Source organism: Lacrimispora sp., from assembly GCF_036758025.1.
Lineage (GTDB): Bacteria > Bacillota > Clostridia > Lachnospirales > Lachnospiraceae > Lacrimispora.
Window position 1 is genome coordinate 57,672 of sequence record NZ_DAIOXM010000001.1, and the last position, 57,671, is coordinate 115,342.

General features: G+C 47.1%; 40 protein-coding genes (2 of these 40 cut by a window edge). 36 read left to right on the top strand and 4 right to left on the bottom strand.

Translation table 11 applies throughout. The annotated features are described in order from the left end of the window. The 13 genes from V7M78_RS00290 to prfA form a co-directional block, all read left to right on the top strand. On the top strand, positions 1-740 hold the 3' portion of the coding sequence (locus V7M78_RS00290) for an ABC transporter substrate-binding protein (RefSeq protein ID WP_333645452.1). 451 nt of this gene lie to the left of the window's left edge; 740 of the gene's 1,191 nt are visible here — the last part of the coding sequence; the start codon falls outside the window, past its left edge; it ends in the stop codon at positions 738-740. A gap of 8 nt (positions 741-748) precedes the next feature. Then, positions 749-1,765 (top strand): ATP-binding cassette domain-containing protein, encoded by a 1,017-nt coding sequence (locus V7M78_RS00295; protein WP_333645453.1) that lies wholly within the window; start codon positions 749-751, stop codon positions 1,763-1,765. Between the two features lie 14 nt (positions 1,766-1,779). Beyond that, positions 1,780-3,009 carry an ABC transporter substrate-binding protein gene (locus V7M78_RS00300; RefSeq protein ID WP_333645454.1) on the top strand — a complete coding sequence of 410 codons (1,230 nt, stop codon included), beginning with the start codon at positions 1,780-1,782 and terminating at the stop codon, positions 3,007-3,009. Beyond that, positions 3,000-3,692 carry a GTP-binding protein gene (locus V7M78_RS00305; RefSeq protein WP_333645455.1) on the top strand — a complete coding sequence of 231 codons (693 nt, stop codon included), beginning with the start codon at positions 3,000-3,002 and terminating at the stop codon, positions 3,690-3,692. The genes V7M78_RS00300 and V7M78_RS00305 overlap by 10 nt, the downstream gene beginning before the upstream one ends. 6 nt (positions 3,693-3,698) lie before the next feature. Next, positions 3,699-4,709: a FecCD family ABC transporter permease gene (locus V7M78_RS00310; protein WP_333645456.1), complete on the top strand. Its 1,011-nt coding sequence runs from the start codon at positions 3,699-3,701 to the stop codon at positions 4,707-4,709. Between the two features lie 5 nt (positions 4,710-4,714). Beyond that, a complete protein-coding gene (locus V7M78_RS00315) occupies positions 4,715-5,485 on the top strand; it encodes an ABC transporter ATP-binding protein (RefSeq protein WP_333646029.1) in 771 nt (256 codons plus the stop codon). A gap of 165 nt (positions 5,486-5,650) precedes the next feature. Then, on the top strand, positions 5,651-6,625 hold the full coding sequence (locus tag V7M78_RS00320) for a Gfo/Idh/MocA family protein (protein WP_333645457.1): 975 nt from the start codon (positions 5,651-5,653) through the stop codon (positions 6,623-6,625). A gap of 28 nt (positions 6,626-6,653) precedes the next feature. Beyond that, the gene (locus V7M78_RS00325; protein ID WP_333645458.1) at positions 6,654-7,973 is read left to right on the top strand and encodes a replication-associated recombination protein A; all 1,320 of its coding nucleotides are present in this window, start codon (positions 6,654-6,656) and stop codon (positions 7,971-7,973) included. 193 nt (positions 7,974-8,166) lie between these two features. Next, complete coding sequence (gene rho / locus V7M78_RS00330) at positions 8,167-9,696, top strand: transcription termination factor Rho (RefSeq protein WP_333645459.1); 1,530 nt, start codon at positions 8,167-8,169, stop codon at positions 9,694-9,696. A gap of 159 nt (positions 9,697-9,855) precedes the next feature. Then, entirely contained in the window at positions 9,856-10,065 is a 210-nt protein-coding gene (rpmE, locus tag V7M78_RS00335) for a 50S ribosomal protein L31 (protein ID WP_158377515.1), read from the top strand. Positions 10,066-10,330: 265 nt separating this feature from the next. Next, the gene (locus V7M78_RS00340) at positions 10,331-11,275 is read left to right on the top strand and encodes a DUF1385 domain-containing protein (RefSeq protein WP_333645460.1); all 945 of its coding nucleotides are present in this window, start codon (positions 10,331-10,333) and stop codon (positions 11,273-11,275) included. Beyond that, positions 11,272-12,135 carry a peptide chain release factor N(5)-glutamine methyltransferase gene (prmC, locus tag V7M78_RS00345; RefSeq protein ID WP_442914603.1) on the top strand — a complete coding sequence of 288 codons (864 nt, stop codon included), beginning with the start codon at positions 11,272-11,274 and terminating at the stop codon, positions 12,133-12,135. Before V7M78_RS00340 ends, prmC begins: the two co-directional genes overlap by 4 nt. Before the next feature lie 123 nt (positions 12,136-12,258). Continuing rightward, the gene (gene prfA, locus V7M78_RS00350) at positions 12,259-13,335 is read left to right on the top strand and encodes a peptide chain release factor 1 (protein ID WP_333645461.1); all 1,077 of its coding nucleotides are present in this window, start codon (positions 12,259-12,261) and stop codon (positions 13,333-13,335) included. A 173-nt stretch (positions 13,336-13,508) separates the two neighbouring features. On the opposite strand, the gene V7M78_RS00355 is transcribed toward prfA, so the two are convergent. Next, positions 13,509-14,783, bottom strand: a complete 1,275-nt coding sequence (locus V7M78_RS00355; RefSeq protein ID WP_333645462.1) for an L-cysteine desulfidase family protein — start codon at positions 14,781-14,783, stop codon at positions 13,509-13,511. A gap of 166 nt (positions 14,784-14,949) precedes the next feature. Between V7M78_RS00355 and V7M78_RS00360 the strand changes: the two genes are divergently transcribed. The 15 genes from V7M78_RS00360 to V7M78_RS00430 all read left to right on the top strand — a co-directional run bounded on the left by V7M78_RS00360 (position 14,950) and on the right by V7M78_RS00430 (position 43,368). Next, entirely contained in the window at positions 14,950-15,849 is a 900-nt protein-coding gene (locus V7M78_RS00360) for a LysR family transcriptional regulator (RefSeq protein WP_333645463.1), read from the top strand. Positions 15,850-16,235: 386 nt separating this feature from the next. Then, entirely contained in the window at positions 16,236-17,216 is a 981-nt protein-coding gene (locus tag V7M78_RS00365) for a hypothetical protein (RefSeq protein ID WP_333645464.1), read from the top strand. Beyond that, complete coding sequence (locus V7M78_RS00370) at positions 17,213-19,486, top strand: DUF6273 domain-containing protein (protein WP_333645465.1); 2,274 nt, start codon at positions 17,213-17,215, stop codon at positions 19,484-19,486. Before V7M78_RS00365 ends, V7M78_RS00370 begins: the two co-directional genes overlap by 4 nt. A gap of 31 nt (positions 19,487-19,517) precedes the next feature. Then, the gene (locus V7M78_RS00375) at positions 19,518-19,679 is read left to right on the top strand and encodes a hypothetical protein (RefSeq protein WP_333645466.1); all 162 of its coding nucleotides are present in this window, start codon (positions 19,518-19,520) and stop codon (positions 19,677-19,679) included. A gap of 15 nt (positions 19,680-19,694) precedes the next feature. Further along, a complete protein-coding gene (locus tag V7M78_RS00380) occupies positions 19,695-23,855 on the top strand; it encodes a hypothetical protein (RefSeq protein WP_333645467.1) in 4,161 nt (1,386 codons plus the stop codon). Further along, a complete protein-coding gene (locus V7M78_RS00385) occupies positions 23,852-24,070 on the top strand; it encodes a hypothetical protein (protein WP_333645468.1) in 219 nt (72 codons plus the stop codon). Before V7M78_RS00380 ends, V7M78_RS00385 begins: the two co-directional genes overlap by 4 nt. 55 nt (positions 24,071-24,125) lie before the next feature. Next, positions 24,126-24,572, top strand: coding sequence for a single-stranded DNA-binding protein (locus tag V7M78_RS00390; RefSeq protein ID WP_333645469.1), 447 nt, complete (start codon positions 24,126-24,128; stop codon positions 24,570-24,572). Positions 24,573-24,743: 171 nt separating this feature from the next. Next, a complete protein-coding gene (locus V7M78_RS00395) occupies positions 24,744-24,866 on the top strand; it encodes a type II toxin-antitoxin system HicA family toxin (protein ID WP_442914613.1) in 123 nt (40 codons plus the stop codon). Positions 24,867-24,912: 46 nt separating this feature from the next. Continuing rightward, positions 24,913-25,320: a type II toxin-antitoxin system HicB family antitoxin gene (locus V7M78_RS00400; RefSeq protein WP_333645470.1), complete on the top strand. Its 408-nt coding sequence runs from the start codon at positions 24,913-24,915 to the stop codon at positions 25,318-25,320. Between the two features lie 95 nt (positions 25,321-25,415). Further along, the gene (locus V7M78_RS00405; RefSeq protein ID WP_333645471.1) at positions 25,416-26,258 is read left to right on the top strand and encodes a Fic family protein; all 843 of its coding nucleotides are present in this window, start codon (positions 25,416-25,418) and stop codon (positions 26,256-26,258) included. A gap of 94 nt (positions 26,259-26,352) precedes the next feature. Continuing rightward, complete coding sequence (locus tag V7M78_RS00410) at positions 26,353-26,454, top strand: putative holin-like toxin (RefSeq protein ID WP_333645472.1); 102 nt, start codon at positions 26,353-26,355, stop codon at positions 26,452-26,454. Positions 26,455-26,618: 164 nt separating this feature from the next. Next, positions 26,619-27,344, top strand: a complete 726-nt coding sequence (locus V7M78_RS00415; protein WP_333645473.1) for a hypothetical protein — start codon at positions 26,619-26,621, stop codon at positions 27,342-27,344. Positions 27,345-27,439: 95 nt separating this feature from the next. Then, the gene (locus V7M78_RS00420) at positions 27,440-41,341 is read left to right on the top strand and encodes a SpaA isopeptide-forming pilin-related protein (RefSeq protein ID WP_333645474.1); all 13,902 of its coding nucleotides are present in this window, start codon (positions 27,440-27,442) and stop codon (positions 41,339-41,341) included. A gap of 261 nt (positions 41,342-41,602) precedes the next feature. Then, positions 41,603-42,355: a class B sortase gene (gene srtB, locus V7M78_RS00425; protein ID WP_333645475.1), complete on the top strand. Its 753-nt coding sequence runs from the start codon at positions 41,603-41,605 to the stop codon at positions 42,353-42,355. A gap of 32 nt (positions 42,356-42,387) precedes the next feature. After that, positions 42,388-43,368 (top strand): Gfo/Idh/MocA family protein, encoded by a 981-nt coding sequence (locus tag V7M78_RS00430; RefSeq protein WP_333645476.1) that lies wholly within the window; start codon positions 42,388-42,390, stop codon positions 43,366-43,368. An 87-nt stretch (positions 43,369-43,455) separates the two neighbouring features. Here the strand turns inward: V7M78_RS00430 and V7M78_RS00435 are convergent, their stop codons facing one another. Next, positions 43,456-45,258 carry a sigma-54-dependent transcriptional regulator gene (locus V7M78_RS00435; RefSeq protein ID WP_333645477.1) on the bottom strand — a complete coding sequence of 601 codons (1,803 nt, stop codon included), beginning with the start codon at positions 45,256-45,258 and terminating at the stop codon, positions 43,456-43,458. Between the two features lie 251 nt (positions 45,259-45,509). Between V7M78_RS00435 and V7M78_RS00440 the strand changes: the two genes are divergently transcribed. The 8 genes from V7M78_RS00440 (at position 45,510) to clpB (ending at position 56,113) form a co-directional block, all read left to right on the top strand. After that, positions 45,510-46,763: a four-carbon acid sugar kinase family protein gene (locus V7M78_RS00440; RefSeq protein WP_333645478.1), complete on the top strand. Its 1,254-nt coding sequence runs from the start codon at positions 45,510-45,512 to the stop codon at positions 46,761-46,763. A gap of 45 nt (positions 46,764-46,808) precedes the next feature. After that, entirely contained in the window at positions 46,809-47,969 is a 1,161-nt protein-coding gene (locus V7M78_RS00445) for a sialidase family protein (RefSeq protein WP_333645479.1), read from the top strand. A 63-nt stretch (positions 47,970-48,032) separates the two neighbouring features. Further along, positions 48,033-49,196, top strand: coding sequence for an iron-containing alcohol dehydrogenase (locus V7M78_RS00450; protein ID WP_333645480.1), 1,164 nt, complete (start codon positions 48,033-48,035; stop codon positions 49,194-49,196). A 30-nt stretch (positions 49,197-49,226) separates the two neighbouring features. After that, complete coding sequence (dapA, locus tag V7M78_RS00455) at positions 49,227-50,135, top strand: 4-hydroxy-tetrahydrodipicolinate synthase (protein WP_333645481.1); 909 nt, start codon at positions 49,227-49,229, stop codon at positions 50,133-50,135. Between the two features lie 18 nt (positions 50,136-50,153). Continuing rightward, on the top strand, positions 50,154-51,227 hold the full coding sequence (pdxA, locus tag V7M78_RS00460; RefSeq protein ID WP_333645482.1) for a 4-hydroxythreonine-4-phosphate dehydrogenase PdxA: 1,074 nt from the start codon (positions 50,154-50,156) through the stop codon (positions 51,225-51,227). 336 nt (positions 51,228-51,563) lie between these two features. Beyond that, a complete protein-coding gene (locus V7M78_RS00465; protein WP_333645483.1) occupies positions 51,564-52,841 on the top strand; it encodes an SLC13 family permease in 1,278 nt (425 codons plus the stop codon). Between the two features lie 139 nt (positions 52,842-52,980). Further along, positions 52,981-53,334 carry a VOC family protein gene (locus tag V7M78_RS00470; protein WP_333645484.1) on the top strand — a complete coding sequence of 118 codons (354 nt, stop codon included), beginning with the start codon at positions 52,981-52,983 and terminating at the stop codon, positions 53,332-53,334. A 190-nt stretch (positions 53,335-53,524) separates the two neighbouring features. Further along, the gene (gene clpB, locus V7M78_RS00475) at positions 53,525-56,113 is read left to right on the top strand and encodes an ATP-dependent chaperone ClpB (protein WP_333645485.1); all 2,589 of its coding nucleotides are present in this window, start codon (positions 53,525-53,527) and stop codon (positions 56,111-56,113) included. 108 nt (positions 56,114-56,221) lie between these two features. Here clpB and V7M78_RS00480 read toward each other — a convergent pair whose 3' ends face one another. Further along, the gene (locus V7M78_RS00480) at positions 56,222-57,403 is read right to left on the bottom strand and encodes a glycine C-acetyltransferase (RefSeq protein WP_333645486.1); all 1,182 of its coding nucleotides are present in this window, start codon (positions 57,401-57,403) and stop codon (positions 56,222-56,224) included. Positions 57,404-57,481: 78 nt separating this feature from the next. Beyond that, positions 57,482-57,671 carry the 3' portion of an L-threonine 3-dehydrogenase gene (tdh, locus tag V7M78_RS00485; protein ID WP_333645487.1) on the bottom strand. The gene runs 857 nt beyond the window's last position, so 190 of the gene's 1,047 nt are visible here — the last part of the coding sequence; the start codon falls outside the window, past its right edge; the stop codon is at positions 57,482-57,484.

The window sequence follows — 57,671 nt, forward strand, 5'->3', positions numbered from 1 at the left end:
CTCCTGATGTTGTCTTATCCAGCGGAACGGACCAGGGCAGCATTGACCAGGCGGAACAACTGCAGAAACAGCTTGGCATACCGGTGATACTGGTAAAAAGTGACTTGCAGGATCTGCCGGAAACCTACCGTTTCTTAGGCAGGCTTTTTAACAGGAAAGACCGTGGAGAAGAGCTGGCATCTTATACAGAGGCCACTTTGGATCACGCGGAAGAAATCACAGCTAAGATTCCGGAAGATAAGAAAATCCGGGTTTATTATGCAGAAGAGCAGGACGGCCTCCATACCGATCCCTCAGGTTCCTCTCATTCTCAATTAATTGACATATGCGGCGGAATTAATGTGGCTGATTGTGAAATTACGCCGGGGTACGGACGTACCGCTGTTTCCATTGAGCAGGTTATGCAATGGGCTCCTGAACTGATTATCTGCAGTGTGGACAACGGCTTTGCAGATTCCAGCAGTTATAACACTGTTACTACCGACAGCAAATGGTCCACCATTCCAGCAGTGAAAAGCGGGCTGGTATTTGAAACGCCTATGCAGCCTCAGAACTGGTTTGACAGGCCGCCTTCTGTCAACACCATCATCGGAATCAAGTGGGTTCATTCTATTTTGTATCCGGAATATGTGGATTATGATATCAAAGAGGAAACAAAGGAATTCTATAAGCTGTTTTACCATGTGGAATTAAGTGATGAGGATGTTAAAATCATTACAAAGAACGCTCTGCGAAAGTGAATGAAGCCATGATAACAAATGAATTATTGAAAGATGATATAGCCAGTGTTTCAAATACATATCCCTATGCCGGTGACTTTTTTTCAGCCTCCGGCATAGAGGGCTTTTTGGACCGGCCTCAATTAACAGTAAGGCAGTATATTGAGGAGATTCCGGAATCTCTGCTGGAGGATATCGGAGCCTCCTATTCTCAGCTGGCGGAGCATTTTATCCTGTTTTTAAACCGGATGGAAGCTTTGAGGCAGAAAAAGAAGAGTGTGGAGAAGATCACCATTATCGGAGGGCAGAATAAGCTGGGAGAACCGGAAAGCCTCACTTTTTCCATTGAAAAGGGTGAAATCATCACTGTCATGGGGCCTACGGGTTCCGGAAAAAGCTGTCTGCTGGCAGATATTGAGTGTCTGGCTCAGGGGGATACCCAGACAAAACGGAAGATTCTCATTGACGGCCGCGTTCCCAGTGAAAGGGAACGCTTTCAAATTGAAAATAAGCTCATCGCCCAATTGTCCCAGAACATGAATTTTGTTATGGATTTGCGGGTCTTTGACTTTCTGCGCCTCCATGGGGAGAGCCGGATGATAGAAGACCTTGATCAGGTGGTTGAGAAAATTTTTGATGCTGCCAATGATCTGGCTGGAGAATGTTTTTCCAAAGAAACTCCTTTGACGGAGTTAAGCGGCGGCCAGTCCCGGGCTCTCATGATTGCGGATACCGCCTTTTTAAGCACTTCCCCCATTGTGCTCATTGACGAAATTGAAAATGCGGGGGTGGACCGGAAAAAGGCGTTGCATTTGCTGGCTCAGGAGCAGAAAATTGTGCTCATGTCCACTCATGATCCCATTCTTGCCCTTATGGGGGATAAGCGCATTATCATTGAAAACGGCGGCATGAAGGCGGTGCTGGAAACCAGTACCATGGAAAAGCAGAATTTAAAGGATTTAGAAGATATGGACAGAAAAACAACAAAGCTGTTACAGATGCTCCGCGCAGGAGAGCGGGCGGAGACATCGGTATCAATGCTTTAGCCAGGAGGTTAGGTGTGATAACAGGAACGATGAAGTTAAAGGAAATTCTGGAGCATTACCCGGAAAGCTTTGAAGTGTTCCGCTCTAATGGATTTGATTATGAACAGCCCGAGGATTTTCTGAAGGTGGCTGGCCCGGATACCATGCTGAGAACCTTGCTTTATGTGCGGGGAATTAATCAGGAGCTTTTTTTGTATTATCTGGACAATGCGGTTTTAAAGGCAGAGGCAGAGCGGCAGCATCTGTTGGAGGATTTTGTGCCGGGAGAAAAGCTGGATTTTTACGGAAATACCATCTGTCCCTTGAAATTCACCTTCCGGGATGCTTTGGAAGAGATTGAGCGGGAACATAAAAAACAGCACGGATTTTCCAGAAAGTGTTATCTGGAGTTCGGGAAAATGACCGATGATACCTGCGGGGAAGCCTGGGATCACGGAGATCCGGAGAAGTTTCCAGGGGTGTTCTTTTCTAAGGAATTCAATGAATACCTGAGCCTGGATTTTCAGAAAAAAATGGAGGGGAGGTTTACCGGAGATTTCTATGAGAAGGTAAATCCCGTCTTAAAAGAAGCCGGTTTGTATGATCCTGAGAATATTTACAATGTTTACGGAGTGATGGCGGAAACCTTTCTGATTGATAAAAAACGTTTGGGTGATCTTCCGGTTCCCAGGACTTTGGAGGCCCTGCTTGATCCCATGTATGAGAATAACATCATTATCTTCGGAAAAGACCGGGAAACCATTTCCAATGCTTTGTTTTTATACATATATAAAGCCTATGGAGAGGAAGGGATCAGGAAATTTGCCGGAAATGTAAAGCACGCCCTCCATGGAAGCGTCATGTCCAAGACAGCAGCCAGCAGCCGGTCCGAAGGCGGGGCAATTTATCTGGTTTCCTGGTTTTTCGCCCAGACCTGTGTGCGGGAGGGTGTGGAAATTGTCTGGCCTGATGACGGAGCCATTACCCTTCCCATGTACATGCTTGTGAGAAAGGATGATGCAGAACGGGTAAAGGATATTACCGATTATATTACCGGAAAGGATTTTGCAGAGGCCTGTACCAAAGCCTATACACCGCCTATGAATGGGGAGGTGAATGCCAATCTGCCCCCCGGAGCAGCTTTTCAGTGGCTGGGCTGGGATTTTATCCGCAGCCATGATATTCCTACCCTGGCAGAGCATTGTCTGGAAGTTTTCTGGCAGGAATGGCAGAGGCTTCATCCTGGGGGTGTGTTATGCCCATGAAATTAATTACGGTTTCCGGACCTCCTTCTGCGGGAAAGACCTCTGTTTTAATCCGCATTATTGAACAGCTTGGGAAGGACAAGGCTGGAGTGGCCAAGTTTGACTGTTTGTCCAGCTCTGATGCAGAGCGGTTTGAGGAACACCAGATCCGCTCTATCGTAGGGCTTTCGGGAAATCTATGCCCGGATCACTTCTTTGTCAGCAACATTGAGGAGTGCGTGGAGTGGGGATTTAAAAATAATTTTGAATATCTTGTGATCGAAAGTGCCGGGCTGTGCAACCGGTGTTCTCCCCATTTGCGGGAGTTTTTAGGGGTGTGCGTCATTGATAATTTATCAGGCATTAACACGCCTCATAAGATCGGGCCCATGCTTCGTTATGCGGACCTGGTTATGATTACAAAGGGGGATATTGTATCCCAGGCGGAGCGGGAGGTATTTGCTTTTAAGGTGAAAATGGCTAATCCAAAGGCAGATGTTTTGTTCCTCAACGGAATTACCGGACAGGGCTCCTTTGACGGGGCGGAATATTTCCGGAAGGGGAAAGGTCTTGATTCAGACCGGCTTGAGGACTGCCGTCTGAGGTTTGCCATGCCTGCGGCCCTCTGTTCCTATTGTCTTGGGGAAACCCGGGTAGGGGAGAGCTTCCAAAAAGGAAATATTAAGAAAATGAAGATAGGATGATGGAGCTTGGAGCAAACAAAAAATAAAATACTGCCTGGGCAGATGATGTGGATGCTGGTGCTTTTTTTGATGGCTTCTGTGCTTCTATCTTTGCTGGCCGGACGTTATCCAATATCCCTGGCAAGTGTTGTAAATGCGCTTTTAGGGCGTTCTGAGGATGAGCAGATTATCCATATTATTTATCAGGTGCGTATGCCGCGGATATTTGCCGCCATTCTGGTGGGGGGAGCTCTGTCGGTCAGCGGAGCGGCGTACCAGGGGATGTTTAAAAATCCCCTGGTATCCCCTGACTTACTGGGAGCTTCTTCAGGAGCTTCTTTTGGTGCGGTATTGGGTATTGTTTTGTCCGTGGGTATTGGGGGAACTAAGATGATGGCTTTTTTATTCGGCCTTCTGGCCGTTATGCTGACCTGGTTTATTGCGGCCCGGATTGGAAAGGGAAACAACACGGTGTTTTTGCTGGTGCTTGGAGGAATTTTAGTCAGCGGTTTGTTTCAGTCCCTGATTACTCTGATGAAATATACGGCGGATACGGATAATAAACTGCCGGAAATCACGTTTTGGCTTATGGGAAGCTTGAATAAGGCCACTTACCGTGATGTTCTGGGCATGGTGGTACCCTTTTCCATGTGCATTGGCGTTCTGGTGATTTGCAGCAATAAAATCAACATTCTTTCCCTGGGAGAGGATGAGGCAAAGGCTTTGGGGGTAAATACCAGGCTGCTGCAAGCTGTTATTACTATTTCAGCCACTGTTTTGACATCCTATTCCATCTCAATAACCGGAACAATCGGATGGATCGGGCTCATTGTACCTCATTTGACGAGAATGATCATGGGCCCTAATTTTAAGCATGTGATCCCGGGCTCCCTGCTTTTAGGGGCTGTTTATCTTTTGCTCATGGATGATTTATGCCGCAGTCTGATAACCATAGAAATTCCTCTGGGAATCACCACATCCCTGGTTGGAATTCCTTTTCTTATATTTTTAATGAGCAGGAGAGAAAGCAGTTGGTGAAGCAAATGAAAATGGAAATGAAACATTTAAGCTGCGGTTATAACGGCCATGCGGTGATTGAAGATATCAATATTACCATCGGCTCAAAAGAAATGTGGTGTGTTTTGGGAGCCAATGGGGTGGGGAAGACCACATTTTTTAAGTCCGCCCTCCGTCTGCTGAATCCGGTAAAGGGAGATATCATATTAAATGATATTTCCATTGATAAATGGAACCGGAAGGAGCTGGCAAAGCAGATTGCCTATGTCCCTCAAAACCACGTTCCGCCCTTTGCCTTTACGGTGAAGGAAGTCATTGCCATGGGAAGAAACCCCCATCAGCAGGGCATGGGAAGGCTCAGCCCGGAAGATAAGCGGGCGGTGGAAGAGGCCGTAGAACTGCTGGGAATCGGAGACCTCAGCAATAAAGATTATATGAGGATCAGCGGCGGGGAGAGGCAGCTCACCTTGATTGCCAGAGCTATTGCCCAGCAGACGCCCATATTGGTCCTGGATGAGCCTGTTTCCAATTTAGACTTTGGAAACCAGGCCAGGATTATTTCCCATATCTGCAGCCTGGTTAAGAAGCTTGGAAGAACTGTCATCATGACCACCCATTTCCCGGATCATGGATTTTTAGAGGATTCCAATGTGCTGTTGCTTTATAAAGACAAAAAGCATTGTGTGGGAAAAGGAAAGGACATTATTACGGAACAGGCTATTAAGGAATTATACAATATTGAAAACAGAATTATATATTTGGAATCCTGCAATAAGACAGTCTGTGTCTCATTGTAAGATTGGGAAAAAAACCGGAACGAGGGTGTAAAGCTGTTCCGGTTTTTGCATTTTAGCCGGGGGCTGAAGAGAAGGCAGCAGGGACTCCGCTTGACAAAAGGACAAGTTATGTTCATAATGAATCTATGAGAAAGTTTTGACACCAGCCATAGAGGAGGGGGAGCAATGAAAGAATACCGATGGGCAACGCTGGGGTGCGGTGAGATCGCAAAACAGCTGGCAGAAAACATGAAGAAACAGGGAAGGGTCCTGTATGGAGTGGGAAACAGAACCCATGAAAAGGCAGTCAGCTTTGCAAAGACAAATGGTGTGACCAAGGTTTATGACCAGATTCAGGATATGTTTTCCGATGAAGATCTGGATATTATCTATATTTCCACACCTCATAATACTCATATTCCATATATCAAAGAGGCTTTAACGAGTGGAAAGCATGTGCTGTGTGAAAAATCTATTACCTTAAATTCCATGGAACTGGAAGAAGCGGTTCAGACAGCAAGGGAAAATAACGTGGTGTTCGGAGAGGCCATGACGATTTATCACATGCCTCTTTATAAGAAGCTTCAGGATATTGTAAGAAGCGGCAGACTGGGGCCTTTGCGGCTGATTCAGATGAATTTTGGAAGCTATAAAGAATACAATGAGGAAAACCGCTTCTTTAATCGTAATCTTGCGGGAGGAGCCCTGCTGGATATCGGTGTCTATGCACTTTCCTTCGTGAGATGGTTTATGACAGAGGCTCCGGACCAGATCACTTCCCAGGTGAAATTCGCTCCAACGGGCGTTGATGAACAGGCAGGAATCCTTTTGATGAATAACCATGAGGAAATGGCTTCCATTTCCCTTTCTCTCAGGGCCAAGCAGCCTAAGCGGGGAATGGTGGCTTTTGATAAAGGGTATATTGAAGTTTACGAATATCCCAGGGCTTATCAGGCTGTGATCACTTATACGGAGGACAACAGCCGGGAAGTGATTGAGGAAGGAAGTACGGACGATGCCCTGTTATATGAGATTCTGGACATGGAGCGGGCAGTTTCCGGGGAAGCGGATGAAATGTATCTCCAATACTCCCAGGACGTGATGAGGATTATGACGAAAATCCGGAATGACTGGAATTTAAAGTATCCGGAGGAAGTATAAAGGATTTCAGAATTACAGGAGAGAGAACATGGATTTATTTGATTATATGAGGGAAAATACCATGGAAAAGGAATCCCCTCTGGCCTCCAGGCTTCGGCCCTCCACTCTTGATGAGGTGGTGGGGCAGCAGCATATCATTGGAAAGGATAAGCTGCTTTACCGGGCCATTAAGGCGGATAAGCTGGGCTCGGTGATCTTTTACGGGCCTCCGGGAACGGGAAAGACCACTTTAGCCAGGGTCATTGCCAATACCACAAGCGCAGACTTTAAGCAGTTAAATGCTACTGTGGCCGGAAAAAAGGACATGGAAGAGATTATAAAGGAAGCCAAGGATGCCCTGGGCATGTATGGGAAAAAGACCATTCTGTTCGTGGACGAGATTCACCGTTTTAATAAGGGGCAGCAGGATTATCTCCTTCCCTTTGTTGAGGATGGGACTGTTATTCTCATCGGGGCTACTACGGAAAATCCTTATTTTGAGGTAAACGGGGCTCTTCTTTCCAGGTCCCGGATTTTTGAACTGAAAACCTTGGAAAAAGACGACATCAAGGAGCTGATCCGCCGGGCTGTTTATGACAGGGAAAAGGGGATGGGCTCTTATCAGGCAGTCATTGATGAGGATGCCATGGATTTCCTGGCTGATGTGGCAAACGGAGATGCCAGAGCCGCCTTAAATGCGGTGGAGCTTGGTATTATGACAACAGACCGGGACACATCAGACGGAAAAATTCATATTAATATGGATGTAGCCCAGGAATGCATTCAAAAGCGGATGATCCGCTATGATAAGACAGGCGACAACCATTATGATACCATATCCGCCTTTATTAAGAGTATGAGGGGATCAGACCCTGATGCGGCGGTATATTATCTGGCCCGCATGCTTTATGCAGGAGAAGATATCAAGTTTATAGCAAGAAGAATTATGATCTGTGCTTCTGAGGATGTGGGAAATGCAGACCCTCAGGCCCTTGTGGTAGCGGTGTCAGCGGCTCAGGCGGCAGAGAGAATCGGGCTTCCGGAAGCTCAGATTATTCTGTCCCAGGCCGTCACTTATGTGGCGTCGGCTCCCAAGAGCAATGCGGCATGTATGGCTGTGTTTGATGCTCTGGATGCCGTGAAGAATCACAAGACCATGCCGGTGCCTGTTCATTTACAGGATTCCCATTACAAAGGAGCGGGAAAGCTGGGCCATGGACAGGGCTATCTCTATGCCCACGACTATCCCAATCATTATGTGAAACAACAGTATCTTCCCGATGGGATGGAAGAAATTTCCTTTTACCATCCTACAGAAAACGGCTATGAGTTGAAAATAAAGGAACACTTAAGTTTTCTGAAAAAATGACTTTTCTTTTTTCTTGTTAAGGTATATAATGAGCGTATCATACGACTTGATTTAACGTGATTTGGGCCGGAAACCCTTTCCGGCCATCTGTTTGCGATATTCTATCGTAGATCATTCCCAAACTTGCAAAACACGGCCTGATTTTTAATGGAATCAGGCGGACTTCCTTATAAAAATTCAGAAGGAGAATTATATGCGTGAAAAATTACAAACATTGCCGCTGACGGAATTGAAGGAGCTTGCAAAGGCTCAGGGAATCAAGGGATGCAGCGTTATGCGGAAAGCTGAAATTATAGATTTGCTTTGTGAACGAGAAGAGACCAAGGCTTCTTTGGCAGCGCAAGTTCAGCCGGAACCAGTTCAGCCCTCACCCATGCCGGTGACCGTGGAGCAGCAGGCTATTCCGGCAGGAGGACAGAAGAAAACGGTTGTCCGTTCCTACAGGCAGGCAGAGCAGCCCAGGTCCGTAAGCTACCGCCCTGCGCCGGGAAACAATACAGAGGCCCCTGTCAGAAGTGAGGTGCGCCAGGAGCATGTGCCTGAGGAGCCAAGACAGGATTTCCAGCCAAGCCCTGAGCTGCAGGAATTGGACAGCGGCATAGAGGCCCATGGTATTTTAGAGGTTATGCCTGACGGTTTTGGGTTCATCCGCTGTGAGAATTATCTTCCCGGAGATAACGACGTCTATGTGGCACCGTCCCAGATTCGCCGCTTTAATATGAAAACAGGGGATATTATTCACGGCAGCCGCAGAGTGAAAGCCCCGACAGAGAAGTTTGCCGCCCTGCTGTATGTGAAAAATATCAATGGCTATCCTGCAAGCGTTGCAGAGCGCCGTCCTAATTTTGAAAATATGACCCCCATATTCCCGGACAAACGGCTTCATATGGAGTCACCCGGGGGGAAAAATACCATGGCCATGCGGGTTCTGGACCTTTTAGCTCCCATTGGAAAGGGGCAGAGAGGCATGATCGTATCCCCGCCAAAGGCCGGTAAGACTACTCTGCTTAAGGATGTGGCAAAGGCCATCACCGTCAACCATCCGGAGGTTCATCTGATGATTCTTCTGATCGATGAGCGGCCTGAGGAGGTTACGGATATTAAAGAATCCATTGTGGGAAACAACGTGGAGGTTCTTTATTCCACCTTTGATGAGCTGCCGGAGCGCCATAAGAGGGTGTCTGAGATGGTGATTGAACGGGCAAAGCGCCTTGTAGAGCATGGAAGGGATGTAGTGATCCTTTTAGACAGCATCACCCGTCTGGCAAGGGCCTACAACTTGACGGTGGCTCCAAGCGGACGCACCCTGTCAGGAGGTCTTGACCCGGCTGCCCTTCATATGCCAAAGCGTTTCTTCGGTGCGGCCAGAAACATGAGAGAGGCAGGAAGCTTAACCATTCTGGCGACAGCTCTTGTGGATACGGGAAGCCGTATGGATGACGTCATTTACGAGGAATTTAAGGGCACAGGAAACATGGAAGTGGTTCTTGACAGGAAGCTGTCTGAGAAACGGATTTTCCCGGCTATTGACATTCTTAAGTCCAGCACAAGAAGGGATGATTTGCTTCTCACCAGAGAAGAGGCTGAGGCAGTTGAAATTGTGAGAAAGGCCACAGGCAGCTTAAAACCGGAGGATGCGGTGGAAAAAATACTGGATCTGTTTGCAAGAACCAGAAACAACCGGGAGTTTGTGGAGTCCTCCAAGAAGATGCGCTTCTACTAAGAAATCGGGGATTCAGAGCGGTTCATTAATAAAAATAAATGCTTGCATTAAAAAACATTCTATGTTATACTATACAAGCTGTTTATTAGACAAAGTCGGTTTGCGGTTCTAATACTGCGGATTGGAAAAATAGAAATCAGAGTATGCGAGGTGAAAGTCATGAGAGAGGGAATCCATCCAAATTACTACCAGGCAAAGGTTACCTGCAACTGCGGGAATGAATTCGTAACAGGTTCTACAAAGGAAGATATCCATGTGGAAATCTGTTCCAAGTGCCATTCATTCTACACAGGTCAGCAGAAAGCTGCTGCTGCTCGTGGACGTATTGATAAATTCAATCGTAAATATGGCGTTAAGGCTGAAGCATAATTTTTTAGCAAATCAGCCGCTTGGTGAGCCCTTTGACACACCAGGCATCCTTATTATATCAGGAGCAATGAAAAGGTTGAGTTTGGTGGAAACACTTTAGCTCAGCCTTTTTTGTATCATAGGAAATTGCGTCTTATGATACAAAAAACACGACCTGAGGATCGCACTGTGGCGTAGAAGAAAATGTTGCTGACGCAACCGCCACAGGCGGAGAATCTCGCAAGCGAGATTCTTTCTTAATTAAAAATAGAAAGGAGGAAGGCGTATGAAGTATTCAGGAATCGGCGGTCAGGCCGTCATTGAAGGCGTTATGATGAAAAATGGGGATGAGTATGCCACTGCTGTCCGTAAGCCCGATGGGGTCATTGAGGTGAAAAAGGATGCTTATGTCAGCCTGGGAGAAAGGGTGAAACTGTTTTCCCTTCCTTTTATCAGAGGAGTTTTCAGCTTTGCAGACTCCATGATTTTGGGAATGAGGTCGCTGACATTTTCGGCCAGTTTTTTTGAAGATGACGAAGAGAGCCAGGAGCCTTCCAGATTTGAAAAGCTGCTGGAACGGATATTTGGAGAAAAACTGGAAAAGGCGCTGATGAGCATTGTCATGGTGTTTTCTGTAATCATGGCTATCTGCATTTTTATGGTACTGCCCATGTTTATTGCCAATATATTCCGGAATTTTATAAAGTCACAGACGGTAATGGCTGTTTTGGAGGGAGTTCTCAGGCTCAGTATTTTTATCGCTTACATCAAATTGGTTTCCCGTATGAAGGATATCCAGAGGACGTTCATGTATCATGGGGCAGAGCATAAATGCATCAACTGCCTGGAGCATGGACTGGAATTGAACGTGGAAAATGTGAGAAACAGTTCCAAGGAACATAAGCGCTGCGGTACCAGCTTTCTTTTAATCGTTATGATTATCAGCATTCTCTTTTTTATGGTCATCAGGGTGGAGACTCTGCCCATGAGGATTGTGAGCAGAATCGTTCTGATTCCGGTGATTGCAGGAGTTTCTTATGAGTTTTTGCGTCTGGCCGGACGCAGCGATTCCAAACTGGTGAATTTGCTCAGCCGTCCAGGTATGTGGATGCAGGGGCTTACCACCAAGGAACCTGACGATGATATGATCGAGGTCAGCATCGCTTCTGTGGAAGCTGTATTTGACTGGAGAGAATTTTTGGAAAAGAATTTTCCGGAGAAACAGGCATGAACATAACGCTGCAGCTTTTACTGGAGGAAGGAATTTCAGCATTTTCAAAGGCCGGGATCGGGGAAGCAGAACTTGATGCCAGATACCTGCTTTTGGAAGCCTTTCATACGGATATGACCCATTTTCTTTTGGACAGGGACAGAAAGCTTTTAGAGGATGAGGTTACAGAGCAGGCAGTTGGGAAGTACCATTCCATGGTGGCAATGCGGTCAAAACGGATTCCTCTCCAGCAGATTACAGGGAGCCGGGAGTTTATGGGACTGGAGTTTTATGTAAATGAATCAGTGCTGATTCCCAGGCAGGATACGGAAACTCTTGTGGAGCTGGTTTTGAAGGAGCATAAGGGAAAGAATCCCAAGGTGCTGGATATGTGTACCGGAAGCGGCTGTATTGCCGTCAGCCTGGCTTTGCTTGGAGGCTTTGACAGTGTGACGGCGGTTGACATTTCTTCGGAAGCCCTTAAGGTGGCGGGGAGGAATGCGGAGAAGCTGATGGGAAATGGCAGAATTGAGCTGGTGGAAAGTGATTTGTTTTCTGCGCTGGATGAAAGCCGAAAGTTTGATGTGATCGTGTCAAATCCGCCTTATATTCCCACTGAGGTAATCATGGGACTGGAGCCGGAGGTTAAGGACCATGAACCTATGCTGGCTCTTGACGGCAGGGAGGATGGACTGTATTTTTATAGAAGACTGGCCGCAGAGTGTGGCAGATACTTAAATCCTGGCGGAGCCGTTTATTTTGAAATCGGTTACGACCAAGGGGAATCGGTAAGTGAACTTTTAAAACATGAGGGATTTGAAGAAATCCGAGTGAAAAAGGATGCAGCAGGCCTGGACCGTGTGGTGTGTGCAGTCCGGTGAAGGACATTTATTGGCATGTGTGTTTCATAAAGAATACTGCGGGCTGAGTTCTGCCCGGAAGGATATTTAGGAGAGTAGCCGTTCAGATGAATGGAACTTTTTGATAAAAGTAGGAGGTTATCGATGTTTGATCGATTGGATGATATTTTAATTCATTATGAAGAGCTGATGCAGGAGCTTAATAATCCTTCTGTGGCGGAGGACCAGAACCGTTTTCGCAAGCTGATGAAGGAACAGGCGGATTTGGCTCCCCTGGTTGAGGCTTATACCCAGTACAAGAAAGAAAAGCAGAACGTACAGGACAGTCTGGCTCTTTTGGAAGAGGAAAATGACGAAGAAATGCGGGAAATGGTAAAGGAAGAGTTATCCGGCTCCAGAAAGCAGATCGAGGTTCTGGAACAGGAGCTTAAGGTTCTTCTTCTGCCTAAGGACCCTAATGATGACAAGAACATTATGCTGGAAATCAGGGCCGGAGCAGGCGGCGATGAGGCGGCTTTGTTTGCTTCTGAGCTGTACCGTATGTATGTGAACTATGCAGAGGGACAGCGCTGGAAGGTGGAACTGATCAGTGTAAATGAAAATGGAATCGGCGGTTTTAAGGAAGTGGTTGCCATGATTACGGGCAAGGGTGCTTATTCCAAGATGAAATATGAAAGCGGGGTTCACCGGGTACAGCGTGTTCCGGAAACAGAAAGCGGCGGCAGGATTCACACTTCTACGGCTACAGTGGCAGTTATGCCGGAAGCGGAAGAGGTGGACGTGGTGATTGAAGATAAGGACGTGAGAATCGATGTTATGCGTGCTTCCGGAAACGGCGGGCAGTGCGTAAATACCACGGATTCCGCTGTACGTCTGACTCATATGCCTACGGGAATCGTTATTTACAGCCAGACCGAAAAATCTCAGCTTCAAAATAAGGAAAAGGCTTTCCGTCTGCTTCGTTCTAAGCTGTATGATATCGAATTGGAAAAAAGGCAGAGCTCAGAGGCTGAGGAGAGAAGGAGCCAGATTGGTACGGGAGACCGTTCTGAGAAGATCCGGACCTATAATTTCCCTCAGGGACGGGTGACGGATCATAGGATTAAGCTGACTCTTTATAAGATTGATGCTGTTATGAATGGGGATATTCATGAGCTTCTGGATTCCCTTATTGCGGCAGATCAGGCTATGCGTTTGAGTAAGCTGAATGAAGAAGGTTAAAGACTGATGATCCGGGGCTTTTGCCGGATGGTGTGAATCCTGGAAATATAATGCGAGCGATGGGCTTCCTGGGAGGGGGCGCATCGCTCGCTTTTGATTTTTTGCTGTTTTTTCCTATGCTATTTTTATCTCGGACACAAGGCGTTTATTTCAAGAGGTTCTGAAACAGGCTTTTATTTTCCCAGCATGATTTTAATAATTTCTTCATTGGTTTCTCTCATTCCCTCTTTTCCCAGCCTGCCTACGTTTTTAATGGTGGCTTCTACACCTTTGGTAACGATGCCGTCCCCATCGAAAAACTGTTGTCCCTGGCGGTACATGTGATAGCCGAAAATCCCGGCTTCCACAGAGGAAGCTATTTTTGCCGCACAGGAAGCTTTTGCGCCGTCACATACGATGCCTGATACAATGGCCAGGGCGTTGACGATTGTGTGAGTGATATCTTCATAGCTGCCGCCCAGAAGATAAGCGATGCCTGCCCCGGCTCCGGCTCCTGCATTTACGGCTCCGCAATAGGCGGATAAGCGGCCCAAAGAAGTCTTTTGGTGGATGGCGGTTAAATTGGACAGAGCCAGGGCCCGGTATAGCTGTTCCTTGCTGGAGTTTAATTCATTTGCGTATACCATGACCGGTACAGATACGGTAATTCCCTGATTGCCGCTTCCCGAATTGATGATGACGGGCAGTTCGCATCCGTTCATTCGTGCATCGGAGGCTGCTGCTGCCATAGCCTTTGCCTTTACGGCCAAGTCATTTTCTGACATTCCCAGAAGTACCTTGCCGATATTGGCTCCATAGCTTTTTTTCAGCCCTTCTTCCGCAATGGCCCAGTTGTATTCCATCTGGCGGTCCAGAACTTCTTTGATATCATGGATGTCCACCGTATTGATGAAATCCCAGATGTCTTCCATATTGAGCAGTTCACGTCCGGCCAGAGGCTGTTCTTTAAGATCCGGCGTCAGTTGCTTTAATATGTTTCCATCCTTTTCAATGAGGATGATATTGGTGTGATGGCCGGCAATGCGTACTTTGCTGTAGGAAGGGCCTTTATACAGGGTGACGAGAATGTCAAAGGTGATTCCGTTATTCAGATGTTCTACGGTGATTTCCGTTTTTTCCATGAACTGTTTCATCTGGGTGATCTGCTGGGGGGAGGTATTCGCAATGACTTCCAGCTTTTTTTCAGGGTCCCCTGCGATGATTCCGGCTGTTACAGCGGCAGGAATTCCCTTTAAATGGCCGGTCTGGGGTACAATTACGGATTTTGCATTTTTAATGATACTTCCGCTGGCTCCTGCCACTACCTTGTCCGGTATATCACCCAGCACATCTCTTGCAACAGCGGCTGCATAGGCCAGGGCAATTGGCTCGGTACAGCCCATGGCTGGAATAAGCTCTTCTTTTAAAATCTGTATGTAGGTGTTGTATTTTTGGCTTGTTTTTTCCATGATGAGGTTATATCCTTTCTAAATGCCATTGGTCTTTTGAGGGGGATTTTAAAATGTCGTTGATTTATAAGTATTTTTAATGTACCATAAAAGCATGTGCATGTAAAATTTAATGTTTTTATGATAATGTTTAATATTTTTTAATTGTAGAAGGGAGGGAAGAGGGATGGAGCTTCGGGAAATTAAGACATTTTTAGAGGTGGCAAATTTAAAAAGCTTTTGCAAGGCTGCTGAGAAGCTGGGATATTCTCAGGCTGCGGTTACCATACAGATCAAACAACTGGAAAGGGAGTTAAAGGTTCATTTATTTGACAGGATTGGGAAACAGACCACTCTGACTCATGCAGGTGAAGTTTTTTACCAGTATGCTTCGGAGATTCTTGGAGATGTGGAGCATGTAAAAAATATTTTATCGGAGTCAGATCAACTTACGGGAAGGCTTGTGATTGGAACCATTGAGTCCATTTGTGCTTCATTATTTCCTTCTCTCATACAGGAATATCACAGGCTTTATCCAAAGGTCAATGTGAGTATGGTCATTGATTCTCCCGGGGAGCTTCTCGCCATGATGGAGAAAAATACCGTTGATGTGGTTTATTTTCTTGACCAGCAGATTTATGATACCAAATGGATTAAGGTGCTGGAAAAACCGGAGAACATTGTTTTTACGGCTTCCAGGGAGCATCCTTGCGCAGGAGTGAAAGGGCTTAAGCTGGATCAGGTTATTGGACAGCCAATGATTCTCACGGAAAAGAATGCCAGCTATCGGTTCAGTTTAGAGCAGTATTTGGCAGCAAAGGGAAAGAAGGTGTATCCCTTTCTGGAAATCGGGAGTACGGAATTTATTATTAAACTGCTTCGCAATAATGCAGGAATCTCCTTTCTTCCGGAATTTACAGTGGGAAAGGATGTTGAGGAGGGGGCTCTGGCGGTTCTGGATGTGGAAGATTTTCATTTGCAGAATTGGAGGCAGGTTGTTTATCATAAAGATAAATGGGTCAGCAGGGAAATGGCAGCTTTTATTGAGTTGGTTCAGTCGGCGGAACAGGGGGGAGAGGAGAATTAGGATTGGGTATAGTGAAACCTTTCCCGGCGGTATGGCTGGGGAGGGTTTTGGCCTGTTAAGAGGGATTTATTGGGAGATTTGGGAAAAGACTATTGATTATTTTGGAAAAATCAGGTATACTTATTGTAATGATTTTATTTTTCATCTTGCAGATTTCTTCTGCAGGATTATCTTGAAAATTCTTTTTCGTATTTTGTAAGTTCAAAATTATCCCATTTTTTATTCATTGATTTATAAGTGTTTTTAATAGTTATGTCTGAAATTTCTTGTATTTTTATTGTTTTAATTCTTTGAGTTCTTTTAATTATTCCATTATTTTTTAAAACAGGCAAATAAGTGGCTGTATTTGCTTTATACGTGTTATTCCTTAGATTAAGGAGGGTATTATGAGGCGGAGAAAACGGTGGCTGCCTGTACCCGCTGTGGTTTTTATTGCCTTGGCTCTTTCTGCTTTGCAGGGAGGGTTTTGGGGTAGTGGGATTATGGCGGCAGATGCAGGAAGAAGGGTGGATCAGACAGCAGATAAGAGAGAGGTGATTGTGGAAACTGAAATCCTGCCAGAGGAAGGGGAGGGGTATGTGCCGCTGGGGGAGTATGTGGATCAGTATGGGAAGATGTATTGGCTTAAGGAGTGGAGGCTGGAAACCTATGTGATTCCAGAGCGTCTGGAAATGGTGGAAAGGACGGTGATTTATGAGGAGGTGGAATGGGAGGATCAGATTCCAAAGAAGGCGTTTGTTGATTTACAGGATAATGCCGGTGGCAGGCGGGTTCAGAAGGAATATCCGGTTCTGCGGATGAGTAAGAAAGGGGAGCGGTGGATGTCTGACTTTCACTTTACTGCGGTATTTCATTCCTATGATGCGGACTATTATTGGCTGGGAGAAAAGAAGATTCCGTTTAACGGCAGTAAGCCGGAATTAGAGGGGGCCGGCAGAGAGCTTTTGGCAGAGATTGGGGCTGACCCGGAACGATACCGGATTCTTGATTTTGTCTGGCATGGGGAACCTTATTCCGATGAGAGCGGAAATCTTTGCAGAAATGCGTTGGTTACAGGGGAGAAGAAGGTGTCTGAGTATCATGTGACTTATGGAGGGGAGGCCTTGTTTCCGGAGACAGAGGGGATTAAGTGTGTGGCTGTTTACAGGGGATTTGATTCGGTGACTGACGGCTGGGGGCTGGCGGAGGAGGGGGATATGGATCTGGAGGATTCCTCTTTGAGTGAGACGGTAAAAAAAGGGAAATGGTTGATAATTCGGAATATTGTTGTGGTGACGATGTCAGTTTTATTGGTTGGAGCTTTTTTGGCTTTGCTCATTATGGGGGGAGTGAAGAAGTTTCGAAAGAGGAAAGGAGTTTTGGAATGAAAGGGAATTTATATAAGGCCAAAGGAGTGTGGCTGATTTTTATGTGGGTAGTATTAATATTTCACTTGCTGGTTATGGAAGGAAGTGCCGGGATTTTACAAGAGGACGGGAAGTGGAGTAAGAGTGGGGAAGGCTGGTATTTCTTTGATGAAAGTGGTTTGGAGATTAGTGGGTGGGTATGGTCCGGTGGGTATTGGTATTTTTTAAATACTGATATTAATGGAGAATATGGAAGGCTGATGACAGGATGGCAGTGGATTGATGGGCGGTGTTATTACTTGGCGGAAGATTCGGGAACTGATTATCCGGAAGGGGCCATGTATCGGAATGGGTTTACTCCAGATGGATTTTTTGTGACCGATTCGGGGGCCTGGTCCCAGGATGATGGTATTGTTGAAATTTATGGGAAAGGGCTACGGACAATTCCTTTTCAGAAAGAGACGTCTGGCTCCAAAAAGGCTTCAGGTGGAGGCGAAAAGCAGTCTGGGTCTGGAGGCGGAGGGAAGAGGACCGGGAAAGATAGTGGAGGGGGAAAGTCTGAGCCAGGGGATCATGTACCGGAGGGAGAGCTGGAAGTGAAGACGCCGGAGGAAATATTGGGAGAAGAATCCGAGGTTCAGAAAAAGGAGTATGGGTATACGATCCGGTATGTGGATATTGCTGATAAGACGGTGCTTCAATTAGCAGCAGGCGTTGGGAGGGAGGGGGAAAGGATTGTGATTGAATGGCTTGATATTGAGGGGTATCAGCTTTGTGAAGGACAGAGAAACGGATTTCAATTGTTGTCTGATTGTATGATGATAGATATTTACTATGAAAAAATAATTTTAGCTTCCCCTTCTGACGCCCGGAAGGTGGACTGGAATCTGCGCTTTGTCGAAAGGGGAAATCACAGCAACGAGATATTTAAGTCCCAAAGCGGACACACAGAAGAGGGAAATCCACTTGTTATTAATTTTCCGGAGACCATCTTGGGAACAGATCGTTATTATTACCACTCCCTTGTTTCCAGTCCATGGAGCGTCAGTGTAAATGGTAATGGTGTTCAGAAATATTATATTGAATATCAAAAGGGGGAGTATCTCCCGGAAGAAACTGATCCGGATCAGGAGGCCAGAAACAAATTAAACAGTTGGCTAAATATTGCCAGGGAAGAAGACTTTAGCATTACTGGCGAAAGGACTTCCTATCATCAGATTGTTACAGGAAGTATTCAGGAAAGTAATGAAAGGCTTCTCAATCTGACTTCTATGGCTGATGGAACAGGACGTCAGGAGATTTACTTGATTGCAAAAGGACATGTTCCTAATACTCTGATTTTAAGCCGGACATTTCCCAATGTCCGGAATATATCGGAGCTGATCCGGGATGAGTTTACCATACTGGATATTCCCTACGTGGTTTTGCGGGTTGGATTCGAAAAAGTTTATGAGGAAAGCACTTGCAGCCATGATTATGAGATAGTTGATCAGGCAGAGCCTGCTTGTATGGAAAAAGGACATATAACAGTCAGATGCAAGAAATGTGGGAAAGAAGAAAACGTGATACTGCCAGCTACAGGACATGTGGATGCAGATCATGACGGGATATGTGATATTTGCTGCGAACCAGTAGATGAAGTGCCAGAGGCAATGCATTACAGTATAGGCGATATTCAGGCCCGGACCATAGGAGGCAGGATTTATTTGTTCCGCTGCATTGATGATGATTATGAGGATGCTATGGGAAATAGCCAGAAAACAGCGCTGTTTTTTTGTGACAGCGTAATCCGGTCCGATGTTGAGGGGCCAGAAAAGAAATTAAATTTTGGCCCTAATAATAATTATAAGTATTCCAAGGTGCGCCAATGGCTTTTGAATCAGGCTGATGCAGACTTTATCCATGATACTTACATAGGCATTACGAAGTCTTACCGAGGATCAACGGGAAAAGGACTCTATGAACAATTTAATGATAATGACCTGATAGGAATTGACCGTGGTTTTCAGCTTCTTCAGGATCGAGTTTTCATCCTGTCAGTGGATGAAGCGCTTGAATACAGGGATTACCTTTGGAAGTTTAACGGGAGCGATATAAATAATCCGGAATCACAGCTTTCTGCATATTCAAAGGGATATTATTTGCGGACGCCGCAAGATAACGGATTGGATGATTTGTGGTATGGGGAGGGGATTTATAGTGTCAGCCTTACGGACGGAAACATCAAACCGGTGAATGCAGGCGATACAAGTATGGGAATCCGGCCTGTCATGGCAATACCCCAAGGGTAAAGGGTCAGAACAAACGGGATGAGGAGAAAACATGAAAAAAGTAAAAAAGATTATTAGCTCATTTCCTGTAGCCGTTATTGTGGCAACACCCATATGGCACGCACCCCCAGCTATAGGGGCCTTAAATATTCCTTCATCATTTTTGGCTGAAGAATATGCAGTTACCTCATCGGGGGCAATACGAGAACGTTGAAATAGAGGAGGAAGAATGAGAAAAAAACTGATAAGAGGGACGGTATATGCTTTGTGTGCTGCCCTGGCAATCACATCGGCGGCACCAGCCGGGATGGCGTATGGATATAATGAAGAACCCCAGGAACATCAGGAAAAGATGGTAAGCCTATCAACACCTTCCGAGGCCAGACGGGAAGATGAAGCTGATCCAGAGGAGGAAGCTGCCGGGGAGATGGAAACCGGTCTGGAACTAATAGAGGAAGATGAGTCTCACGAAAGAGCAACTCCTTCTGAAGCAGAAGAGATGCCCAAGGAACTTCCAACAGCAGCTCCCCTAGCTGCCAAGATGGCCGTAACATCCTTTTCCAGTTCCTTAGGAGATGTCTGGGATGCATGGTCTGGAAAGACAAGCTTTGAATTCTTAAGTGGAAGCCAGGGAGAAGGAACAGAGGAGCGGCCTTATGTAATTAAGAATCGGGAACAGCTTATGGGGCTATCGGAGCTGGCTGCCATGGGCATGATGATTCCGGAGGCGGAAGGAGCGCATTATGCCGGGGATTATTCCGGAGGCTACTTTGCCCTGGGCGGAAACATTGATTTACAGGGTGTGGACTGGATTCCCATAGGCTTTTACCGGGATTCATCGGAAAATGCCGGGGAGATTCCTTATCCCTTTAGCGGGTGTTTTAACGGAAATGGTTATACCATCAGAAATTTAAAGCTCACTTCCTTTGCAGATTATGACAATGTGGGACTGTTTGGAGCTGTAACCGATACCCAGATCCATGACGTGACCATTATCCCGGACAGCAGCGAGATCCGGGGAAAGGACCGGGTCGGAGTGGTGACCGGATATGCAGAGGATTCCCAGATCTGGAATATCACTGTAAAGAATGCTTATATTCGTTCCAGCGGTATTTCCGGAGGAATTGCAGGAGAGATCAGCGGGACGGTCATTGAAAATGCCACTTGCGAAAAGGTCATGATAGACGCAGCCGGAGGCGTAGATGTCATTTATGCCGGAGGAATTGCCGGGATTGCATCGGATTCCTATATTGTAGACTGCGATGTTTCTACCGGTGACGGGACTACGGCCAGGATACAGGGAACGGGCTATATCGGCGGGATTGTGGGATACCAGGATGCAGCCAATATTTACAATACCCATGTCAGTGGAACCATTGGAGGCTATCACTCCAAGTCCATCGGCGGCATCACTGGCAGATATGCAGCCGGGAAGATCAAGGTGGCACGCTTTTCCGGGACCATCGGAAACTCCCAACTTGGATCTTTAGCAAGAGAGGGAACGTTTATCGGAACTAGACAGGGAGCCGCCACAAATTTCAACTATATCGAAGATGTAGCCTACTTATTTGCAGATTCTGAGAGCAAAATCAGCGCCAATGTATGCGGATCAGAGATCAGTGATGATAACGATTATACTTACGCTGCTCATGTAGGCTACTGGCATACTGGGAATTTATATTACACCCTGGTGCAGGGGGGAGCCAAACGGACCATTTCAGACCAATACTTTTATGAGGAGCTGGAAAATGGAATCTTGACGGTTATGGATCAGGAAAGCGGAGATTATACCTTGGATCATTTTGCGCCCAATTCCCTGGGCCGTCCGGTGAGGGGATATCTGCTAACGGTCAACCAGATCGATACCGTAGCCAACGGCCAGAACTTTTACGATATTGCTGTCCTGGAGGTAAGGGGAAGTTCTCAGTATTCCAAAACTCTTAATAAAGAAGTCCGGGGAGCTGTTGCAGCCGGGACAACGGTCAGCATTACCACAGCACCAAAGAACACAGATACAGAAAAGTACCAGATGGAAGGTTTCCCCTATTATACAAATGGGAAGGGGATAAGAAAGAATACTACTTATTCGGAAGGCAGCCGTTCCTACACCTTTACCATGCCCCAGGAAGATGTAGTGGTGTCCGCACTTTATAAAAAAGTGGCTGTATCCATTAAGGTGGAGCCGGAAACTTATTCCTTTGCAGTAACCCAGACCAGGACCGGGAACCGGAAGAATCCGGTTAAGACCACGGAAATCCGGAATAAGGAAGGAAAGCTCATTGCCCGGTACATCAATAGTGTACTGGAGCAGGGAACCCAAGTGCAGCCGGTGAATATTACAGCCATCATAGATGCCAACAATGATGTGGAGGATAACCGGGTAAAATGGAGCATTGACGATCCGGTGCTGATCCACCTTGCAACAAACAACGATGAGGGCACAGACGGTTATACAGCCCAATCCGCCAGCCTTTCGGTAAATCTTTCTTCTTCCTTCTTTACCGGCATTATTCAGGAGGCAGAACGGGTACAGGCAGAAGGGAATTATCAGTATAAGATTCCTAATACGATCTACGGGGCTGGGCATCAAAATGGCGGGATTGCAGTTTTAACAGCGCTGACCAGGCCGGCGGCTTCCTTTGAAGGAAAACCCTGTACGGCTAATAGCCGTGTGAGCGTCACCTTTCAGATCATAGATAATACCCTGGTGGCAACAGAGGGAGCAGCGCTTGATAAGCAGGCCATTGCCTATACAGTAACAAGGACCTTGACCGGGGACCGGACAGCCCCCGTAGAAAAGATAACGGTAACAGCGCCTCAGTCTTTGACAGCCACCTTTACCCCGGACTTCTTTTCAAAGGATGAAGTGATCTGGACAAGTTCTGATCCGGCAGTGATCCAGGTGGCCCAGGACAGCCAGGCATACCGGGAAGCCTCCATATCCGCTATGAAAGATTCCCAGTGGATCCGCAACATCATGGCTACGGATGACGGAATCCGGGAAAACGATGCGTATGCAAAGGTTTCAGGAAGCGGGAGCCGGGAAGTTACGGTTACGGTAAATGGAAGGGACAAACTGGGTAATCAGGCATCCGCTGTCTGCCAGGTAACGGTGAATTTCAATACCAATGACCAGACACGAGTGGTGCCGGAAGGCATTACCTTGGATCAGACAGCACTTTCTTACAACTTGGGATACGAAAAAGCAGGAGATATCCGATCTGAGACAGTGAAAAGGACCGGATTTGAGACAAAGAAGCTGTCAGCAACGATTTTCCCGGATATTGACAATGGGGAGGAACATAAGCCTTATGACCGTAGCGTGATATGGACCTCTTCCGATCCGGGAGCGGTTAAAGTGGATCAGGAGGGAAATGTAACGCTGGTTGATGGAGCCTCCTGGATTAAGGAAGCACTTTTAAAGGCTCCGTACCGGGCAGAAAAGCGTGTGGAGGTTACGGCCGCTACAAAGGACGGCCAAAAGGCTACTTCCTGTCAAATATCCTTAAGCTTCCAGGCGGATTGTATCGAGGCAGACAGGGAAAGCGAGAGCTTTGATCTGATACTGGTAAAGACAGGAAAACGTAACACACCAGTCCTTACTTGGAAGGGACTTGAAGGAAAAAGATTTAACGCAACTACTTATTATGGAAACCAGGATAAAAGAGATGTGTTGTGGCGTTCTTCTGATTCCGGAATCCTTACAGTCAATCCAGATGGGACGGTAATACCGGTTGTTCTCAACGAGAAACGGGAGGTTGTAGCTGACTGGATCAAGGAGGCATTGGCAAGGTATCCATACACCGGAACCCGTACAGTAACCGTTTATTCGTCCACAAGTGACGGGAAGCAGTCTGATCCGGTTACGGTAACACTTAATTTCAAAGTTATTGATAATACAACATCTGGGGGATCTTCCGGAGGTGGAGGTGGGAAAGGCTCTTCCGGAGGCGGCGGTGCCCGCTCCGTAGGAGTAACGACCACAGGCAACACACAAGGGGCGGCAGCTCCGGCAGGTGCCGTTATAGGGACCTGGACACAGATGGCAAATGGAAACTGGATTTTTGCTTCAGATCGAACCTATACGAATGAATGGGCCTACATCAGCAATCCATATGCAGTTGGCGAACAGGAAAAGGCTTCCTGGTTCCGCTTTGATCAGGACGGATTTATGGTGATCGGCTGGCAGACGGACCCAGATGGGAATACCTATTACCTAAAATCTGCTTCCGATGGAACCCAGGGGCAGATGCTTACCGGGTGGCAGTACATAGAAGGGGTCTGGTATTACTTAAATCCCGCTTCTGATGGAACAAGAGGAAAATTGATAACCAATACCGTTACACCAGATGGGTATACAGTAAATGAGAAAGGACAGTGGATCTCATGAAAAAATACGATAATGCGTTATTTTTGATCCATTTAATAATCATTGCATCTGTCATATCATTTCTCTTCATTATTATTTTAGGAAAAGGTGAGAGCAAATGGCAGATCGGTGCAATCGAATTATGTATTGCACTAGTTATAATTGGTTTGATTGTTTTATGGATTCAAGGCAGGGAAATTAAGGACTCGATGAAAGTAATTGAAAAGTTTCAATAACGATAAAACATATCCCCTGCTACAGGACAGGCAGGGGAGAAGAGGAGGAAGAAAAATGAATCATGCAGTTTTTATGGGAAGACTGACCCGTGATCCGGAAGTGAGGTATTCACAAGGGGAAAATAGTATGGCAGTCGCAAAATTTACCCTTGCTGTTAACCGATTGGGGCGCAGTAGCCAGAATAACAATGAGCAGACAGCAGATTTTATTAACTGCGTTGCATTTGATAAAGCGGGAGAATTTACAGAGAAATATTTCCGCCAGGGAATGAGGGTTCTGGTTTCCGGAAGAATCCAGACCGGCAGCTATACTAACAAAGAGGGCGTAAAGGTTTACACAACGGATTTAATTATTCAGACTCAGGAATTTGCTGACAGCAAAAGTGTTTCTGGAGACGGAAGCCAATCAGTTTCAAGGCCGGAGCCTTCCCAGGCAGGCGAAGATGGGGTTATGAGTATTCCTGATGGTGTAGAAGATCCGGGCTTACCGTTCAATGAATAAAGAATAAAAATACAAGTACATTGATAATCAAATATGTTTTAACCGATAGACAAGAAAGTGTTAAAAAGACTGTTTTAGGCATTACACATATAATAATATGTGTTACAAGCTGACACATATAATAATATGTGTTACAATTATTATGTCAGGAGGGAAACCACATGAAAAGTTATTCATCACCAATACAAGCATCCAACGAAAAAGGGGCGTACAACAGTAAAACATTCTGACAAAGATATTCCGCGCCCAACGCTAAAAAGCATTGAAAGACAGTCAGGGCTAAAATTCAAATAGCCCTGATTCTCTCCTGATAAAATATAAATAGAGGAGGCCTTTTATTATGAAAAAAACAGAACGCTATTTTTATCCTGCTATCTTTACTTATGAATCTGGAAAGGAAATTGCTGTTGTTTTTCCTGATTTGGATTGCGCTACCAGTGGAATTGATGATGATGATGCGCTACTTTCAGCAAGGGAATTACTTGGTTGTGTTCTATATGGATTAGAGGAGGATGGGGAGGATATACCAGATCCTACACCGCTATCACAAGTGAAAGTACATGAAAATGAAAGAGCGGTTCTAATTGACGTTTATATGCCTTCCATTCGTATGGCACGAGTCAACCGTTCTGTTAATCGTACCGTAACACTTCCTGCATGGCTCAATGCTATTGCTTTGGAGCATGATATAAACTTTTCTCAGGTATTACAGGAAGCAATAAAATCTCAGTTGCACATTAATAGATAAGTTTATAAATTTGAATAGAATCTACTGACAGAAAAGTTCAGGAGATTTCACGGCTGATAAAAGTATGGTTAAATGATTTTGCAGGAGGTGAATAAATGTTTGAAGAATATCATATCTATGGTGAAACAATCGATAAAGTGGCAAAAAAGAGCTACTGGGATGCTGCAAAAGGCCTTCAGCAAGTTGATGGCCTTAAACCTACAGAGTATTTATCTGAATTAGCAGAAGCGAATATTGAAGGTGAATTAACATATCGGCAAATTGAAGATTTACTGTATAAACGGTATGAAAATGAAACAGAAGAGGATATTCAGAACCGTAATAAAGAGGCAGATCTTGTTGCTGCAAGAATCGCTCATATTCTTGACAGTCCAGGTTACCCCTTAAAGATTGCTTCACTTAAGGTAATTCATAGGGAACTTTTTAAAGATATCTATGAACATGCTGGTCAATTCAGATGCGTTAATATTTATAAACCAGAGCCGATCTTAAACGGGAACACTGTAAAGTATACCAATTACACAGCTTTGGAAGATACACTGGAATATGATTTTGATGCTGAAAAGAGTAAAAGCTATGCTGGACTTACTAAAGAGAAGATGATAAAGAGAATCGCTTCATTTACTTCCTCTGTCTGGCAGGCTCATCCATTTATGGAGGGAAACACCAGAACGACAGCGGTATTCATGAAATGCTATCTAAACAATATGGGGTTCCAAGTAGATAATACCATCTTTAAAGATTACAGTCAGTATTTCCGAAATGCTTTGGTCAGAGCGAATTTTGCTGACTACAAGAATGGAATTACAGAAACCAACCAATACCTTGAAAAATTCTATAAAAATCTACTTTTGGGTGAAAGGCTTCAATTAAAGAATCGTGATCTTATCTTAAAAGAGCGTTTTCCGATAGGAAGAGATAGAGGAATTGAACTATAGCAGTAAAAAATTGTAAAAACCACTTTAATATGATATAATTATCATGGTAGCTAATCTGCCGGGTGGTTTCCATCTCCGAAAGGAGGTGGTAATTGTGAGCACTTATGAGGAATTTATGGTAATCATAAATGTTGCAGCGTTAATCGTTGCAATAATTACATACGTGAAACACAATGACAAAGGTACAAAAAAATAACCACCCCGCCGCCAAGTGAGTTGGTTATTTCGAAAAATAATTAATTAAACGTTGGAAGCCACTTTGTGGAGTTGGCTACCCTTTGTACCTTTAGAATAACACGAATTAATGATGTTGTCAAATCAGAGATGTTGAAAATAGATTATATAAGGGAGGAATTGAGTATGAAAAAAAAATTATTAGGAGCAATATTAGCGGCAGCACTTTCCATAAGTATGGCAATACCAGCGTTTGCGGAAATCATCTGGACCCCGGATAAACTTCCGGCAGGGTATACCACCAATGAGTGGGAGAATAAGGATTTTTTTCTTAATGCAGGGAATGCAATTAAAAAGGACACTTATACATTTTATGTGAAAGATCTTTATGGGAATTTTATGAAAGGTACTTCGCTTGCTGGAGGCTTACGAACAGATGAAAATGGAATTCTGATTTCGGCAGATGGTTTTGTACATTCTTATGGAACAGAGTTGGCTATGATTGAATATTATAATACTCAACCATATGAACAACCATCATGGCATCAAGACTCAGCTAAACCATTAAATGAAAACGGCATCAGCAATTATTGGTATGGAACCAGTAAATCCGGATCGTTAAGTGAATGGAGATGGCTCATGGTATCTCCTGATGGGAAGCAAGATGGTTTGAAATACGCCTATTGCTTCAATGAGTACGGCTATCTTTATACTAATACTATCACTCCGGATGGATTCATGGTTAACGAACATGGCCAGCTTATGATTGATGGAAAAGTGATGACAAGGAAACCTAATGATGTCACTCCCTGGTATGGCTTTGTAAGATTTCCCATAGGAGCATTAGGCTATGATTACGAATCCAGTGAAAAAGCAGCACAAATTTGGGGAACTCCTAATCCATACTTTTAAATAGATTTTAAACAACTAAATAAGAACTTTCTAAGAGACTATCGGTTAAATCATAATCGGTGGTCTTTTTTTGTTACCAATTAAGGGGAAGATAAATGATGAAAAAGGTTTTACATAAACTTAACATAAAACGAAAACTAGCTGGAGCTATGGCAGTGATTGTAACGACCATGGCATTTCTCCCATATATTCCGGAGGCTATGATATCCTTTGCGGATTATGGTCAGATCATTGAACCGGCAGCGTGGATATCCTGGAATCCCAGCGCATATGAACAAAATAACCCTAATGGATATAAGCCCACGGGACTGATGTATGAAACCAAGTGGATTAATTTGAAAGATAAAGATGGAGATGCATTTCCCGCTGGAGCCAAACAATACCTGGTGGAAAACAAACAGCACAGTGACGGCTCTTATAAAGAGTTTGACAAGAACTTTCTTTATTGTGTACAAGGTCATACAGAGAATGCCATGATATATCTTGGAAGCCAGGCATTTCTTGATGATTATTATACGGCTAGTAGACGGCCTGAGCTTTTTCCGAAAAAAGTTGGTGATGAAAAAAGAGAAAAATTCAACTTTCTCATGAATGTCTATGCTACCCACATGGGAAGCAATGACAGCATTGAAGCCTGTAACGATGCCAATTCTGGTACTGCCAAGTATATCGTTGCATCGGTGATCAATTGGATTGCAGCTGATGAATGCGGTTTTACCGGTGATTGGCAGCATGATTTAGAAGCATTTCGTGACAGTGATAATTATAGAGCTGCATTGATACAAATGAATCCTAATGCCGTAGGTGACCGATCTGTTTATAATCAAATGTCCAGCACTCAGATTGCATCAGAGTATGCAGGCAGAGGGTGTAAAAACTGGGCTGAATGGATGTTTGGAAATGTATGGGATGCAGCTATGATTACAAAAGAGTTTGAAGTGGATTCAGAAGAAACCGTTTACTTTGCCAAGTTGAATCATTCCGCGGATTCATATACCATTACGATTCCTTATCCTAATGAAGTGGTAAAAAGCTATTATCAGAGACTTTCTGCTAAAGATCTATACGGGGACTGGACTTATACTGGCCCAACGGATACAGGACTTGTGTTTACTTCCTTATCTGGTGAAACACCTACTAATGGGCAAGGGATTGGAACTCTTTACTGGGCCAATCAGAGCCAGGTGGGGGCAGTTTTGGCAAAGGATATCGGTTCTGCCCAGCTTGCTACCTTTAAATTTTTTACAAGAAATCCTAATAAGCCAACTGAGTATGCCTTTGACATTTCTCAGACCTACTTTGCAGCCAAGCTGGATAAGAATTTAGAAGTTCATGTCCGTGTCGGATCTGGAGGGACCGGAAAGGTTCAGCGTTTTAAGCATACGGAAGGCTTTGGGGCCAATTATAACGTGGGCCTGATTAAATATGATTCCGAAACAGGAAAGCCATTGGCCGGCTCCCATTGGGATATCTTAGAGGCATTTGACGATTCCCAGCTTGACAGCACCGACCTGGATTTAAGAAACCCAGGGGACTTTTCGTCCAACACTGGCTCTTTAACCGGAGCTTCCTGGGAAGAGGATAACGGAAGCGATGAGGATAGGATATCCACCAATTATAGCGGAGATACTGGTTTAAATAATTCGGAAGTAAACCTTTATAATCAGGCCAATTCTTCCCGTTCCCAGTTTCAGCGATGGTCTGATCCGGAAAATGATCCTTGCAGTGCTGATGATCATATAACCGATGATAACGGAGAACTTCACTACGTTGACTCCAGGGGAAAGGTTCACAGTAAAATTGCTCATTCCGATGCCAGAAGCTACACCTACCAAAAGGGGTATTGCAGTGGCCATCCGGCTCCGGAGGTGGAGTATGAGGAGGTTCCGGAGCCAGAGTATGATGAGATAACCGGAGAACAGACCAATGCCGATTCCATTGAGGCCGTAGAAGAATACAATCAGCAGCTTCATGACAGTGCCTGGGCGGAATGGCTTTCTGGAGTAGAGGAGTGTGAGAGACTGGTGGAAGAAGGTGGTTTCTTCCATGCCATTGATCCAACGGGGAAGACGCAAAGGGAAGCTCTGGAAGCGGACCGGGATCAGTTTTATAAGGACTTTATCTCCTTAACCTATGAATACTCTGCAAAGGAAACCATCCCAGCTCCCGGCTATTCCTTTCATGGCAGTCATCCCGATGATATTCCCATGGAGCGGCGGACCGTTACCTCCAGTGAATACAAAGATTACCGTTCCCACGGTCTGGGCCGTATGGCCGGTGGTTTCGGGGTGGGCCTGGATATGAAAGGGGAAGCCCTGGCTGAAGATCCTCCAGAGCAGGAGGAAGACATAAAAGAGCCAGAGACGGTGATGTTTACCAGCTTTGGAGTTTCTAATCATGTGGAAGGTTTTGAGACTAATTTAGAGTCTCATTCGGAAACCAAAGCAGAAGAAACCGAGGCAGAGAAAGAAAATGAGTCCGAACCGGAAGCGGGGGAAAAAATTGGACAGGAAGTAATGGAAGAAACGGAACCGGAAATCAGGCAAGATCCGCCGTTAGAGTTACCGGAAGAGACAGAATCCATAGATGAGACAGCCATGGATCTAGAAGAAGGTGAAACAGAAACAGAATTAGAACCGGAAACAGCAAAGGAGATAGAAAAAGAACCTACAGAAGATGAAAAAACAAAAATACGGCCAGATAACAGTGCAACCGCATCCGAGGCAGTGAAAAAAGAAAAGAAAACAGCCACCGATTCCCAAGCAGAAGGAATCCATGGAGGAATTACCTTTACCGGGCTGTTAGAGTCTCTTTTTTCCAGTTTCCGGTCCGTGGCAAAAAAAGTTTTATCTGCATTTGCATTTGGTGATGAGGATGAAGGGGCCGTTTCAAGAAGTTCCTTATCGTCTCTCCCAGAATCTACGGAGACAAGCCGCTTAAGCCCCTTAAATTCTTCCACCAGGGATTGGACTTTTATTGCATATGATCACCGAATGGAAGGGGAGATTCACTTTAATAAGAAAGATATGGCTCTAAAGGCCGGGGAGTCTGATTCTTACAGTGCTTATGGAGACAGTCAAGGGGATGGGACTTTAGAGGGAGCTGTTTATGGTTTGTTTGCAGCAACGGATACTCTCCACCCGGATGGACATTCCGGTGTGTTATTTAAAAAAGACAACCTGGTATCCGTAGCGGCACCAGACAGGAATGGGGAAGCAAGCTTTTTGGCCATTACCCAGGCTCCCGGCTATACATTCAATTATCAGACCGGGACAATTGAAAAAACCCCTGATGGCTGGGCCGATCAGGCACCGACAAACCTTTACACATCCATGGGAAAGGCCATCGGAAAGGAGTCTGATGCAGAACGTTTTACCGGACATACGGACCGGGGAAGCAGCATTTCCATCACGGACAGCCGCAATGAAACCGCTTCCGGCTATGAAAAGCTTTCCTCTAACCAGGGAAGAGACGGGACCGGAGGAAGTGGAAATTCTTATCCCATCCAGAACAACGAAACTTTAAACGGAAATGCCTGGATCGGACGGCCTCTGATCGTCAATGCAGACGGGACCCAGTATTACATTAAGGAGCTGACCCGGTCAGAGGGCTATGAGCTTTCGGTTTACGGAAAAGATGCCACCATAAGCAACCGGGAGGCTTTTCAGGCCGGTGGTTCTCCATCGGCAGAGGGAAGTGTATCTGCTGAAAAAATAGAGACAGATCGGATCAAGAAAGCCAATACCTTTACGGTAACAAGCAGCGGAACCGTCAACGGCTACCGGATTTATGCCCAGAACATACCAGAGGGAGCCTCTTTTTTCATCACCAGAAGTGAAGTGGTGGAAGATCCAAACGGGACCCATACGGAGTACGTGACCAGAGAGGAAACCGCCCTGGCAGGAGAGGAAGGGGAACGGGTGATTATTAGCGGATCACCAGTGTCAGCAAAGGCCGGGGACAGTATTTTACTTCCAAACGGGGAAACTGTCCTGGTAAGCAGAGTATCAGCACCGGAGTATGATTATACCGCTGTCCGGCCAGACAATGGACTCCGTTATACCATTCCCACCTTTCAGGATAAGGAAATCACCGGGGACTTAACGGAAGATGCCAATGCAGCACTAAAGAAGGCTTCCTTTAAAGAGCCAGACGAAGGCGCTCCCTGGTTGCAGATCCCTCTTGTTGGGGATACCTTTGAAGAACAGGCTATCAGTCTTTATGGAGGAATGGAGGCTGCCGGGCTTTCCGTCTTTAACAGCCTAAGAGTGCAGGAGATTATAGATGGGAAGGCCATGATACGCTATTCCTACCGGGTGGGAAGCCTGGTGTCCGCAAGTGTCTATGATGAAGCGGCCAGGATTCTCTATATAAAAAAGGAGATAGAATACGATTTAAACGGAATCATGGTTAACGGCTATCTCTATGCAGCCTATACCCAGGATCAGCATGAAGATTACAAAGAAAATGGAACCGGTTTTGTGACCTATGCCAAGGTAAAGGCTGGGGAGCTGTCAAAGAAGACAGCGGTTTATCCGGAGGATCTATCTGCCATATCCGTGATAGAAAGCCCGGAGCGTACCTACTGGATATACAGTCCGGGCGAACCGCTTAGAAATAATGATGGCAGCGTGAAAACAATCATGGTGGAAGGAGAGATCCAGGTTGCTCCAGGCTACGAATTAAAAGATGTAGACGTGCCGGTGACTGCCGTTTATGACGGAAAAGGCTATACCATTGATATGGGAGGAGAGCAAGGAACCTCTTCCATAGATTTTAAGATTACTTACCGGGATGACTTTGTGGAAGGAACTTATACCACTCCGCAGGATTATGCAGGAAGTTATGGAAATATCTCTGCTACTCCAAACATGACTGGAGCAGGGACCTACATTGAGCCGGTCACCCTCCGCTATGACAGGAATCAGACCTATTCAGACGGTGGGACCCGTATAAATAAGATTTCCGTTGTGGAACGGCCTATCATGCAAAAGGTCAAGATTACAAAGGACATTTCTTTAGAAGAAGATGGAACTTATGAGAATAACACCTATGCAGGAACGGGCCATGAGGACCGCTATACCCAGGGCGTGGGAGGAACGGAGGATAATGCCAGATATTTAAAGAACTTCCGGTTCAAGGTTTACTTAAAATCCAACTTAGAACGGCTTTACCGGGGAGAGGATGGAACGGTGAGCTGGCAGGACCGGAACGGAAATCTGGTGGACATCCAGGCTTACCGGGCAGCATTCCCGGAAAAGGTTCAAAAGCTCTTTACCAGGGTAGGCTACCAGACCAGTCCTCTTGCCAGAAATTCCAACCATGCAGCCATTGCCAACGAGTCCCTTTATAGCTACACAGATAACCTGATCAATGCCGATCAGAACCCCGGCTATACGGCAGTTCTGGAGAAAACAATACAGAACGTCAAGGATGGCGCTGGAAATGTCCGGGAGATCCTGGGCTACAATTATGAAAAGTTCTTTGATGCCATCAAAGTGGCCAACAGCGATAAATGGGACAGGACTGACAATCAAAGCAGTTCCTTTAAGCCATTTTCATTTATCAAAAGCCTTTTGTTTGGAACTGGCGGAGGAGAAAAGGAATATCCCGCTGTACATAATAACCCACAGATCGAAAACAGCATAAATACATTGGCTACGGCTAAAGATAATGCCCTCCGCTCTGATCATGTCCGCCAGTTTGCAATCACCTGGTACTTGGAGGATGAGGTCGCAAAGCTGGTAAGAGAAAACCAAGTCGGTGAGAGGGAAAGCGATTCAGGAGGTGAGGCTTATCCAGATGAAATTTATGATCAAGCCCTTTCAGAAGCGATTAAAAAGGCAGAAAACTACTTAAAACCGTTCTTCAGCTATGATTTCGATGAGGTTTATGCCATTGCCTGGGATAGTGAGACAGACGGAGGAAAGGATCAGGATACAACCACCTTAAGCGCTGATCAGGAAGATCCGGGGGCCGGTTATACCTACGGAATATCAGAATACCTTCCCTACGGAACCTATGTGGCCGTGGAACAGCAGCCCTTTCACAAGGACTTAGGAGATCTCTATAACAAGCATTATCAGACTGATGCTCCAAAGGAGATTGAACTTCCGACTGCTTATGAAGGTGGGAAAGCAGGGTCGGATAAGACCCCGGAGGAGCTGGCCAGTTATTACCGTTACAGCGCAGCTAACACCGTTTCCCAGCTTTCCTCAAAATATCACATCCGGTTTAATGAGGAGTGGCCGGGGGAAGGAGGGGATGATTTAAGAAAGTACGTGATCCGGGCGCACAGCCGTTTAGGTAACTATGAAGTTTATCCTTATGGCTTAGACCTTGATAAGCTATCAGGGACAGCTCCTGGTGATCCGGCCGGCCGTGGACACTTTACCATTACCCAGGGCGCAAACGACCCGGTAAAAGACTATTACAACACCCTGGTCGACCCGGTAGAGGCTGGAGGAAATCCAGGCAGTAATTACCTGGCTGACGATGGAAATGCCGGAAAAAGGACCGCCAATGGATCTACCTATGAAACCAATGGGGTAGAGAAGGTATACCGGTACGGCTCTATTTCTGAAAACAAACAGATCTATAACAACGTTCCCTTCCCTTCCGGAACCGGTGAGGTTTACCGGGATGGCGTGGCAGCCATGGAAGGAATGCAGACAGCCTATGACGGGAAATACGCTCCCATGCTGGTGCCGTGGACGGTGACAGAGCCAGCCAATGAAACAGCAGATACCATGCAAAACGGGGACGGTACATCAAGCTATAAGGGATACGCCTACCGCAAGTACCGAAACACCTTTTATACGAGCCATTTAAGAATTGAAAAGCTGGATTCCGAAACAGGAGAAAATATTCTTCATGACGGAGCCTTGTTCGCCCTTTATGCAGCCTCCAGGGAGGACGGGGAAAATACCGATGGCCTGGTAAGGTTCTACGAAGCAGATACCCGGATCGAGGGCTCTAAGGAATTTTTAGAAGCGATGGGAGCCAGAAACATTACCCAGGTTGGGAATATCTTTAGCGGAGTTGTACCGGCTGGAACACCTGTCTGCAAGGAATCGGAACAAGTGATTCTTACCGATCAGGAAGGAAGAAGAACAGGACAGTTTGAGGCATTCACAACAACCAGAGATGACCTGCAGGCCAGGGAAGAGAATCTAACCAATACCTCCGATCAGGATCAGAACACGGGATATTTGATCACTCCCCAGCCTCTTGGAGCCGGAACCTACGTACTTTGTGAAATCAAACCTCCAGCCGGGTATGTGAGGACAAAGCCGGTTGCTATTGAAATCTATTCGGATCAGATCACCTACTATCTGGAGGGAAACCGGGACAGCCGGGTGGCGTCAGCCATCTACGAGGATCAAGAAGGATCAGGCTCCCAGGAAGTCACCGATACGGCCAGAATCTATATAGGCAATACTCCGGTGCGCCTGGAAGTTTCAAAGATCAAGGATTCAGCCAGCACCGTCACCTACCGGACTAATACCAGACTGACGGGAACGGAGCTGGAGTTAAAGCAGAGATACGGGGCCGAAAACCTGGAGTTTGGTTATAAGAACGGAACTTACTTAGGCTATGGCTGGTACAAAGGTACTTTGGAATATTTAGAGTCCAGGAAAGCGGCCGGGGAAGATGCAGAGCCGGTCTACATAGATGGTGTATTTGCCGGTTACGGCCTGATATCCAGGCCACTGGATACGGCTGATGATCAAAACCGCTACGTGGCCGGAGCTAAGATGGCGCTTTACGATGCCATTGAGATCAAGGAAAACGGCGACAGCGGGGATTATGGTTATGACGGCGTGGAGGTGGTAAGGGATCGGAATAACAATGTCCAGTCCATTCAAGTATTAAAGGGCTATGCTGGAAGTACCGTGGAATTTATCCGGAAAGAAGACCCAGAAGGAAGCCTGAAGGGAGAAGCCGGGGACGGTACCTGGACCTATGAAACCATAGACCGGGAGGACACGGATATCCTGTTTTACTCCCTTGGAGGGCTGAAGGTGACGGAAACCGGAACCGATGGAAAACTGTATGGCTATGACCGGAATGGGAATAAGGTGCAGGTGAAGGATCAGGAGTCCATCTATATATTGAGAGCCGGTCAGCCCGTGTTTGAGCTGACCGGAGGAGACTTGACAGCAGCAAGGTATTTTGCGGGAGATAAGATATTCTCTTTAGGCTCCGGGACCGTCATGTACCACTTAGACAGTGATGGAAACCGAGATGCATATGTCAATCCAACTACCGGCATGGCTTACGCCAAAGAAGGAGAAAAACTCCTGGTGTGGTCCGTAAAGGTTTCCAAGACAGAAACCGGGGCCGTCATTGCCAGGGAAAAGATCAGAACCTCCCGGATTGCTTCTCTTCATGCAGATACGGATCAGGAATACATGACGGGGACCTATGATGGAAGCAGCCTGGCTAAACGGTTGAATCCCGTTCTTGACCGCCACGGCCTCCCGGAGTATTACCAAAGATCAGGACAGACCTATAAAAAAGGAACGCCGATCTATGACATTGACGGAGATTACGTACGTTACAAATACGATGATCTTCTTTCTGCTTATAATGGGGCAGCATACCGGATCAATGATCAGACCGGTATAGAAGATGTTGGAGAGGAAGAGAACCTTGCAGACGATCCGAAGCTTTACCACCGCCAGGGAGAATCCTGGATCATGGAAAACACCTGGATCACCGGGGAAGCCTATCCAAATGACCCGTTTCAGGCAGATATGACCGTAGGACAGGCAGACATGTTAAAACGGGTGATCCCAGGAACCTATATCATGGAGGAAGTCAAACCTCCAGCCGGTTATACCAAGGGCTTTCCAGAAGGTGTTACCATTTCCGAAACCAGGGAAGTTCAGCGTATTGGTATGGAAGATGAAAAAATAAAAGCAGAGATTGTCAAGACCGATGCGCCAGACCGGTACAAACTTAACGTGATCAGTGATTATCAGGAGGGCCTTACGGTTACAGAGCCAAAGGGAGCCTACAGCTACATCCAGGTTTCCGGAGCGCATGTGGCCCTTTACAAAGCAAGAAGGGTCTACACCACTGACAATGAAGTTTATCCAAAGGGGTATTACCTGATAAAAACAGAAACGACCCCAGCAGAATGGACCGTGGAGCGTACGGCCGACAATGCGCCGGTGAGAGTATTGGCCGACTGGATCACAGACGGAACCCCGAAATACTTGGAAGGAATTCCGGCTGGAGATTATATTTTGGAAGAAATAGAGGCTCCTGGCGGCTATATCCGTACCTCCATGGAGGTTACCATCCAGGCAACTGGAGAAGTACAGACCATTAATCTAAAAAATGACCATACAAAGCTGGAAATCTATAAGTATTACGAGGAAAGCACCGGAAATAAAGGGCCACTTCCAAACAGTCATCAAGCGGGTCTGGCACTTTATGAGGCCAAAACAGATAGTGATGGAAACATTCTTATGGAAAATGGGAAGCCGGTTTACGATGAACAAAAAAAGGTGGTAGCCTGGACTACCGATGATTTATCAGAATATACAGAAAAAAATTTAAAAAGTACCGGCTTTATGGACCGCTTAAAGGATTTCTTTGGTCTGGCGGAGAATCAGTCCAGCTTTATCATGGATTTTGAGGCAGCATACCGGGAAAAAGGGGAGGATCTTACTTCCCTTACCTGGTACATGAAAGATGGAGAACGGACAGCGGAGCGCATGGAAAGCCTCCGGATCGGAAACGAGGAAGGAGTTACCCAGACCTGGAACACAGATTCCGGAAAGATTATCCGGATCACCATTTACCGGAACGTAACAAACGGCTCCCTGGATACAGATGGCAAGCTGCCTTTGATCTTTGAATATCAGTTTAACTACCAGGAATCAGGCAGGATAAAAAGCTATGACACCTTAGAGGGGCTGCACCGGATTGATTATCTGCCTTTTAACGCAGAGAAAGAAGAAGGAAAAGTAGGAAACTATATACTGGTAGAAGAAACAGTTCCCCATGGATTTGAAATACCTGATCCCAAGGCCATTGTCCTAAAAGAAACCGGAGATGTACAGAGAATTAGTTTTAAAAATGAAGAAAAGTATATCAACATCTTAAAGGTAGTCTCAGACGGAACCAGGGAATATGCGGCAGAGGGAGCAGAGCTGGCCCTTTACCGGGCCGATGAATCTGGAAACCTCGTGGAAGATGAAGGCCACCTGGTAGAGCGCTGGATATCTGGAACAGATGGAAGGTATACAGATCAGGACCGGTTTAACGGTGATATCCCGGAGGGATTTTCGTCAGGAGATTTAAAACCCCACCGGATTGATAAAATCCCTTACGGTACTTATTACATAGTAGAGCTTATATCCCTAGCCTATATGCAAAAGATAACGCCGGTAAAGATCGTTGTGGGAGCAGAAAAGGTTCCTGTTTACCGGATCATAAATATCCCCACCACTGGCAAACTGGAGATCATAAAGAAAGCTTCTGATACCGGGGAGGGGCTGGAACATGCCAGATTTAAAGTTTCCAATCGGGATACGGGGACAATCTGGTATATGACAACCGGAGTGGAAGGAAGAGCGGAGCTTGCAGGGCTACCGGTGGGGCAGGTGCAGACAAACGGAACCATAAAACCGCATACCTACACCATTGAAGAAATATCTCCACCTGATTTTTACCAGATCACCGGTGGGATAAAGAAATTCCAATTTAATGAAAAAGGGAACGGAGAAGAAGTACTTTATATTTGTGAAATTGAGAATAAACCTACAAGCATTCAGTTCAAGAAAACGAACTTTGATACAGGAATGGCCGTGGAGGGGGCAGAAATAGCCGTATTTGAAGCGGTGGCCGTTGACGGAGAGTACCAAAAGCAGGGAGAAGCCATTGAACAGGCTATTTCTGGCACCAATGGTTTTACTCTGACCAAGAAGCTATCCGCAAATAGAGTCTACATCATGGAGGAGTTGAAGGCCCCAGCCGGTTATGCTCTTTCCGAGCCAGTGATATTTACCGTAAATCGTACCGGTACCGGAATCCGGAATGTTTCAAACAGCTTTAGCATCTTAAAGTTGGCAAGTGAGAACAGCACTATCGAAGCTCTTACCGTAACGGGAAGGGTTCCTGTCAAGGTCTATACCGTGTTAAGGGATCTGGATACCGGCACCGAACTTCCTCCGCTCATCGGATCAGGAAGCGGGCAGAGAGTAACTGTAGCAGACGGTATCATAGATGGCCATTTGTATGAGATTACGGAGTACACTAAGTATTCCGATGGCAGAACAGAAACATCCCAAAAGGAAACAAAGCGGATATACCTTGATGAAGCCGGGTCTTATGATGTTCCCTCCAGAACCTATTTAGAAACCAGGCAGGAGTTGACGGACGATGCTGGAAATACCCTTGCAAGTTGGACGGTTAATGAGAAAACCCATGATTATACCATTCAAAATCCAGTGACCACGGAAATTCCTTTTGCGAAAGTAACAAGCAGCGCAGGAGCAGAGGATCATGCTGTTAAGAAAGGCAGCGTCATGAAGTATACCATTACCTATCATAATCCTTACAGCCATCCAGCAGATATCCGGATCAAGGCTGTCCTTCAGGAAGAACTGGAATACTTACGGTCCACGGATTACGGCAGAGAATTAAATGGAACGATCCTCTGGAACTTAACCGATGTGGCAGCTCATGAAAGCGGTACTGTTGATGTGGTGGCCGTTGCCGCCGGTGATGAGGGAGGGCAGACCAAGGCTTATTTTGAGACAAGGGCGGAAGCCGTTGCCAAACAAACCACGCTGACAAACCCCATTGCTCCGGATGGCTCCCTTACCATCATAAACAAACTGACCGGAACCGGAAAGAACCAGGCAGATGAGTTTACCTACCAGGTGAGATTTAGGGACCAAGCTGGAGATACCTTAACCGGATACCAGGCTTACAGTGGGTCAAAGGCAGGAAGGATTAAGGGCGAGGGCAGCATAACCCTGGCCGGTGATGGATTTATCACCTTTGCCGGTTTGCCCTATGGAACCAGTTATGAGATCCTTCAAGTGTCCGGGGCTGGTTATGAGTCAGACGGAGGAGTTGTAACCGGAGAAATAGCAAGAGCACTTCAGAGTGCGGTGTTTAAAAACAACTTAAATGATCAGACAATCCGGGAAATTTTAACAGCAGGAGGAAGCTATCGTCTGACTGAAACCACAGCCTACACTGGCGGAGAAAGCCTGATAAGCGGTATCTACCGTTTCAGCGTCAATGCCTCTGGAACGGTTGACAACGTGGATATGGAGGACCGGCCTTTACACTTATCTTTCTCAAAAGTTGATAAGGATACAGGAGCGGAGATAGCAGACGGGAATTATCTCCTGATTGATGCAGAGACAGAAGATGTTATCTATGAATTTACTAAAGAGGGAGAGGAGGTATTGATACCGGCTAAGTTGATTACTCCAGGAAAGGAATACATTATCCGGGAAGAACAGTCCCCGGCTGGCTATGCTTATGAAAAAGAGATCCGTTTTACTCTGGAAGACAGCGGGATACGGTCGACCATCATTATGCAGGATGAAAAGACAGAGGTAAAATTTTTAAAAGTGGATGAAGAAACAGGAGAGATCTTAACCGGAGGCCGCTTCCATGTACGGGAGAAGGATACGAAAACCGTGATCCAAGAATTTACCCCGGACGGAAAGCCCGTGGTTTTAACGGGAATTTTGAGCGCCGGACAAACCTACGAGTTGGCAGAAGTGGAGCCACCGGCTGGATATGCCTATCATGATCCGATCACCTTTACTGTGCCTAAAGAGCCGGGAACAGTTACCGTTACCATGGAAGATAAAAAGACAGAAGTTGAAATCAGGAAGCTGGCCGGTTCTCTGATTGGAACCCCATCAGAGGCAGAGCGTCAGTTACCAGGGAGTACACTTCAGATATTAAATAAAGATAAGACCCCGGCAAAGGCTTTGCGTGATGGAAACGGCTTAAGAGCCGGAGAGGACTTGATTTTCACAACTGGAAACCAATTTGAAGAATTAAAGGGCCAATTAGAGGCCGGGAAACGTTACTGGCTCCATGAGATCCAGCCTACAGATGGCTATGCCTATGCGGAAGATATTCTGTTCACAGTCAGTTTAAATGGAAACAAGGATACAGTAATCATGATAGATGAACCAACCCATGTAATTTTGTCAAAAAAGTCAATGACAGGTCAGGATGAACTTCCCGGAAACCAAATGAGTATAAAAGATAAGGCAGGAAAGCTAATAGAGGAATGGGTATCCTCTGATCAGCCACATCAAATCCGCGCAAAGCTGAAAGCCGGAGAAACATATTACTTTTGTGAAGAAAGCCCCAGGGCCGGATATGCCTATTCTGATTCGGTTCTATTTTCAGTAAGTAAAAATGGAAATATTGATATGGTTGAAATGAGAAATACCACCACAAAGGTGAGGATTCACAAGGTTGATTCAGGAGGAAAGTCAGTAAAAGATGCCATACTCAGGGTTCTGGATGAATGGGGAAATGTGATCATACAGGATTTTAAAACAAACGGTGAAGCTGTTGATATAACTGGAGTTTTAGAGGCTGAAAAAACTTATTTTTTAAAAGAAGTACAGGCACCGGAAGGATATCTTTTCGCCGCTGATGTAAAATTTACTGTTCCAAAAGATGCCGGAATATTAGACGTCGTTATGACGGATTTAAAAGAATCTGGCTTGGAGGAGCCGGAGCCAGGACCTAAGCCGAAACCAGAGCCTCCTACTCCGGAAGAACCTAAAAAAGAAGGTATTATCACGGTCCGTTACAGTAAATCCCCTTTAAATCCGGCATGGCTGGAAATGGCCTATGGAGAATTGACGGGAAAGAGAGGAGAAAAAACGGGAGATACGGCTCCCATAGGTTTCTGGATTTCCGGTATGGCTCTTTGCTTTTTAGGATTCCTTTTAACCATACGGGCAAACAGAAGAAAAAAAGGAAATAGGTGAAAAGGCAATGGAACAGAGCGGAAAGTATATAAAACAGAAAGGAAATACAAAAAGCCAAAAACTGCATAAACCAAAATAGTTACATATAACGAAATAGCTATATATAACAAAACAGCTACATAAAACAAAACAGCTACATAAAACAAAACAGCTATATAAACCCAAATATTTATATAAACCAAAATATCTATATAAACCAAAATATCTATATAAAGCAAACAAAAATACATACAACAGAAATAAGCACAGGAAAAGTTAAAAATGAATATAAGATCAAAATGCAGCAGAACCAAACATCTCCTGTCAATTTTCTGGCTATCCGGATTTCTGGGGTTTAGCTTGCTCTTATTAACGCACATTTATAAATACAGGAAAGGAAGTGAGGAGTACCGGGAACTTAACCGTATTTTGTGGAAAAACCGGACTGAGTCTGGAGAAAATGTGGACTGCAATAAGGATATTTTATTTGAAGACAGTCTAAAGCAAATAAATTCTGACTATATATTCTGGCTTTCCATCCCCGGTACTTCTATAGACTATCCAGTAGTAAAAAGTGCTCTTCCGGGATACTATCTGAACCATACCTTTCAGGGAAATGAAAATTCCTGCGGCAGCCTGTTTGTGCAGGGAGAAACGGAACAAACAAATAGAGGAAATACGGTCATCTTCGGTCACAATATGAAAGACGGCTCCATGTTTGCTGATTTAAAACACTACAAAAACAAGGACTTTTACGAAAACCATAAAATCCTTCATATCTATTACAACGGAAAAAGATATGAAGGGTTTATTTTTTCCTGCCAGATAAGAGACGAGGAAGAGCTGGAATGCTATCAGACTGAATTTTCAACCATCGCACAAAAACATGAATTTATTAGCAGCATGAAAGCCTCTTCTCTCTACCCCATCCCCGTCTCCCTCCCCGAACAAGCCTCTGTCATCACCTTGTCAACCTGCTATGGAAGATCGGAAAGAATGATTGTACAGGCTGCACTGGTGTGCTATACTGAATAAATAAACAAGACACATATATGGAGGTATAAGACATGGAGCCATTAAAGATAGGAATTATGGGAGCAGGCGGAATTGCCTCAATACTGGCCAATACTATGGTACAGATGCCGCAGGTGGAATTGTACGGAGTTGCCTCCAGAAGCCTGGAAAAGGCGGAGGAGTTTGCAAAGCGTTTTTCTGTAAAAAAGGCGTATGGAACCTATGAAGAACTTGTGCAGGACCCGGACATTCAGTTGATTTATATTGCCACCCCCCATTCTGAGCATTGCAGCAATGCCAAATTGTGCCTGGAGAATGGAAAGCATGTTCTTTGTGAAAAGGCTTTTGCTGCCAACGCTTCCCAGGCTGAGGAAATGATTTCTTTGGCAGAAAGCAAGAACCTTTTGATTACGGAAGCCATGTGGGTACGTTATATGCCTATGGCTGAAACTCTGAAAAATGTGTTAAACTCAGGCATTATCGGAGAGCCCATGACCCTTACAGGAAATCTCTGCTATCTGATATCTCATAAACCCAGGCTTATGATGCCGGAACTGGCTGGAGGGGCCCTCTTGGATGTAGGGGTTTATGCCCTTACTTTTGCTTCTATTGTCTTTGGGGATGATATTTCAGAGATTCATTCCACTGTTATTAAAACAGATACAGGAGTGGATGCGCAAAGCAGCATTACCCTGTGCTATCCAGGCGAAAAAATGGCTATACTCAACAGTTCCCTCCGCGTGATCTCTGACCGTCAGGGAGTTATTTACGGGACAAAGGGATACGTTATTGTTGAAAATGTAAATAATTTTGAAGCCATCCGTGTGTATGACAAGGATCGTAATCTGGTTGAAACTCACATCAGGCCGGAACAGATTTCAGGATACGAATATCAGATTCAAGCCAGTGCAGACGCCATAAGAAATGGCTGGACAGAGTGCCCGCAAATGCCTCACCAGACGACTCTGAATGTTATGAAGGTTATGGATGAATTGAGAAGGCAGTGGGGAATCAAGTATCCCTTTGAAGATTAAGAATAAAGAATTGCTATAAAATACAAAAGCTCTCCGAAGCAAAACCGGAGGGCTTTTATATTTGGAGAAGGGATTTTGCCGAAGCCATCATATGAACGTGTCGTCATCCCCATTTTTATTCAAATAACGCCACAGCGTCGTGCGGCTGATGCCCAGCTGGCGTGCGGCCGCCGCCCGGTTACCATTGTTGGCAGTAACCGTCTGCTGTACCACATCGATGATGATTTCTTCCAGCGTGTGATCGGTATTCACCGGGACAGCGGCCGGAGCGGTACTGCGGCGCAGCGAACGCTCCTTGGTCAGCAGTTCCGCCACAACACTGCTGCGTATATAGGTCGAGGTCGTCAGTGTAGCCAGCGTCTGCAGTATATGCTTGAACTGTGTATAGTTATTTGGCCAATCATATTGGCGCAGCATCTCAATGGCACGCGGTTCGAAGCCGGAAATCTGTTTGCCCAGCTCAAGGTTCAGGCTGCCGAGGTAGAGACTTGCCAGCGAGGAAATCTCATCGGAACGGCTGCGCAGTGACGGCAGATTCAGCGTCAGACAGCCTAGCTTGGTACTGAAGCGGTGCACCACATCGGGAACTGGTTCACTGTCGCGGCAGACACTGGAGAACAGCAGTCTCACCCGGCGGGCAAGGCCGGTCTCCTGAATGGCAGCCAGCAGTTCAGGAGCGCGTGCTTCAGGCAGAGATTCAAAATTCTGGAAGTAAACCGTGTTGCCGGTCGCATTCAGCGGCGAATTGTAGTGGCTGAGCAGGAAATCCCAGCTCTTATCGTTCATCATTTCGCAGTTGACCAGCACAAAGGGCTTGTTTGCCAGAGGACTGTGCAAATACAGAAACCGGGCGATCTGTTCCTTTCCTGTGCCGGGCTCCCCTTTGATCATAACCGGCTGGCGTACGGCAGCCAGCGTCTGAATTTCAGCATCCAGGGTTCCCATAGCCCCGCTGATACTGTAAAAGCTGTTCATAAACAGGTATTCACATTCCCCCTTGTTCATGGAGCGCAGCCCTGCCCAGTGGGAGTGCAGCGGAATACGCGACGGCACGCAATAGAACAAATAGTACCGCTCGGTGTCCATCAACAGCGTCTGAGCAGTGATGCTGTACAGTTGGTCGCGTTCAATGCGGTAGAATTTCAGTGAACCGCTGGCCGGCACCTCACGCAGATGTGCACGCAGCTCTTCAGACAATCCGGCGGACAGCTCGTCCGGACTGCTGTAGAATACAGTCCCGCTGGTGTCCAGCACCACCACACAGCCGTTTTGATCCTGTGTAATACTGCGCAGGAACATATTTTCCTGCCGCAGACGGCCGAACCACAAGCTGATGTCCAGCGCCTGATCGATGGCGGCGTGCAGGCTCTCGACGCCTGATGTGATCAGGAAGGCGTCCAGCTCCATCTGGCGGGCGACCCTGTGGGTGACCATGTCGCAGACAACCATGCGGTACCCGCTCTGCTTGAGCCGTTCCAGTGTGCGGGTGACCTCATCGGCGCTGTGTACCGTTAAAATGTCCAGATTACAGCCCAGTAAATCGCAGAGGGTGTGGGCCGGTTCCGTAATGTTGGGAAAGCCGACAATGGCGTACAGATTGGAATAGTTTTCAGCCAGCTTCATGGCGCGCAGCACATCGTAGACAGAAAGATGAATTTCGACCACCGGCAGGTCGGTCACCTGACGGATCAGTACCGCAGTACCGCCGCGGGAGATGATGCAGTCATAAGCGTTAGGCGGCATGCGCTTTACAATGGCAACGCCCTCATCAAGGTCGCCGGTATAAACATCCATCTGTATATTCGGGTAAGCCTGTGCCGCACGCTCCATAGCGGTGTGCATACCTTCGTATGGAGCAATCCCCAGAATGCGGGTTCGTGTTTCGACCATAGCGGGTTCCTCCGTTTATTTTTGAGACTATTATAGCAGGGGGTTACACAAAAAGCACTACATATAAGTTTCATTTTAAAACGATTTATAAATAAATTTATTCAAAACTACTGAACCGTTTAAAAGTGAAACGTATTTGCTGATTTTTTTCAATGCCAAGCCCCGCTAAATAGGGCATAATGATAGCACAGAATAAAAAAACTGCTCCGGCGGCCAACTGCCGGGCAGTAAGAACAGAGAGGGGGAAACCCATGATCCTTCTTTTGATTATTGCGGACGATTTCACCGGTGCGCTGGATACAGGGGTGCAATTTGCCGCCCGGGGAATCCGGACACGGGTGGTTGTGGAACCAGATGTGGATTTTACCGCCTGTGAGGCGGAGGTGCTGGTCGTGGATACCGAGACCCGCCATCTGCCGGCGGCCAATGCTTATGATGGGGTCTTCAGGCTGACGGAACGTGCGCTGCGTGCGGGTGTCAGTTACATTTATAAAAAGACTGATTCAGCCCTGCGCGGTAACATCGGCGCCGAGCTGGCCGCCTTGCTGAAAGCCAGCGGCTGCAGGTATCTGCCGTTTCTTCCGGCTTTCCCCCAGATGGGACGCATTACCCGCGGTGGAGTACACTATGTAGACGGTGTACCAGTGACTGAAAGCCCCTTCGGCATCGACCCATTTGATCCGGTAAAGCATTCAGTTGTAACCGATCTGATTGCCGAACAGTGCGATCTGGCAGTCAGAAGCTTCCCCGCCCTGGCAGCAGGGGACAGCGTGCCCCGGGATGAAGGTATTCTGGTATTTGATGCTGCCGATGACGGCGACCTCTATAGTACGGGCTCTCAACTGCTGGGTCAAGGGGGGCTGCATATCATGGCGGGATGTGCCGGCTTCGGCGCTGTACTGCCCGAGTTGCTGGGTATCGCTGCAGAAACGCCCCGCCCTCTGCCGGAGCTTGATCCGCGGCTGTTAGTGGTCTGCGGCAGCGTCAACCCTATCACGCTGGCTCAGCTTGACAGAGCCGAAAGCGCCGGTTTCACCCGCCTGCGCCTGACTCCGCGCCAGAAACTGGAACCTGGCTACTGGCAGAGCGGCGAGGGCAGAACAGAGCTGACCCGCATCGAGGAAATGCTGGCCGCCAGCCCTCACTGCATCATTGAGACCAACGACCGGGGCGGCAACCAGCCGACTGCAGATTATGCAGCCAGGCTTGGCATTGACCGTGAGACACTGCGTATACGTATTGCCGGCAGCCTGGGCTGTCTGGTCAATTCAATCTTCACAAGCCCTTCTCTGGGAACCCTGCTGCTGACCGGCGGTGATACTCTGCTGCAATGCATGAGCTGCATCGGCGTCAGGGAACTGGAACCGCTCTGTGAGCTGGAAAATGGCGTTGTGCTTGCCAGCTTTACTTACAACGGCTGTACCCGTCATGTCATCACCAAATCAGGCGGCTTCGGACAGGAAAGTCTGCTGACTGATCTGGCAGCGCGCATTGCACGACACTAAGTAACGCTGCTTCCACTGCAGCAACATAAGATTGGAGGAAAAAATATGGCATATCCAAAACTTCCTGGCTTGACCTGGGATGGAACCGTTTACGAAAATGAGGAAATGGGCACATGTGAAGCACTGCTTCCCACCGGCGGTTATCCCACCGCACATGCTCCCGCTATGGTGGAACTTCCTGACGGAGATCTGCTGTGCTGCTGGTTCGCCGGTACATACGAGGGCAGCGCTGACATCCACATCATCTGCTCCATTCTGCCTAAAGACGGCCCGGCATGGCTGCCTCCCGTGGACATTTCCAATGACCCGGCCCGCAGCGAGCAGAATCCTTCGCTGTTCTACGGACCTGATCATGCTGTCTGGGCAATGTACACCGCCCAGCTGGACCGCCAGGAGGGCAAAGACAATATGCAGTTCACTGCAGTCGTCCGCTGCCAGAAGAGCACCGACGGCGGCAGAACCTGGGGGCCTTATGAAACGGTTTTCCCGGAAGAAGGCACTTTCTGCCGTCAGCCTATCCAGATCCTTTCCAACGGCCGCTGGATATTCTCCAACTGGCTCTGCACCGATTCTGCCGACGGCCTTTCCGGTGATCCCACTGCGTTCCGCATTTCGGACGATGAGGGAAAAACGTGGCGTATGGTCATGATGCCTAAGAGCAACGGTCATGTCCATGCCAACATCATTGAACTGGAACCGGGGCATCTGGCAGCCTTCATGCGTAACCGTGAGGCCTACCGTATTCATCGCAGCGAATCCTTTGACTGGGGCGAGACATGGAGTGAACCGGCCCCCACACCGCTGCCTAACAACAACTCCAGCATCAGTGCCGTCAAGCTGCAAAGCGGCCGTATTGCCATTGCACACAATCCTACCTGCACACCCAATCCCCAGACCGGCAAAGCCGCATGGCCTGGCCTGCGCTGCCCCGTGGCAGTGGCCTTGTCCGAGGACGGCGGCCTGACCTTCCCCATCATCCGCTGGATGGAGCGCGGCGAGGGCTTCGTGGGTGATGAAAATAAAACCAACAACAAACAGTATGAATACCCCTACATCATGCAGAGCCGCGACGGCATGCTGCATCTGGCCTATGCCGCACGGACCCGTCAGGGCGTCAAGTACGTCCGCTTTAGCGAGCAGGACGTCCTGGGCGAGAAGCGGGAGAGTGTGGGCGTGTACAACCCCACTGCAGCCCAGAACCGCTGATCCTCTGCCGGGCTTTACCCACCGGCATACAGATACTCAACCCAAACCAAGGAGGCCTTTATTATGCTTACCACCTATAACCTGAAAATGCCCCACGCCGTCTATGGCGGTGAAAACGCCATGGAAAACATCACCGCGATTTTGAAAACCAACGGTGTCAAACGTGTGGCCATGTTTACCGATAAAGGTATCAAGGGCGCCGGTCTGTTCACTCTGCCCGAAGAGGCCGTCAAGGCGGCCGGTGCTGACTATTACGTGCTCGATGACCTGCCGGCGGAGCCCAGCTATATAGAAGTGCAGAAGCTGGTTGATCAGTTCAAGGAAAGCGGAGCTGATATGATCGTCGCCTGCGGCGGAGGCAGCGTTATGGACGCAGCCAAGCTGGCCAGCGTGCTGGTTACAGATGAGTACGGCGTTAAGGAGCTGCTCGATGAGCCGGGACGCGCCAAAAAGTGTGTGCCCATTATTCTGATACCGACCACAGCCGGCACAGGAGCCGAGGTCACGCCCAATGCCATCGTGGCTGTGCCCGAAAAAGAGCTTAAGGTCGGCATTGTCAACGAGAACATGATTGCCGATTACGTGATCCTGGATGCCCGCATGATCAAGAATCTGCCGCGTAAGATTGCTGCCGCAACCGGTGTCGATGCGCTGGCTCACTGCATCGAATGCTTCACCAGCAACAAGGCTAACCCGTTCAGCGATCTCTATGCGCTGGAAGGCCTGGACTTAATCCTCAATAACATCGAAAAAGCCTGTGACGATCCTGACGCAATGCAGGAAAAGAATTGTATGCAGATTGCAGCCTACTACGGCGGTCTGGCTATTACCGCCAGCGGTACAACTGCTGTGCATGCCCTCAGTTATCCACTGGGCGGCAAGTACCACATTGCCCACGGCATTTCCAATGCCATCCTGCTGGCACCGGTTATGCGTTTCAACGAGCCTGCCTGCCGGGACCGATTCGCCGTTGCCTATGACCGCTGCTGCCATGATGAGGTCAAGACCTGCAAGACCGCAGCCGAGAAATCCGCATGGATCATCAACCGGCTGGAACAGATTGTCAAGCACCTTGGCATTCCCGTCAGCCTCAAGGAATTCAACGTGCCGGAGAGCGACTTAGACAGTCTGGTTCAGTCCGGTATGCAGGTGCAGCGCCTGTTGGTCAACAATCCGCGCCCTGTCACGCCTGAGGATGCCCGTGCACTTTACAAACAGATTTTATAAAAGCATTTCATAAAAACAAGGAGGAATCTCATGAAAGCAATTGAATTGAAAGGTATTATCCCGCCGATTATCACACCCATGCACGAAGACGAAAGCATCAATGTGGCCGAGCTGCGCCGTCAGGTTGACCGCATGATCGAGAACGGCGTCCATGCCCTGTTCCCGTTTGGCACCAATGGCGAGGGCTACATTCTCAACGGAATGGAAAAGCAGCTTGTACTGGAAACGGTCATTGAGCAGTGCAACGGCCGTGTTCCCGTCTATGCAGGCACCGGCTGCATTTCCACCAAGGAGACGATTGAGCAGAGCAAGATGGCACAGGCTGCCGGTGCAGACGTGCTTTCCATTATCACCCCCAGCTTTGCCGCCGCCAGCCAGGATGAACTGTACACCCACTACAAGGCTGTAGCTGAAGCGGTTGATATGCCTATTGTGCTGTACAATATTCCTGCCCGTACTGGCAATGCCTTGGCTCCTGCTACCGTAGGCCGTCTGGCCGAGATTGACAACATTGTCGGCGTGAAGGATTCCAGCGGCAATTTCACCAACATTCTGGGTTACATTGACGCCGGAAAAAAGAAAACCAACGAAAAGTTTTACACCCTGTCCGGCAACGACCAGCTTATCATCTGGACTCTGCTGGCAGGCGGCACCGGCGGTATCGCAGGCTGCGCCAACGTCTACCCCCATACCATGGCCTCTATCTATGACCTCTTCATGGAGGGCAGGATCGAGGAAGCCAAGGCAGCCAACGAAAGCATTCAAAGCTTCCGCGCCTGCTTCAAGTACGGCAACCCCAACACCATTGTCAAGACCGCGACCCGCCTGTTGGGCTACGATGTGGGACCATGCCGCGCACCGTTTAATCAGGTACCGGAAGAAGGCATCAAGGCTTTGAAAAAGGTTTTGGATGAGAACAAAGCCAAGGGTATGCACTAAGAAAGAGGAGGTACGACCATGAACGAAAAGCCGATTGTCGGTATTACAATGGGCGATCCCGCCGGAAACGGGCCTGAGATCACCGTCAAGGCGCTGGCTCATGCCGACGTCTATGACCGCTGCCGCCCTATTGTGGTCGGTGACGTCAAAATGATCGAACAGGCGGCCCATTTCGTTGGCCGTCCCGATATCAAGATCCACCGCTGCGAAAAGGTAGGGGAAGCATTGTTCACGCCCGGCACCATTGACGTGCTCCATCTGGAACTGATTTCCGATGTCAAGGCATTTCCCATCGGGCAGGTCAGCATCGAGGGCGGTAACGCTGCATTCCAGTGCGTAAAAAAAGTTATCGAACTGGCGCTGGACGGTGAGGTAGACGCCACCTGCACCAACGCACTGAACAAAGAGGCCATGAACAAGGCTCTGGAATCCTGCAACGGTGAAAAGTCTGACGGATACACCCACTTTGACGGCCATACCGAAATCTATGCCGCTTACACGAATACCAAAAAATACACCATGATGCTGGCTCACCATGATTTTCGCGTTGTGCATGTTTCCACCCATGTTTCGCTGCGTGAAGCCTGTGAGCGCGTCAAAAAAGCGCGGGTTCTCGAGGTCATTGAGATTGCTGACAAGGCCTGCAAGAATATGGGCATCCAGAATCCTAAGGTTGCTGTCGCCGGTCTGAATCCCCACTGCGGTGAAAAGGGACTCTTCGGCACCGAGGAAATGGAAGAAATCAAGCCCGCCATCGAGGCCGCCAGGGCCGAAGGCATCAATGCCATGGGTCCCATTCCGCCGGACAGTGTTTTCCCCGAGGCGCTGGGCGGCTGGTATGACATCGTTGTCTGCATGTACCACGATCAGGGACACATCCCTCTCAAGACCGTTGGTTTCGTTTACGACCGCGAAAAACAGGCGTGGAAGGCCGTGGAGGGTGTTAACGTCACATTGGGTCTGCCAATCATCCGCACCAGTGTAGATCACGGCACCGGCTTTGCGCTGGCTGGAAAAGGCACCAGCAACGAATTGAGTCTTGTCAACGCTATGGATTACGCCGTTCGCATGGTGAACGGCCGCAAGGCATAATCACCCGCCAGATACTTTCAAGCGGGGCTGGTGCCCCGCTTTTTTAACATAACGAGAAAGTTCTGGCATTAGGAGCTTTGCTCCCTGAGAGTGTTTTGATTTGAAACAAAATTGTCCGGTTTTCTCAGTGATGTTTCAAAAATTAACGTATCTTTACGGATTATTTTAAAATATTTTGAACTCGTTTCTAAATTGAACATATGGGACGGCTTCTTTTCTTGCTGCCCGATACAGCATTCTGTATAATTTAGATAAGTTAATATTGTACTGGGTTGTGCAAAATGGCAAATATCTGCACACGGTACCAGCTGTTAAGAAACAAGGAGGAAAACAAAAATGACACTTCCAATGATTATTGCTCTTGCAATCACAGTATTCATGGTTATTCTGATCATGACAGACAAACTGCCTTTCGGTGCACCGCCTCTGCTTGCGTGTCTGCTTCTGGTTACCTTTGGCGTGGCAGATATTAAGACCGCTTTTGCAGGCTTCTCCAACTCCACCATAGTTATGCTTGCCTCCTTTATGGCGATCATGGCCGCCCTGCAAAAGACCAGTTTTATCGCCACTTTTAAGAACGCCATGTATAACATGGCAAGCAAGGGCGGTTTCAAGGCCTATTTGATGCTGATTTTGATTGTCATGCTGGGCTGCAGCCTGTTTGGCACCGGCTCCACAGCATACTATGTTTTGACAATTGGCCTGCTCTCCACCCTTCCCTATAATAAAAAATTGCCTCCATCCAAGGTGGTAATGACTGCCGGTTTTGCCGCCAACCATCCCTTAATTCCGTTGAATGTGGCACTTCAGTACGGTATTGTTCTGGCAGTTCTTAACAGTGCCGGCGCACTTGCCGAGGTTTCTATGGTAAAGTTTACTGTGGTTAACTTTATCCTTTCCATGGGTTTTCTGTTACGGTGCCTGCTTGCATATAAAACCCTGCCTGACCATCCGATTGCAGAGGCAACGGAGGAGGTTGCTGCACAGGGAACTACTGCTGTTACATTCCCCAAATGGAAAGAGTACACGACATATATTGTTTTTGTAGCAGCTGTTGTGGGTATGATCCTGCAGAGCTCCATCGGAGATGCCGGTTATGCCATTCCGGGCCTGTCTGTTGCTGTTCTGCTGGTTATCGGTGTCATGAACTTCAAGGAAATCCGTGATGCTATCTGTTCCCCCATTATTCTGATGTCCGCAGGCGTTATCGGCATCGCCGATGCACTGGGCAACACCGGCCTGACAAATCTTGTGGGCCAGACAGTGGCCAATATGCTGGGCACCGGCATCAATCCTTTCGTCCTGGTGTTTTCCTTCTGTATTCTTACCAGCGTGCTGGCAACCCTTACCGGTTCCACAATTGGCACTGTTTATGTTTTCGCACCTCTCGCAATTGCCACCTGCACCAACCTGGGATTAAATCCCGTTGCTGCTGCGGTTGCAATCGTCATCTCCGGCTGGTGCGGTCACTTCCTGCCAATTGACGGTATGCCTGCCATGGTTATGGGCGTTGGAAACTATAAACTTACGGAATTTTGGAAATTCACCATTCCCATGTATTTCATCCGTTTGCTCGCTTTGACAGCCGGTGCACTTATAATGTTCCCCATGTAAGTACATAGGAAGCGGGACGAAACAAACTTTGCTGGTTTCGTCCCGCTTCCGCGGTGGGCCCCCTGAACATGCAAACGTGTTCGTCCGCCTGGTCATTTGTGCAAAATAAAACAATAATTGGAATTTTAGAGAAAGAGGTATGATGATGAAAAATAAGTTTGAGCTGGAACATATCGGTATCAATACCCCAAATCCAGAGGAAGCAGAAAAGCTGGCACAGCTTCTGAGCATGATGTTTAATCTGGAACCCCGCCACGGACAGAAGTCTGAATTCAGCGGGCCCTATTTTGAATGTATGAAGGCTCCTTTTCTGGGGACAAACGGCCATATTGCCATGCGTACAGCCGATCTGACTGCCGCTGCAGAAGAATTGAAAGAAAAAGGCTTTTCTTTTAATATGGACACAGCCGCCTATACTGATGACGGCAGGTTGAAAAACGTTTATCTGGACGGCGAGTTTGGCGGTTTTGCCATTCATATTATGCAGAAATAAGGGATTTAAGTGCCCGGTCACTGGTATACTACCAGTAGCCGGGCTTTTTTCTGCATTTATTCCATTGCAGCAGAAAACCAAAAGATTTATTAAAAAATTGTCTTGACACAAGAAAAAATGTTTGTTATATTACATATAGAACAAACAATAATGATGGAAGTACATGGAACAGAAAAAGGAGGGTACTCTCATGAATATCAATAAATTTACACAAAAGTCTGTGGAAGCCGTCCAGAGATGTGAAAAGCTTGCCTATGAGTACGGAAACCAGCAGATTGAGCAGGAACACATGCTTTACAGCCTTCTGACCATAGAAGACAGCCTGATTTTAAAACTGATTACTAAAATGAACATACAAAAAGAGCAGTTTACCAATGAGGTGTCAGGTGCCATTGAAAAGCTGCCAAAGGTGAGCGGAGGCAATCTCTATATCAGCAATGATTTAAATAAAGTTTTAATCAGCGCCGAGGATGAGGCAAAGGCCATGGGAGATGAGTACGTTTCCGTAGAGCATCTGTTTCTTGCTATGCTAAAGCAGCCGTCCAGAGCCTTGAAGGAACTGTTCCGGCTTTACGGCATTACCAGGGAAAGCTTTCTGACCGCATTGTCTACGGTCAGGGGAAACCAGCGTGTGGTAAACGACAATCCGGAGGCTACCTATGACACATTAACCAAGTATGGGTACGACATGGTAGAGCGGGCCAGGGAACAGAAACTGGACCCGGTCATCGGCCGTGACAGTGAAATCCGGAATGTGGTCCGGATTCTTTCCAGAAAGACGAAAAACAATCCGGTTCTCATCGGTGAGCCTGGAGTGGGAAAGACAGCCGTAGTAGAAGGTCTGGCCCAGCGTATTGTCCGGGGCGATGTACCAGAGGGATTAAAGGATAAAAAGCTTTTTGCTCTTGATATGGGTGCACTGCTGGCAGGCGCCAAGTACCGGGGCGAATTTGAAGAGCGTTTGAAAGCGGTCCTCGATGAAGTGAAGAAAAGCGACGGCCAGATTGTCCTGTTTATCGATGAGCTTCACACCATTGTAGGAGCCGGTAAGACAGAAGGGTCCATGGACGCAGGAAATATGTTAAAGCCCATGCTGGCAAGAGGCGAGCTTCACTGTATTGGTGCCACCACACTTGATGAGTACCGACAGTACATTGAAAAGGATCAGGCTTTAGAGCGGCGGTTCCAGCCGGTTATGGTAGATGAACCTTCTGTAGAGGACACCATTTCTATATTAAGGGGTCTGAAAGAGCGGTATGAGGTTTACCATGGAGTGAAAATCACGGATTCCGCCTTAGTGTCGGCGGCTGTCCTGTCTGACCGCTACATCAGCGAGCGTTTTCTGCCGGATAAGGCCATTGACCTGGTGGATGAGGCCTGCGCCATGATTAAAACAGAGTTGGATTCCATGCCTGCGGAGCTGGATGAAATGTCCAGGCGGATTATGCAGATGGAAATTGAGGAAGCTGCCTTAAAGAAGGAAACGGACCGTTTAAGCCAGGACCGTCTTGCAGAGCTTCAAAAAGAACTGGCAGAGCTTCATGATGAATTCGCCTCCCAAAAAGCCCAGTGGGAAAATGAAAAGGCTTCTGTAGACCGCTTATCTTCTCTGAGGGAAGAAATCGAAGCCATGAACCGGGAAATCCAGGCGGCCCAGCAAAAATATGACTTAAACCGTGCCGCAGAGCTGCAATACGGAAAGCTCCCACAGCTTCAAAAGGAACTGGCAGCGGAAGAGGAACGGATTAAGAACCAGGATTTAAGTCTGGTTCACGAAAGTGTGACAGAAGAAGAGATTTCCAGAATCGTGTCCAAATGGACCGGTATCCCTGTTACCAGACTGACAGAAGGGGAAAGAAATAAGACCCTTCACCTGGATGGAGAGCTTCATAAACGGGTTATCGGCCAGGATGAGGCGGTGCAGAAGGTGACGGAAGCCATCATCCGCTCCAAGGCAGGAATCAAGGACCCGACAAAGCCTATTGGCTCCTTCCTGTTTTTAGGGCCTACGGGTGTGGGAAAGACAGAGCTTGCCAAGGCTCTTGCGGAAAGCCTCTTTGATGATGAGAACAACATTGTCAGAATCGATATGAGCGAATATATGGAAAAGCATTCTGTGTCAAGGCTCATCGGAGCGCCTCCAGGATATGTAGGCTACGATGAGGGTGGCCAGTTGACGGAAGCTGTCAGGAGAAAGCCCTATTCCGTAGTGCTCTTTGATGAGGTGGAAAAGGCACATCCCGATGTGTTTAATGTACTGCTCCAGGTTCTTGACGACGGACGTATTACGGATTCCTCGGGAAAAACCGTTGACTTTAAAAATACGATCATCATTATGACCTCCAACATCGGCTCCCAATATCTGCTGACAGGCATTGATGAGGCAGGAAACATCAGGGAAGATGCAGAGGCAATGGTTATGAATGACTTAAGAAACCATTTCCGTCCGGAATTCCTAAACCGTCTTGATGAAATGATCCTGTTCAAGCCCCTTGACAAGGAAAACATTGCAGGAATTATTGATCTGCTCCTTGCAGACTTGAATAAACGGGTTGGAGACCGGGAGCTGAGGATTGAGCTGACCGATCAGGCTAAGGAATTTGTGGTGGAACGGGGCTATGATCCGGTTTACGGCGCCCGGCCACTGAAGCGTTATTTGCAAAAGCATGTGGAAACGCTGGCAGCCAGAATCATCTTAGGAGATGAAGTGCGGGCCGGAAATGTGATCGTTGTTGACGTATCGGAAGACGGTCAGAGGCTGATCGCTTATCTGGAATAAACAAAAGAAAATAAATGGATATGAAGGGGCCGTTACAAAAACAATGTCAATAAGTTTTAACCTATTGACATTGTTTTTGAGACACCCTCTTTTAATTTTAATATGGTATTAAATCCCCATATCTTCCTTTACACATTTAAAGCATTCTACTGCAAAATCCAAATCCTCTTTTGTATGGGCGGCGGATATCTGGGTACGGATTCTGGCCCGGTCTTTTGGCACTACAGGATAGCAGAAGCCGATGACATACACGCCCCGTTCCAGCATCCTTGCCGCAAATTCCACGGCCGTCTTTGCATCATACAGCATAATCGCCACAATCGGATGATCACTCTCTATAATATCAAATCCCACCTCTTTTATCTTCTCCCTGAAATAACGGGTATTTTCATGAACCCGGTCCCTGTACTCTGTGCTCCGCTCAAGGATTTCCAAGGTCTTTATGGCCCCTCCGGCAATTGCAGGAGCTACGGTATTGGAAAACAGATAGGGTCTGCTCTTTTGACGGAGCAAATCCACGATTTCCTGCTTGGCGCTGGTATATCCGCCGCTGGCTCCACCCAGTGCCTTGCCCAGAGTGCCGGTGATAATATCCACCCGGTCCATGACGCCGCAGTGCTCCGGTGTACCTTTACCAAGCTTTCCCATAAATCCTACCGCATGGCTGTCATCCACCATCACCAGCGCATCATACTTGTCAGCCAGATTGCAGATTGCTTCCAAATCAGCCACAATACCGTCCATGGAAAATACACCGTCCGTGGCAATCAGACGTATCCTGGCATCCTGGGAATCCTTTAAGCACTGTTCCAGCTCCTCCATATTATTATTGGCATAACGGAAACGCTTTGCCCTGCATAAACGCACACCATCGATGATGCTGGCATGATTCAAGGCATCGCTGATTACCGCATCTTCTTCTGTCAGCAGTGTTTCAAACAGGCCTCCGTTGGCATCGAAGCAGGAGGAGTATAAAATCGTATCATCCATCCCCAGGAAAGAAGAAATTTTTGATTCCAGTTCCTTGTGTATCCCCTGGGTTCCGCAGATGAAACGCACGGAAGACAAACCATAACCCCATGTATCATAAGTAGCTTTGGCCGCCTCTATAATCTCCTGGTTGTCAGAAAGTCCAAGATAATTGTTGGCACACATATTGATGACATTTTCTGTCTTCGTAGTATTGATTCTGCTCCGCTGAGGCGTTGTAATAATGCGCTCTTCCTTGTAAGTTCCATCACCTTTGGCCTGCTCCACCACTTCTTTAAAGTAGTTTAACGCTTTTTTCATAACATCACTCCTCCTATCGCTTATTTTCCATGTTCGGCCCAATAATCTTTATTGTCAACTCGTTTTTTCATTACTCTGTCAGATTTTCGTCCAGTCCAAAACTACCTTTCCGCACTGCCCGCTGTTCATTACGTCAAAGCCCTTCTGAAACTCCCGGAAATCGAATTTGTGTGTGATAATCTTCTCTATCTCAAGACCGCTGTTCAGCATGGCCATCATCTTGTACCAGGTTTCAAACATTTCCCTTCCGTAAATTCCCTTGATCTGC

What these genes read in the sequence shown, in the direction of transcription:
- V7M78_RS00340 (WP_333645460.1), top strand. Translation starts at nt 10,331, where the DNA reads ATGAAGTATTCAGGAATCGGCGGTCAGGCCGTCATTGAAGGCGTTATG.
- V7M78_RS00450 (WP_333645480.1), top strand. Translation starts at nt 48,033, where the DNA reads ATGCTTACCACCTATAACCTGAAAATGCCCCACGCCGTCTATGGCGGT.
- V7M78_RS00465 (WP_333645483.1), top strand. Translation starts at nt 51,564, where the DNA reads ATGACACTTCCAATGATTATTGCTCTTGCAATCACAGTATTCATGGTT.
- V7M78_RS00390 (WP_333645469.1), top strand. Translation starts at nt 24,126, where the DNA reads ATGAATCATGCAGTTTTTATGGGAAGACTGACCCGTGATCCGGAAGTG.
- clpB (WP_333645485.1), top strand. Translation starts at nt 53,525, where the DNA reads ATGAATATCAATAAATTTACACAAAAGTCTGTGGAAGCCGTCCAGAGA.
- V7M78_RS00320 (WP_333645457.1), top strand. Translation starts at nt 5,651, where the DNA reads ATGAAAGAATACCGATGGGCAACGCTGGGGTGCGGTGAGATCGCAAAA.
- V7M78_RS00315 (WP_333646029.1), top strand. Translation starts at nt 4,715, where the DNA reads ATGAAAATGGAAATGAAACATTTAAGCTGCGGTTATAACGGCCATGCG.
- V7M78_RS00440 (WP_333645478.1), top strand. Translation starts at nt 45,510, where the DNA reads ATGATCCTTCTTTTGATTATTGCGGACGATTTCACCGGTGCGCTGGAT.
- V7M78_RS00355 (WP_333645462.1), bottom strand. Translation starts at nt 14,783, where the DNA reads ATGGAAAAAACAAGCCAAAAATACAACACCTACATACAGATTTTAAAA.
- rpmE (WP_158377515.1), top strand. Translation starts at nt 9,856, where the DNA reads ATGAGAGAGGGAATCCATCCAAATTACTACCAGGCAAAGGTTACCTGC.
- V7M78_RS00385 (WP_333645468.1), top strand. Translation starts at nt 23,852, where the DNA reads ATGAAAAAATACGATAATGCGTTATTTTTGATCCATTTAATAATCATT.
- V7M78_RS00480 (WP_333645486.1), bottom strand. Translation starts at nt 57,403, where the DNA reads ATGAAAAAAGCGTTAAACTACTTTAAAGAAGTGGTGGAGCAGGCCAAA.
- V7M78_RS00295 (WP_333645453.1), top strand. Translation starts at nt 749, where the DNA reads ATGATAACAAATGAATTATTGAAAGATGATATAGCCAGTGTTTCAAAT.
- V7M78_RS00375 (WP_333645466.1), top strand. Translation starts at nt 19,518, where the DNA reads ATGAAAAAAGTAAAAAAGATTATTAGCTCATTTCCTGTAGCCGTTATT.
- rho (WP_333645459.1), top strand. Translation starts at nt 8,167, where the DNA reads ATGCGTGAAAAATTACAAACATTGCCGCTGACGGAATTGAAGGAGCTT.
- V7M78_RS00415 (WP_333645473.1), top strand. Translation starts at nt 26,619, where the DNA reads ATGAAAAAAAAATTATTAGGAGCAATATTAGCGGCAGCACTTTCCATA.
- V7M78_RS00370 (WP_333645465.1), top strand. Translation starts at nt 17,213, where the DNA reads ATGAAAGGGAATTTATATAAGGCCAAAGGAGTGTGGCTGATTTTTATG.
- dapA (WP_333645481.1), top strand. Translation starts at nt 49,227, where the DNA reads ATGAAAGCAATTGAATTGAAAGGTATTATCCCGCCGATTATCACACCC.
- V7M78_RS00365 (WP_333645464.1), top strand. Translation starts at nt 16,236, where the DNA reads ATGAGGCGGAGAAAACGGTGGCTGCCTGTACCCGCTGTGGTTTTTATT.
- V7M78_RS00325 (WP_333645458.1), top strand. Translation starts at nt 6,654, where the DNA reads ATGGATTTATTTGATTATATGAGGGAAAATACCATGGAAAAGGAATCC.
- V7M78_RS00420 (WP_333645474.1), top strand. Translation starts at nt 27,440, where the DNA reads ATGATGAAAAAGGTTTTACATAAACTTAACATAAAACGAAAACTAGCT.
- V7M78_RS00470 (WP_333645484.1), top strand. Translation starts at nt 52,981, where the DNA reads ATGATGATGAAAAATAAGTTTGAGCTGGAACATATCGGTATCAATACC.
- V7M78_RS00305 (WP_333645455.1), top strand. Translation starts at nt 3,000, where the DNA reads ATGCCCATGAAATTAATTACGGTTTCCGGACCTCCTTCTGCGGGAAAG.
- V7M78_RS00380 (WP_333645467.1), top strand. Translation starts at nt 19,695, where the DNA reads ATGAGAAAAAAACTGATAAGAGGGACGGTATATGCTTTGTGTGCTGCC.
- V7M78_RS00360 (WP_333645463.1), top strand. Translation starts at nt 14,950, where the DNA reads ATGGAGCTTCGGGAAATTAAGACATTTTTAGAGGTGGCAAATTTAAAA.
- srtB (WP_333645475.1), top strand. Translation starts at nt 41,603, where the DNA reads ATGAATATAAGATCAAAATGCAGCAGAACCAAACATCTCCTGTCAATT.
- V7M78_RS00435 (WP_333645477.1), bottom strand. Translation starts at nt 45,258, where the DNA reads ATGGTCGAAACACGAACCCGCATTCTGGGGATTGCTCCATACGAAGGT.
- V7M78_RS00405 (WP_333645471.1), top strand. Translation starts at nt 25,416, where the DNA reads ATGTTTGAAGAATATCATATCTATGGTGAAACAATCGATAAAGTGGCA.
- V7M78_RS00445 (WP_333645479.1), top strand. Translation starts at nt 46,809, where the DNA reads ATGGCATATCCAAAACTTCCTGGCTTGACCTGGGATGGAACCGTTTAC.
- pdxA (WP_333645482.1), top strand. Translation starts at nt 50,154, where the DNA reads ATGAACGAAAAGCCGATTGTCGGTATTACAATGGGCGATCCCGCCGGA.
- V7M78_RS00430 (WP_333645476.1), top strand. Translation starts at nt 42,388, where the DNA reads ATGGAGCCATTAAAGATAGGAATTATGGGAGCAGGCGGAATTGCCTCA.
- prmC (WP_442914603.1), top strand. Translation starts at nt 11,272, where the DNA reads ATGAACATAACGCTGCAGCTTTTACTGGAGGAAGGAATTTCAGCATTT.
- prfA (WP_333645461.1), top strand. Translation starts at nt 12,259, where the DNA reads ATGTTTGATCGATTGGATGATATTTTAATTCATTATGAAGAGCTGATG.
- V7M78_RS00400 (WP_333645470.1), top strand. Translation starts at nt 24,913, where the DNA reads ATGAAAAAAACAGAACGCTATTTTTATCCTGCTATCTTTACTTATGAA.